The organism is Achromobacter pulmonis (assembly GCF_002885955.2).
Classification (GTDB): Bacteria; Pseudomonadota; Gammaproteobacteria; order Burkholderiales; family Burkholderiaceae_B; genus Achromobacter; species Achromobacter pulmonis_A.
In genome coordinates this window covers 446,953-503,512 of record NZ_POQS01000006.1, presented here as the reverse complement: position 1 = coordinate 503,512, position 56,560 = coordinate 446,953, and the positions used below count along the sequence as shown (strand labels likewise).

The window sequence follows — 56,560 nt, the reverse complement described above, 5'->3', positions numbered from 1 at the left end:
GCCGGTGCGCATCGTCGAGGGCAACAGCACACCAGCGCGCTATGGCGATCAGCCTGACGGTGCCGATGCGCCCCAGGCGCGCGCCCAGGATGAGGCGGCCCCCCGGACGGCGCGGCGCGAAACGCCAGTCCCCGTCGTGCTGACACGTTTTGCTGCGCAGAACCTCTACGCGCCGCTGCGCACCGTGGAACCCTTGCCAGGCGTCATGCGGGTCAACCTGCGCCGCCACCTCGACCTCGGCACGCTGATGCCGACCTTGCCGGCACGCGTGGTCGCGCTCGCCTCGTGGCGCCTGGAAGACCAGTGGGTCACTGCTGTGCGCCTGACCAATAACAGCAGCGACTGGATCAGCCTCGACCCGCGCGTGCTGCAAGGTAATTTCCTCACCGCCACCTTCCAGCACGAGGCGCTTGGCCCGCGCGGAACCCCAGAGGACACGACCGTCCTGTACCTGGTGACGCGCGGGCACGGCCTCGCGCAGTCGTTGCTGCCGGCGATCCATCGCTTCGACCCCGCCGTGCATCTCCCGCAGCCCAGAGCAGCAGCCAGCGACGACAGGGAGGCTCGCCATGCGCAGTAACGGACTCCTGAAGTGGCTACTAATCCCCGTGGCCCTGCTGGTGCTGTTTGTCGCCATCCGGCTGTTTTCCGGTGGCGGTGCGTCGGCACCGCCTGTCGCGGATGGCGGCGGCAGGCTCACGCCGGAGGAAATGAAGGCGCTGGGCATCGAGGGCGATACCCCGCGCGACACCGTGGCGACGCTGGTTGCCCAGGTGAAGCAGTTGCGCACCGAGCTTCAGACCGCGCTGTCCGACAACAGGTCGCAGCGCGAGGAGAATCAGCGACTGCGCCAGCGCGAGAGCGCCATCGACCAGCGCATCAGTTCGGCCCTCGAATCCGAGCGCTCCGACCTGCGCCGTGACCAGCAGCAGGCGGCCAGCACGCGCCAGCAGACCGAGGGGCTGCTCGCCGACCTGCAGCAGCGCCTGGACAGCATCGGCGGACGTGGCGGTGGCCATGCCGATTTGCCGGTGGGGCTGGGCCTACGTGACGGCGACGAGGCTGGCATGGAAGGCGGTATGCGCTGGGTGGAGCCTGATGACGCGAAACAAAGCGACGGGCGCGGCAGGTCGAATGGCGGCATAAGCTTCCCCACCAGCTTCGGTTCCGCACAGAGCACGCTGGAAACCACAGCGCAAACCGTGGCGAACGCGGGTGCACGCGCCGCTGGCGTCAAGAGCGCGACGCCCGTCTATACCGTGCCGACCAACTCGACCCTGATGGGGTCGGTGGCAATGACGGCGCTGATTGGCCGCGTGCCGATCGACGGCACGGTGAACGATCCATACCCCTTCAAGGTCTTGGTCGGGCCTGACAATTTGACCGCGAACGGCATCGACATTCCCGATGTGGCCGGAGCCGTGTTCTCCGGCACCGCATCGGGCGACTGGACGCTTTCGTGTGTGCGCGGCCAGGTGCGCAGCATCACCTTCGTGTTCCATGACGGGACCATCCGCACCATTCCCGAGGATCGCGAGGGCAACCAGCAAAACAACCAACAACGCGACGGCCTGGGCTGGATCAGCGATCCGCACGGCATTCCCTGTGTCAGCGGCGAGCGGCGCAGCAATGCGCAGCAGTACCTCGGCACCCAGGCGCTGATCACGGCGGCAGGCGCTGGCGTGGCCTCACTGATCGAATCCGACAGCGGCAGGGCGTCCTATGTCGGCGCCGACGGCTCCATCGGCAGCGTGGGCATCAGCGGCCAGGAAGCCGTGGGCCGGATTCTCGCCAGTGGCGTTCAGGACATGTCGAGCTGGGTCAACAAGCTCTACGGCCAGGCCTTCGCTGCCGTTTATGTGCAGCCCGGCGCCAAGGTCGCCGTCCACCTCGAAAAGCCGCTCGCCATCGACTTCGATCCCGAAGGCCGCAAGGTCGATCACCGCGCAGGAGAAAGCCATGCTCTCGAACTTGAATAGCTGGGCTCAGGGCCTGGCGCTGGCCTTGACCGTCGCGCTGCTCGGCAGCTGCGCCACCAGCAAGGAAAAGCTGCTGCCTCATGGCGACAGCACGATGATGGACATCTGGCAGCAGAACGCCGGTGACGGCGGCGGTGGCGGCGGCCAGGTAGCGCGTAGGCAGTTGCTCGATGCGCGCCAGAGCCTTCGCCGTCCGCTGACCGAGATGGATGTGCAAGCCGCGCCCGTCGAGCAGATGCGCTATACGCGCACGGCGCGCAACGAGGTCTATCGCCAGTTCCAGCGCCTGCCCAACCCCGATCTGGTCATGTACGTGTATCCCCATTTGGCGGGCACCGACCCGGTGCCGATTCCGGGCTATACGACCGTGTTCCCGCTGTACCAGCGCGTGCAGTACGCCATGCCAGGCGAGCGCGTGGAGGACTACTGATGCGCTGGAAACTCTCCTGGCCGAAGCTGGCCGCACCGAAGCTGGACGCGTCCGGCGCTGGCGATGACGAGCAGCCGGACGGCTGGCAGCGCCACGTCGAGGCACTGCGTCAGGCCGGCATCCTCGAACCCGGCACGGCGGTGCAAGCTCGCAGGTCGGCGACCCTGGCAGACGAGCAGGCGCTGTACGAGGTCGCGCCGTCGTTCGTGGAACTGCTGCCCTGGGTGGAGTTCCTGCCGCAGTCGAAGGCCATGTTGCTGGAGGACGGGCAATCGGTGGCGGCGTTCTACGAGCTGGTGCCGCTGGGCACCGAAGGCCGGGAACCTGGCTGGCTCGCGCAGGCCCGCGATGCCTTGGAGAACGCGCTGCAGGACAGTTTCGATGAACTGGACGAGAACCCCTGGGTGCTGCAGCTCTACGCTCAGGACGAGCCCAGTTTCGACCAGTACATGCAGACCCTGCGCGACTATGTGCAGCCGCGCGCCCGTGATACGGCGTTCAGCGAGTTCTACCTGCGCTTCTTCGGCCACCACCTGCGCGCGGTGGCCAAGCCGGGCGGTCTGTTCGAGGACACGGTGGTCACACGGCTGCGCTGGCGCGGCCAGACCCGGCGCGTGCGCATGGTGGTCTATCGCCGCGTGACCGGCCAAGGGCAAAACAGCCGCCGCGGCCAGACGCCCGAGCAGATGCTCAATATCGTCTGCGACCGCCTGTGCGGCGGACTGGCGAACGCCGGCATTCAGGCCAGGCGCATGGTGGCTGCGGATGTTCACGACTGGCTGCTGCGCTGGTTCAACCCGCGTCCCACGTTGCTTGGGCCTGGGGCCGAAGACCGGGAGCGCTTCTATGCGCTGGCGCGCTACCCCGAAAGTACGGAGGCCGGCGAAGACGGCGAGATCGAATTGGCGAGCGGGCGGGATTTCAGCCAGCGGCTGTTCTTCGGCCAGCCGCGCTCCGACGTGGCGCATGGCACCTGGTACTTCGACGGCCTGCCGCACCGCGTGCTGATCACCGACCGCCTGCGCATGCCGCCGGGCACGGGGCACCTGACCGGCGAGACCCGCAAGGGCGATGCGATCAACACGCTGTTCGACCAGATGCCCGAGGACACCACCCTTTGCCTGACGATGGTCGCCACGCCCCAGGATGTTCTGGAAGCGGATCTCAACCACCTGGCGAAGAAGGCCGTGGGCGAGACGCTGGCGTCGGAGCAGACGCTCAAGGACGTGCATGAAGCCCGCTCCCTGATCGGCAGCGCGCACAAGCTCTATCGCGGCACGCTGGCGTTCTACCTGCGCGGGCGCGATGAGGCGGAACTGGACCGACGCGGCCTGGACCTGGCGAACGTCATGCTCAACGCTGGCTTGCAGCCGGTGCGCGAGGACGACGAAGTAGCGCCGCTCAACAGTTACCTGCGCTGGCTACCGTGCTGCTACAACCCCAGCCAGGATCGCAAGAAGTGGTACACGCAACTGATGTTCGCCCAGCACGCGGCGAACCTCTCGCCGGTGTGGGGGCGCAGCCAGGGCACGGGGCATCCCGGCATCACGATGTTCAACCGCGGCGGCGGGCCGATCACCTTCGACCCGCTCAACCGCCTTGACCGGCAGATGAATGCCCACCTGTTTCTGTTCGGCCCGACAGGTTCGGGCAAGTCAGCGACCCTCAATAACCTCTTGAATCAGGTCACGGCGATCTACCGGCCACGGCTGTTCATTGTCGAGGCCGGCAACAGCTTCGGCCTGTTCAGCGATTTTGCCCGGCGCCTGGGTCTGACCGTGAACCGGGTCAAACTGGCCCCAGGCTCGGGTGTGACGCTCGCGCCGTTCGCGGATGCGCGGCGGCTGATCGAGACGCCCAGCGGCGTGCAGACGCTCGACGCCGATGCGCTGGACGAAGACCTTCCACCCGATGCTGTGGCCATGGAGGCGGATGAGCAGCGCGACGTGCTGGGCGAATTGGAGATCACCGCGCGGCTGATGATCACCGGCGGCGAAGACAAGGAAGAAGCCCGGATGACACGGGCCGACCGCTCGCTGATCCGTCAGTGCATCCTTGACGCCGCAGAGCACTGCCACAGAAAGGATGGCGAAAAGCGCACCGTGCTCACGCGCGATGTGCGCAACGCACTGCGAACGCGCAGTCAGGACCCGACGCTGCCGGAGCTGCGGCGTGTGCGACTGCTGGAGATGGCCGACGCCATGGACATGTTCTGCCAGGGCACGGACGGCGAGATGTTCGACCGCGACGGCTCGCCCTGGCCCGAAGCCGACATCACCCTGGTCGATCTGGCGACCTATGCCCGCGAGGGCTACAACGCGCAGCTCTCCATTGCCTACATCAGCCTGATCAGCACGGTGAACAACATTGCCGAGCGCGATCAGTACCTGGGCCGCCCGATCATCAACGTCACCGACGAAGGACACATCATCACCAAGAACCCGCTGCTCGCCCCCTACGTGGTGAAGATCACCAAGATGTGGCGCAAGCTGGGGGCCTGGTTCTGGCTTGCCACACAAAATATCGACGATCTTCCGCGCGCCGCAGAGCCCATGCTCAACATGATCGAGTGGTGGATCTGCCTGTCGATGCCGCCCGATGAGGTGGAGAAGATCGCGCGGTTCCGCGAACTCTCGCCTGCGCAGAAAGCATTGATGCTTTCCGCGCGCAAGGAAGCCGGGAAGTTCACCGAGGGCGTCATCCTCTCCAAGAGCCTGGAAGTGCTGTTCCGGGCCGTGCCGCCGAGCCTCTATCTCGCGCTCGCGCAGACCGAACCCGAGGAGAAAGCCGAGCGTTACCAACTCATGCAGCAGCACGGCATCAGTGAACTCGACGCGGCCTTCAAGGTGGCTGAGAAGATCGACCAGGCGCGCGGCATCGAGTCGCCAGCCTTGGGCCTGCCGCAATAGCCGTCGGAGACTGCCGTGAAACCGAAACGTCCTTCCGTTCCTATGCCGGTGCAGGCGTTTCGCCATCGGTGCTCGCTCAAGCGCTGGCCCTGGTTCCTGGCCGCAGGATTGATCACACTGCTGCTGATCTGGCTGGTGTCCCGTTCACCCAGCGAATCAGTATCGCAAGCTCACGCGCCGATCAGCACGGCGCAGGTAGCCGGCCCGCCCTGGCAGATGGGCAACCCCGAGGGCCGATTCACGCTGACGCTCTATGCCGACCTCGAATGCCCGTTCTGCCGAGCGTACTTTCCGCAACTCAAGCGCTGGGTCGGCAGCAACACCGACGTGGCCCTGCAATGGCAGCACCAGCCGCTGGCCGCGCACGAACCGGCTGCCTCCGCCGAGGCACGCCTGGCCGAGTGCGCCGCCGAAACAGGTGGGCATGCGGCCTTCTGGCAGGCCATCGAATGGGTCTATGCGCACACGCGCAGCGACGGCCTGGGCTTGCCAGAGGGTCTGCGTTATCCCGGCCTCAACCCAGCCGTCGAGCAGTGTTTGGCCAGCGAGCGACCCGAAGCGTTGATTCGCGCTCAGGCCGAGGACGCCATGAAGGGCGGTGTGACAGCGACGCCTTCGATTCGTCTGCACGATCGCCAGACCGGCCAGGCGATCCTGCTGCAGGGGCCGATCGAAGGCGATGCACTGCTGTCGGCCATGGACATGCTGGCGGTTGAGGATGCCGCCACTCCACCCACCACCGAAATGCCTGCCGACGTCGTCGGCGACATGCCCAGGTAGCCCGCGGTCATTGAGGCTACGGTGCAGCACGCTGCGCTGACCGCTACCCGTTCGCCTCGCATCCTGGCCGCGAACGATCACCGCAGCAGCGGTGATGGATGCACCTTGTTCCCTTGTTCCATTCCCTGGAGGGCCTGCCCTCCTGGGGCATGTGCGCCCTCCGATTTCCCTGTCTGGAGGTTCGCCATGTCTGTCGTCATCAATGACTCCTGCCTGGAGTCGCTTTCCGATATTTCTATTCAGAACGAGGACTGGATCGTCCAGCAAGCCATCGTGTTGCTGGAACGACGGGTTTTCAAAGCAGGGCCGCGTCTTGAACGGCCCGCTGCGGTCAGGGACTACCTTCGCTTGAAGCTGGTCGCCGAGCCCAATGAGATATTCGTCGTCGTGTTCATGAACAGCATGCACGACGTGCTGGCCGTGGAGCCGATGTTCCATGGAACGATAAATGCGACCTCGGTTTATCCACGTGTCGTGCTGCAGCGAGCGTTGCAACTGAACGCCGCTGCGGTCATCTTCGCCCATCAGCACCCCTCGGGCACCACCGAGCCATCCAATGCGGATCGCGTGTTGACCGAGCAGTTGAAGACGGCATTGGCGCTCATCGACGTGCGGGTACTCGACCATTTCGTGATTGGTCAGGGCGCACCGTACTCGTTCGCCGAGTCTGGTCTTCTGTAATCACAGCGGGGGCTTCGGCCTCCGCTTTCTCCATGCGGCTGCACAACCAGGTATGCGGGGTGCCCGCGATGCGCATTGTTTGTTGGGGCGGCAGCGGGTTCGCGTTCGACTATGGCTCTGATCAACTTCAAGGGCACGCGACATGCCAGCATCTTTACTCTGCTTCGCATCCGGCTGGCGAACCCTTGGCCTNACTGACAAACCTCTCCACCAAGGCGTGCCGCCTGCTGCGTCCCACGGTATTGACTGGGGTGCTGTCTGGCGCGCTCGTTCTTGGCGGCGGCCTGGCGTGGGCGCAGACCGGCTTTCAAACCGGCGGCTCCGTGATCGGCGACGAGGTGATGTATTCGATTGGCGGCGGCAGCGCAGTATCCATGGGGCGTGCGGCCGGCATGCGCTCGATCGGCGTCGGCGTGGGCTGGAACAGCAATCTGATCTGCGGCGACATGAGCATCCAGACCACGCTGCGCAACCAGCTCAACGGCGTCACCAACGGCTTTCAGCAGATCATGAGCAACGTGATCCAGAGCGCCACCAGCGCGGTGGCATCGCTGCCTGCGCTGATCATCCAGCGCGCCGATCCCGGCCTGTACAACCTGCTGACCAACGGCGTGCTGCAGGCGCGGCTGGATTTCGACCGTTCCAAGCTGACCTGCCGCGCCATGGCCGAGAAGATGGCCGACACGGCGGGCGGACAGCTTGGCTGGAGCCAGATGGCCGAAGGCATGGCGCTGCGCGACGCAGTATCGAGCACGGATGCCGTGTCGGCGATTGAGCAGGCGGAGACGCGCCGGGGCAACGACGGCGTGCCCTGGGTAGGCGGCAGTAATGCGGGGGGCGCGGGCCAGTCCGCCATCCGGGTGGTCGGCGACGTCACCCGTGCGGGCTACAACCTGGTCAACGGCCGCAGCGTGACCGACACGTCGTCCATCGCTTCCGCCAGTTGCGCGAGCCTGTCCTGCCAGACTTGGACATCGCCACAACAAGCGACTGAATGGGCCACAAGGGTTCTTGGGGAACAGGTGCAGCGCACCTGCGATTCCTGCACCAAGACCGAAACGGTGCCCGGCGTCGGGCTGACGCCGCTGATCCAGGATGAGTACGAGGCAAAGCTGGAAGCCTTGCAGGAACTGGTCTCGGGAACGCGCAACACCACATTCGAGAACCTGCGCGCAGCTGGTAGCACCTCGCTGCCGATCACGCGCGGCGTCATCGAGGCGCTGCGCGACGAACCAGACCAGGACCTGCTGGCGCGGCGCCTGGCCTCGGAGGTGGCGCTGTCGTCGGTGCTGGAGAAGGCGCTGCTGCTCCAGCGCACGCTGCTCACCGGCAAGAAAGAGCCCAACGTCGCGGCGAACCAGTTGGCGGTCGAGGCCGTGAACAACGAGAGTGACACGCTCGACCGCGAGATCCGCAACCTGAAGACCGAGCTGGAGCTGCGACGCGAGCTGGCGAACAACTCGCCGATGGCCATCATCCAGCGCCATGGCACACGCGCGGCTGGCTCGCGTGGCATTTACGAAGGCGATCCCATTCCCGACCGCCTCGACCAGCTCCAGAAGGGCAATCCGGGAGGCAACCCATGAACCCGTCGCATGCCAGCTGGCTGCTCAACCGGCGCACGACGAAGGCGTTGCTGTGGGCAGTGGTGCTCGTCGCCGCTGCGGTGGGCGCCAACGTCGTCGGCATTTACCTCGTCGGCAGCGTCGCCAGCTGGGAGCGATGGTTGACGGCTACGGCGGGTTACTTCATGGCGTGGCGACTGTGCCTGTACGGTGCGACCGCCTACGGCTGGGTCTGGATGCGCCGCCGGCTGCTGGCGCGTGAGGCCCAACGCGGGGCGGATAGACAGGCGCGGCGTCGCCTGGTGCGCAGCGAGATCGCCGGCGTCGCCGCCATTGTGGCGTTGGAAGCCAGCCTGTTGATGCAGGCCGCTTGAGGGGGCGAGGACATGACGCTTTTCACCACCGACTACCTGGAGTACTACCTCACGCTGGTGTCGTGGATCGTCCATAACGGCATATGGGCCGTGCTGGTGGCGAGCGGTGTCTTCGCGCTGCCTTTCATTGCCATCATCGTGCAGGAATGGCTGAAGGCCCGTGCGGAGGGTGCCGACGAAGGCAACAAGGGCGTGCTCTCGGCTGCGCGCATCGAGAACCGGGTGTTCGTTGCCATCATGGTGGTGATGTTCGCCGGTATTCCATNNNATTGCCATCATCGTGCAGGAATGGCTGAAGGCCCGTGCGGAGGGTGCCGACGAAGGCAACAAGGGCGTGCTCTCGGCTGCGCGCATCGAGAACCGGGTGTTCGTTGCCATCATGGTGGTGATGTTCGCCGGTATTCCATTCATCGACGTGGACCTCAACACCATCCGCTACGACAGCGCACGCTCGGCCCAATGCCAGGTCAGCGTGCCGCAACCCACGGATACCGGCTGGTCACAGTCCTTCAGCACTATCAACAACCAATCGGCGAAGGTGCCCGTCTGGTGGGCCTTTATGCACACACTCTCGCGAGCAGTGACCGGTGCCTCTGTGGCAGCGATTCCCTGCGGCACCGACTTGCGGCAGATGCGCATGGAGATCGACGCGACGCGCATCGACGACCCGGTATTGGCTCAGGAAGTGGCGGATTTCTCGCGCGACTGCTACGGATCGGCGCGCGCCAAGCTCTTCATGCAGCGCCCGAACCTCGATGAGGCGCAGATGCACGACGTGACCTGGATCGGCTCGCGCTTCTTCACGGATACGGGCGGCTACTACGACAGCTACCGCTCCAGTACACCACGCGATGACTGGCCCTACGACAGCACCCGCGACGCGGGGCTTGCGCAGGTGGCCAGCGGTGGCGGTTATCCGTCCTGCAGGCAGTGGTGGGCCGATGGCAGCAATGGCCTGCGCGCACGCCTGCTGGGGCAGGTAGACCCAAGCCTGCTGAATCGCTTGGCGGGCTGGGCCGGCTTTCTGAGCCGAGCCGAGGTGGACGACTCGGTGATCCGCACCATCGCCTCGCCGAGGCAGCAGAAACTGAACCAGGGCAGCGTCTATACGGACTACGGCGGCCAGATCGACAAGACCCTGCCGAACATCGTGACGCGGGCCACGGGCGACGTCGGCATGGCTGTCGGCGCGATGGCCGCGTTTCCCGCCATGGACGTGGTGCGCCAGGCGCTGCCTATGGTGCTCGCCTTGCTCAAGATGGCGCTGATCATCTGCATCCCGCTGGTGCTGGTTGTGGGCACCTATGACCTGAAGACCGTCGTTACCGTGAGCGTCGTGCAGTTCGCGCTGTTCTTCGTCGATTTCTGGTTCCAGCTCGCACGCTGGATCGACAGCACCATCCTCGATGCGCTTTATGGCTGGGGCTTCGGCTGGAACCGGCCACACAGCAACTTCGATCCACTGGTGGGGCTGAACAACGCTTTTGGCGACCTGTTGTTGAACTTCGTTATGGGGACGATGTTCATCGTGCTGCCCACCTTTTGGATCGGTGCGCTGACCTGGGCCGGAATCCGCGCTGGAACGATCGCAAACAGTTTCTCAGCAGGTACGAGGGATGCAGGCGCTGCCGGTGGAAAAGGAGCTGGCGCAATGTCAAGGAAGTTGAAGTGACGCACACTCAAGCCGAGTGTCAGTCATCATCCTTGTACATCTCATGAGATGTGTCGTTGTAGAGATTCGGGTCATAACCCGGTGTCTCTCGAAGTTCTTCCAAGGTGGTAGGAAACTGCAAATGGAACTCTTCGTCTGAATGGCTCTGATTTGCTGCCCATCCCACAGCCACGACACAAACCAACAGCAGTGCCAGCCAGAACGCGGAATAGAGCAGTACACCGAGCACGACCAGCTTGACCAACCACAACAGCACGGTGGCACCAGCTACCGGCACACCCTTGGATACCAACCAGTTCGACGCCCGCCGTTCGCCACGCACATAGGCGCGCCATCCACGACCAAAGCTACGGCCGAGGCGTTCTGCTGTGCTGATGCGGGTCGTGGTGCTCATGGTTGTCTCCTGCTGCTGAGGGATACCTATTTCAGTTTGCTCCAATCCTGCTTGCTTGCCTGTACCAATGCGCTCCATTCGTCCGGCGGATTCCCGCGCCCGAGCATCTTCTCGAACACGGCATACGGGTCTGATTTGCTTCCCGAAGACCGCAGGGTCTGTTCATCGTTGACCCAGGCGTACACGATGACCTTCGCCTTCGAGTCGTAGCGGAAGAACAGCCTATACCGTCTTCCGAGCTTGGCCCGCCGCCAGTGGCGATAGGCCGGCCCCATGGTGTTGCCCTGGCGGTATTCGTCGCGCGCCGGATCACTCGGCACCACGTCTTGTATCAACTGGACCAAGGCCCGGAAGAACTTGACGTTGGCGTTCGATCCGAACCCTTCCGGGTCGTTCTCTTGGGCGCGCAGCACGGCCGCACGCAGCTTCATCATCTGCTCGATCAGGTTGTCGTGGAACAGCAGTGTCCAGCCATGCTGTTGCATCAGATTTCCACGTCCTCATCGAAGTCATCGCCCAGGTCCACCTTGTGTCCCGCGTGCTCCAGCATGGTGCGAGCCAGATCCTCGGGCAGGCCGCGCACATTTCGGCCCGCTTCAATGTCGCGCGCCAGCAGGGTCAGGAACGCGGCAATGGCAGGGTCCTCGTGCTCGACGTCGGCGCGCGTCACGACGACTTCGCCGCCACGCAGGTCGAACGCAACCTTACCGCCGGTGTCCACGCCCAGGGCTTGGCGGATGGACTTGGGCAGCGTGATCTGGCCTTTGGAGGTCAGTGTGGCAACTTCGTGAATGGCAGGCATGGCGGCACTCCTGAACGCAATACCCACATTGTAAGGAAATATCCTTACCTCGTCAATGATAGCTCTCACCGGGGTTCTCCAGCATTCAACAATGAATCTCATCGTAGGGTGGGAACAGCCAGCCTTCCCGCATCAATCCGGCCTCACCACCCCCACATTGACGGTGGACGACCAATGCCCACCGCTCTATATCCAAAGGCTTCTAAAGGCCAAAGGGCCGAAATGGCAAGGGAATGGGGTGCAAGGGGAAAGGCCCTACCCGAAAAGGCGAAAAGGTCTCCCGCTTGGCCCGCCACCAGGACACCCACATGCTCTCTCTGTTCCAGCGAAAACGGGCCTCGGGCGCTGCCGCTCCGTCGCCAGCACCCGTCACCGATCTTCCGAAAGGGCTGCTGCAACCGGAATCGGCCGCATCGCTGCTGGCGACACCGCGCCGACAGAAGCTGCTGGAACACATCTGGCAGCGCACCTCGCTCTCGCGCAAGCAGTTCGCCGCGCTGTACCGCGCGCCGCTGGAACGTTATGCCGAGCTGGTTCAGGCTTTCCCTGCCTCCGAAGCGCATCACCACGCTTACCCAGGCGGCATGCTCGACCACGGCCTGGAAATCGTCGCCTACAGCCTGAAGCTGCGCCAGTCTCATCTGCTGCCCATCGGCGCCAACCCCGAGGATCAGGCCGCGCAAGCCGAAGCCTGGACCGCTGCCGTCGCCTACGCCGCACTGCTGCACGACATCGGCAAGATCGCCGTCGATCTGCACGTCGAACAAGCCGACGGCAGCACTTGGCACCCGTGGCACGGCCCGCTGCACCAGCCATACCGCTTCCGCTATCGTGACGATCGCGAGTACCGGCTCCACAGCGCCGCGACAGGCTTGCTCTACCGGCAACTGCTTGACCTCGAAGTCCTGGACTGGCTCAGCTGCTATCCGTCGCTGTGGGCGTCACTGCTCTACGTTCTGGCCGGGCAGTACGAGCACGCCGGGGTGCTGGGCGAATTGGTGGTGCAGGCCGACCGTGCTTCCGTGGCCCAGGAACTGGGCGGCGACCCCACACGCGCGATGGCCGCGCCCAAGCACGCGCTGCAACGCAAGCTGCTCGACGGACTGCGTTACCTGCTCAAGGAGGAGTTGAAGCTGAACCAGCCCGAAGCCTCCGATGGCTGGCTCACCGAGGATGGTTTGTGGCTGGTCAGCAAGACGGTCTCGGACAAGCTTCGGGCGCATCTGCTATCCCAGGGCATTGACGGTATTCCTGCGAACAACACCGCCGTGTTCAACGTGCTGCAGGATNTGGTCAGCAAGACGGTCTCGGACAAGCTTCGGGCGCATCTGCTATCCCAGGGCATTGACGGTATTCCTGCGAACAACACCGCCGTGTTCAACGTGCTGCAGGATCACGGCATGTTGCAGCCCACAGCAGACGGCAAGGCGATCTGGCGTGCTACCGTGACCAGTTCCACCGGCTGGATCCACTCGTTTACGTTGCTACGGCTGGCACCCGCGCTGATCTGGGAATCTGGTGAGCGACCGGTGCTCTTTGCCGGGACGGTGACGATCGACACGCCCCCCGCAGGTGAAGATGCCGAGGTAGCGGCCATCCTTTCTGCGGACGGCGCGACGTCCGCTTTGGAGAACCAAAACGCTCCGCCAGCGGAAGGTAGTGGCATCGCATCGGCCCCTCCATCCAAGGCCCCGGCCAGCCCCGACGTCATGGAGGACATACTGGCGATGGCGGGAACGGGAAATTCGCCAACCACCGATCAAGATGTGGAAACCGCCCCGGACGAAACACCCATCGTTCTTTCCGATACGCCCCTACCGACCTTGGCCGCCGCTGCGCCTTCGCGGCCGGCCTTCACGTCCTCGACGGCACAGCCATCCGGCGAGCACTTCATGGCGTGGCTGAAACAGGGCATCGCCACGCGGCGACTCATCATCAACGATGCGAAAGCGCTAGTGCATACCGTGAGCGACACCGCCTACCTGGTCAGCCCGGGCGTATTTCAGCGCTATGCGCAGGAACATCCGCAGGTAGGCAAACTGGCCAGGCAGGAGAGCCTGCAGGATTGGCAGTGGGTGCAGAAGCGCTTCGAGCGGCTGCAATTGCATCGCAAGCAATCCAGCGGGTTGAACATCTGGACATGCGAAGTCACTGGCCCCAGAAAATCACGGAAGCTACATGGCTACCTGCTTCTCGAACCCAGCTCGATATTCAGTGATGCGCCTGCAAATAACCCATTCTTGAAGCTGGCATAATTTACGCGAACTTCCTGTGCAATTGCTCGTGGCTGCCGCCATCTGCACACCGGCCCCTGCGCGAGATTCGCTCGGCTGAGGCTCATCGCTAAGCAGGTCATGGATTGTTCCAGCAACCTGGGCTTCGCGAATCGAAGAACGTCACATCTGTGGCAGGCAAGGATCGGCCAGCAGCCTTCAGAACTTGGTGGCAGAACGCTTGCTGATCTCCATCTGGCTGACCAGTGAAAACCGAGACGGCCATTCGCTTTGGCTTATTCGCCGCGATGGCATCAAGCACATGTTGGTCTCGTTCGTCAAAGCTCCAGCCATAGACGACCAGACCCTCCCCGAGCGCCGGCAGCACCTCCTCATACACATTCGTCAGATAGTGACTCCGGCGGATCGCAGCGACCTTCTGCTGACTGGTTCCCTCGCTAACGAACACCGGCACATAGTGCCCGGACGCCCACCTGCGGGTGATCGTGTCAAGCAAGTCACCTGCAGATCCTGCCCCAACTGCGAGCTTTGTCTCATCACCAAGGTAGTTACGCGCAACCGCAAGACTGCCGTGAGGATAGAAAACCAATGTTGCTCCTCCAGCAGGCCCATAGGGCCGCCGCAGATATTCCCAGTCTGTCTGGAACTCGCCGCCGTGGAACGCATCCTTGAACCAGCTGCCATTTGCCGCATTGAACAGCAGCATGGCCCAGTACAGGGTGAGATCGTAGTTCAGGCTAACGACGGTCGGAAAAACGCTGGCAAACGCACCCATCCGTTGTAGGTCGGCGGCGACATCGGCATGTATCGGATGCACACTGTGCACAGCTTCGACCAATGCCGTGCGCACTTCCGCATAAGCCGCAGAGATGTCGGCAGACGGTGATCCCAGGGCGGCGTTGACGTGCTCCGCATACCAGCATGCGAGCAACACATGCTCAAAGTCAGTCGTCCCGAGCTTGGCGAATATTGGCGCAGTGGTTGCGAGCAACCCTTTTGCGTCGGCAACGCTGTGAAGTGTTGGATATGCAAACTCCTTGTGGATGGCGATGCTGGCGCCGTTGCCCAGAAGGAGGGAGCTCCAACTTTCCGCGCTGATGCTTGCCCAAGTGTCGATTTCGATTCTGTCCATGTTCTTTCATGTGCCCGTCTTCATCGCGTGGTCTGGCACGCAGAGTCTCAGCTGCAAGCCGCTCACATCAAATCGTGCCTCGCAACGCGACAAACTGGTTACTCGGTCCTTCCGACCGGAGGGTGAGGCTCGGGCTGTTCGCCACCAAATAAGCCAAAGGCCGCGTCAAGCTGAACGGGAACAGCACGGGCAGCGACTGCAGACTGGTCACTGAAACCGGCTTGCCAGCGTAGCGCACGGCAGCTTCGATCAGCCAAGCCGTAAGCGCATCGTTGTCGATGCTCGTCTGTGGCAGGCGAATGACCCGCTTGCCTTTCTCGACCCGTTCCACGGCGCCCCAGCTCGCCTGGCTCTGAATTACCATGTTGGTCATGCGCCGAGTGCCTTCGCGTTCCCCATAGGTTTCACTCATGCGCCGATGCACTTCGGCGGCGGCGCAGTCGCCCTGGATGGCGGACAGGCGGCCCACCAGCTCGGCCACCTTGCCAAAGAACGGGTACGTCGCCACGGACATGCCCCAGCACAGTGCTGAGACGGGAATGTCCGGCTGCGTCTTGTGGATGGCCACGCCGCGATCGGCGTAATCGACCAGTTCGGCGCGCGGCTCCAGCCACAGCCGATTCAGCACGGTGCGCGTTTTCTTCTTGGCTTCCACGCCAAGCTCGGCTGCATCGAGCAGTGCATTCAGATCATCTAGCCCAGCCACGTCTGCACGTATATTCAGTGCCGCAGCCGCCCAATCAAGCTGAATGAACCGATCAAAGCCTATTTTTGGGGCTGATGAATTCATTCGGTACCTATCACATAACTGACTTTCACAAAGGGCACGATCAGTTCTTCGACCGACACCCCGCCGTGGACCACCACCTGGTCGCCCTCCGGCACGAAGGCGGTTCGTCCGCCTGCGAACAGGGGCATGAAATTCGCGGGAAGGCCTGCGACGTCCAGCCTGACCGTGTTGGGATAGGCCGCTGCGGAGTCGGCCAGCAATGGCTCACTCCGATACACCCGCACGCGCTCGCCGCGCGTCTCGGCAATCACGCCCTGGTTAGGTCTGCCGACGCCGGTGGACTCCACGTTGCCGTGGTCCGCCGTGAGGTAGATGTGAAATCCCTTGTCCAGCAGCATCGAAAACAGCCGGTCAACGAAACCGGTCGTCAGCCAGTTGCCGATCCACATCGCCACGTCTTTCTTGGACCGTTCCTTGTGGAGCCGCTCATCCACCTCATCGATGACCAGGCCCACGACCTTCGGCCGCCGGTCGATCAAATCGGCTTCCAGTGCATCGAGCTGACCGACTTGGCGCAGTGCGCGCCGATACATCACCTCATTCGAGTTGACGCCTTCGTTCTGCCAAAACGTCTTCCACAAGGATTCCTCCTTGTCCGTGCGGTCGATGGAGTCCTCGAACTCGCGCGGCTTCAGGCCGGAGAACAGTGCCTGGCGCGACACTGATGTCACGGTCGGCAGCCATGCGAACGCGGTTCCCTCGTCAAATGCGAAGCGTTTTGTGGTGGCAATCAGCCGCTCGCGTATCTGCACCCACTGGTCGAAGGCCAGCCCGTCGAAGACCAGCAAAGCGAGCTTGGTTTCCCCTGCGGATCGCCGATGGCGCAAGAAGCGCGGCACGTGGTGCACCATCACCGGGCCTTTGGTCACCGGCTGCAGGATCAGGTCGGCGTAATGCTTGGCCGCGACCCAGGCTTGCAGATGTTCGTCTGATTGCGCCTGCAAGGTCTTGATCCGCTCCCCGATCTGTTGAGACATGGTCGGCAGGCTCGCGCTGCCTTCGGTGCCCGGCAGGCCCTGCGTGCGGGCCAGGATTTCACCGTAACGCTTGGCGAACTCGCTCCAGTCCTTGTGCGAAGAGGCCGCCGTTGGCGTCGTCTCGATCAGGCCATCGATGCCTTTGAGCACCAAAGCCTGCAGCGCCGCCGGGTCCTGAACAATGCCGGCCTTGATCCAGCTCGGCATCCCTGCCGGAACGCTGTGCACTGCCAGCGGATGCAAGCTGCCGTCGAGAAACATGGAATCGACCAGCACCTGCACATCGGAGTGGTCGAACGGAATTTCGATCCTGGCGACGCCGTCTTTCTCAACATAAGCGGGTGGTGGTGGCTCCCCTGTACGCGTGCCATCAAGGCCCAGGGTCGTCAGGTAGCGATACCACGCATCCTGCACCACGCGCAGCAACGCACTCTTGGAAGTCAGCCAGGTGGCGACGGGCAGGTCTGCGAATAATCCCTTGCCCTGGATGATGCTTGCCGCGTGCTGGGCGAACAGCGGTGGCAACGAGCGGTTGGCAAAGTGCATCCGCAGCAGCTCGCGCCAGAAGTCCACCGGGGTACGGATAGACCTGGGCGCAAGCTGGTAGACGTGTTCGAGGATGAAGTCCTTCGATTCGCTCTCGCCCCGCGCAGACTGCAATTCGGTCTGGTGGGCATGAAACAGCCCGGCAAAATGCTCCGGCTCGACTTGCTGCACCGCGCTGTATGCCAGCCTGGGGAAAATCTCAGCAAGACTGAGCCGAACCACACGCCCGTGATGCACGATGTCCCACGGCAAGGCATTCGCATCGGCTCTGCGCAAATGCAGAACCAACGAAGGCGCTGGCCCTTGCTCACCACTATCCCATGCTGCGCGGTAGCGTTCCTCGTACTCCGCACGGAAGGCAAATGGGTCTTCGTACAGCATCAGCTCGAAGCCTCGGCTGCGCAGTTCGGTTAGCAGCTTTTCGTCCAGCAGCACATCGTCGGGGTCGCAGGCCACCCACAGTCGGGTGAGATCGACCGTGAAGTGACTCAGGATGCGTTCCGTCCAAAGGCTCATGCCTCACCTCCGACGCGCACCATCATCACGGCGTTCAAATCCGGCACGCTGGCATCCATGTCGTCCAGGGCGGCCATGCGTGCATCGTGTTCCTGTTGCAGCCGCTTGCGGCGGTGCTCGCGCACGGCGGGCAGGCCGATTCGTCCAATGGCCTGGCTCCGGGCCTCGAAGGCATACAGCGCCCGTTCGCGTTCTTCCTTCAACCGGGCGCGGTGTTCGGTCAGCAGCTCGGTGAAGATCCGCTCACCCTGGGTACTGGCCGCGGCGTGGGATGCTTCAAACAACTTCGCCGACGCCTCGGCACTGGTCACGGCATGCACGTCTACAGATTCAGTCAGCAGCAGATCCCAGACGCGCTTGGCGGTCGGCACGAAGGGGCGGCCTTCTTCGTTGATGAACACTGGAAGGAAGCGCTTGCGGCTTAAACCTTCAGCAGCCAGGCTGATTTCCCATAGCGACCAGATGCCGCGCACCGAATCCGGCAAACCCGTCACGCGGATCACCGGCAGCGGCTGCCCGGCGACAAAGCGCGGCAGCTCGCTGATCACAGCCCGAGCGCGGGGGTCTTCCATGGTGACCCATTCCAACTCCGGGTTCTCATCCGCCGTGCGCGCGTCAAAACAGGCCTGGGCCGACTCGCTGCCGTCCGCCCACTTCACCCGCCACGCTTTGCCAGCCTTCGTTGCCGAACCGCCGCGCGCAGCCAGCCCGTTGATGATGGCGCGCTCCAGCCAGAACTGCGCCGGGTGATCACGCCACTTGCGGGCATCCTCGGCGTCCAGATCGTGCTCGGTGGTGAGCAGATCGCTGTTGTTCTGGGACTCTGACAGGGTGGATCGTAGTTGGGACACCACCGCGTCGCACTCCTGCTCGATGGCTTCCGGGTTCTGCAGGCCGTGAACGAACAGCTCGTCGAAGATCGGGTCAGCTTCGACCGAGTCCATCACGTCGGCCGCCTTATCGACGCCGAACTCCTGCGCGATGACCTCCAGTTTTTCTTCCAGCACTTGGCGCACGCGGTGCTCTACCGTGTCTTCAAGCACGAAGTTGATGGCACGCACCACATGTTTCTGGCCGATACGGTCCACCCGGCCAATGCGCTGCTCGATCCGCATTGGGTTCCACGGCATGTCGAAGTTGACGATGACATGGCAGAACTGCAGGTTCAGACCTTCACCACCGGCATCCGTCGAGATCAGCACGCGCACATCCTTGGAGAACGCCTGCTGCGCACGGGTGCGCGCTTCCAGATCCATGCTGCCGTTGAGCGTCGTCACCGAGAAACCACGGCTTTCCAGGAAGTCGGCCAGCATGGCTTGGGTGGGCACGAACTCGGTGAAGATCAGCACCTTCAGCGCCGGATCGCCTTCTTCTTGCTGCAGCTTGTAGATCAGCTCCAGCAGCGCTTCAGCCTTGGCGTCGGTGCCGGCGGCCTCGGTTTCGCGGGCCAGTTCCAGCAGCATCTCGACTTCGGACTTCTCCAGCTCCCAGCCACTGGACTGCATAGCCAGATCCACCTGAGACTGGCCGTCGAGGTCTGCCCATTCGTCGGTGCTGGTGTGCTCAAACAGGTTGGCCTGGGGCTGCGGCGCATCGAGCAGGGCCTGGCGCTTTTCCAGCGTGGTGCGGATGGCCGCTGTGCTGGATGTCACCAGCCGCTGCATCAGGATCATCAAAAAGCCGATGTGGCGCTGCTTGGCCGCCATGGCCTGGTTGTAGCCGTGGCGCACATAGTCGGTCACCGCCTCATACAGGCGCTGTTGCGCGCCGTGGCGTGCCTGCCAAGCCACTGCCTTTAGCCGGGTCACGCGCGGCTTGAACAGCGGCTGGCCTTCGGCGTTGATCGATGCGCGCTTCTCGGTGCGAATCACGAAAGGCCGCACCCGCTCACGGTTGACGCTGCCCTCATCCGGGAAGGCTTCCCGATCCAGCAACTGCATCAGCCGCATGAACTGGTCAGTTTTGCCCTGGTGCGGCGTGGCCGACAGCAGCAAGAGATAGGGCGATGCCTCGGCTAGCGCAGCGCCCAACTTGTAGCGGGCGACCTGCTCGGTACTGCCGCCCATGCGGTGGGCTTCGTCGATGATGACCAGATCCCACGACGCCGAGATCAGGTCCTCGAAGCGCTCGCGGTTGTAGGTGTTGAGTTGCTCCAGGCTCCAGCCGCGCCGACTTTCCATGGGCTTCACGGAGTCCAGCGAGCAAATTACCTGGTCGTGCATGCGCCACAGGTTATCTTCCTCGCCCGCGCCACCGCTGCGCCACTGCCGGAAGGCCGACAACTCGGACGGCTCGATGAACTGAAGCGTCTCGCCAAAGTGCAGGCGCATTTCCGCCTGCCACTGGCGTACCAGCCCCTTGGGCGCCACCACCAGGATGCGCTTCACCCGGCCACGCAATTTCAACTCGCGCAGCACCAGACCGGCCTCGATGGTCTTGCCCAGGCCCACCTCATCGGCCAGCAGGTAGCGGATACGGTCGCGGCTGATGGCGCGGTTCAGTGCGTAGAGCTGGTGCGGCAGCGGCACCACGCTGGACTGGATCGGCGCCAACAGCAGGTTGTCCTCCAGCGCATCCAGCAGCTTGGCTGCCGCCGTGGTGTGCAGAATCTGCTCCACATTGGGGCGCACGCTTTCCAGCGCGGCCAGATCAAGCGCCCGTGCACGTACCACCGCGTCCTTGGCGGGTAGCCAGACGCGGTAGGCCACCTCGCCCCACACATTCTGCCGCTCGATCACCCGGCACGGCGATGCCTGCCGGGTGAACCAGCACCAGTCGCCGATGGTGAATTTGGTTCCGTTGCTCACTGTCCACCCAACTCGCGTTCGATCTGCTCGATGCTGGGCAGATTGGTTTGCAGTTCCTTGGGCAAGGATTCCAGCAGCTTGTATTCGGCCACGCCCATGGGCTGGGTTTTGTCGCCCAAGGCGTATTCGGCCACCACTTCGTTCTTGCTTTTGCACAGCAGCAGGCCGATGGTGGGCGCATCCTGCTCGGCTTTGATCTGCCGATCCACTGCCGTGATGTAAAAACTCAGCTGCCCCAGGTGCTCGGGCTTGAACTTCTCGGCCTTCAGCTCGATGACCACATAACAGCGTAGCTTGAGGTGGTAGAACAGCAGGTCGATGAAGAAGTCATCGCCGCCCACTTCCAGGTGCACCTGCTGCCCGACAAAGGCAAAGCCTGCGCCCAGCTCCAGCAGAAACTGGGTGATGTGTTTGACCAGTGCCGATTCGATCTCGCGCTCGTCGGCCTCGCTGCCCACATCGAGAAAATCGAACAGGTAAGGGTCTTTGAGCGACTGCTGCGCCAGATCGCTGCCCGGCGCAGGCAAGCGCTCGACGAAATTGGTGATGGCCTGGCCGCTGCGCTCCAGCCGCCGGGTTTCGATATGGATGTTCAGCACATTGCGCGACCAGCCGTGCTCGATGGCGGCCTGCGCGTAGGCCAGGCGCATATCCGGCGCCTTCAGCTTGGCTAACAGCACCAGATTGTGGCCCCAAGGCAATTGTCCAACAGCCTGTTGGACAATTTCAGCCTCCGGCCAGGCCTCGGCAAACGCCCGCATATACATCAGGTTGGCGCGCGAGAACCCCTTCATGCCCGGAAACGCCACCCGCAAATCGTGCGCCAGCCGCTCGATCACCTTGCTGCCCCAGCCTTGCGCGGCCTGCCGCTGCAGGATGTCACGGCCAATCTGCCAGTAGAGTTGCACCAACTCCCGATTGACCGCCAGTGCCGCGCGCTGCTGCGCGCCATGGATACGGCTTTTCAGTTCGTCCAGCCACAGCGCGTAGCCTTCAGGGACGGGCAGCAGCGATACCGCCTGTTCGCTTTGGGTCGGGTGTTTGGCCATTTACTGTTCCTCGCTGCGGTAAGTGCTCTCGAAAGCGCATTCGTCCTTCAGCCCCAGCTTGGCCATGATTTCGCCACGGCTCACCTCACCCGCTATAGCGGCCAACATCCGCCGCACTTCGGGGGTGACTTCGGGGGTAGCTTCGGGGGTGACTTGGTTCCGACCTGGTCCCAACTTGGCCCCGACTTGCTCCCTGGCCTGCGCATCCGCCTGTTCCGGCGCCAAATTCGCCCCCAGGGTTTGGCGCAAGTGCTGCATGGGCGGGCTCATCAAATCCCGTCCTCGGTACGGGTCAAGGCGAGGTCGTACAGCGTCAGCAGCTTTTCGTCCTCTTGCAACGCTGCGTCGGGCACTTTGGCGGCGATGTCGATGATCGTCTGATAGTCCTTACTGCCCCATGCCGTTCTGAAACCAGCGCGCAGCGCCTCCAAGCGGAACTCCTTCAGACGCCGCCCCGTGAATGCCCGGTACTGGTCGAACTCCTTGAGCAGCGCCTTCTCGCGCTTCTTCTCCAGGTCTTGCGCCTTGTTGGGGTCGGGCACGTACCAGCGATCTTTGGCCTTGGCCACAAGGGCTGGGCTGTTCTTCTCCAGCCCGCGCAAATCCTTGTGATTGGTCGAAAGGTAGCTGTGGATCTGGCTCGGAACCTCGCCTGTGCCGTCGTACTGAATAAAGTTGTCTTCAAGCAGCGCAGCAAGTTCCGGTTTCTCTTCGTGCTTTTTCCAACCTGCCCCGAGCTGGCTGATGAAGTCGGTGTGAACCTCTTGATAGGTTGACGGGCGACGCTTCAAGAAATCGGTCAACCAGTCAATCGCGCTGCGCTCATCGGAAACAAACATTTCCATCTGAGGCGCAATGGCAACCTGCATACGCTTCTTGTCGTACTCGGCGACCTGATCCGGCAAAAAGACCATTCCATCCCGCTCAACGAAACGCTGCACCAAACCCGCTTGAAACTCATGAGTGGACATAGGCACAGGCGCGTTATGACGGACGAACCATGCGACCATGCGGTCAAAGATGATCCGAGGATCGCGCTCGGCAATAAACTCCAGCTCGCTGCCCTTAACTTTCACTCGCGGCAGGTATCCAAGATGGGTTCTGACGAAATCCCAGACCGAGTCTTCGGTACCGCCCGATTCCACGAATCTGTCTTCCAAGCCACCATTTGGCTTGTACGCGGAAATCACCAAATCCTGCTTTACTGCAGTTGTTGTTGTAATGGCCTTAAAGCTCCCTTTCTGCTTATCAAGAGCTGCGACGTTGGCAACAACGAACCCCGCTTCCTGCAGCGACGTTTGAATTGCATTCCAAACACTTGCTTGTGTATTTGAAAATTCGATGGTGACCCAACGGCCTGGCTTGAGTGCCTCATAGACGTTTCTTAATCCGTCAGTCATCATTCTTCGATAATCGTTCAGCGATTTTGACTGTGCTTTACTTTCGATTGCTTCCGCTTTGGCATCAGTCAGTGCGCCAAGCCAACCCTCCCAAAGCGCATTTAGCTCTGAGTACATGATGTTGGCGCCAAAAGGTGGGTCTATGAACGCATAATCAATTGAATTGGATGGAAGTTTTAGCCCCTGCGTTGATTGCGTGGACAATATTGCATTCAGCTCTTTAATTTCCGCCTTTGATTCATTTTTTGAGATTGCGTTGTCGAGCATCTCAAACATATTCAGCTCTTTTACGAGAGAGGGAATATAGAGAGTGCCATTAGTCGGCCCACCCCCGGCCCCCCAAGTGCCTGCCTGATAGGTCAATCCATACCTTTTCGTTATGCGAAAAGCGACGGTTGTCACCAATGACTTTAGCAGAGGGTGTTCGCACAAGGAATTAAATGCAGCCAATGCGATGCGATTTCTTCCCGTATAGAAATGATGAATATGAGTCAATCCATGCGACTCAATTGGTTGTCGGGTATTAAAACCAACCGGCAACTGGAAGGTTGGGCACCATTCACTTGCTCGAACCGACTCGGTTTTCAGAATTAGGGCAATATCAGCTTGGTCGGGGATCTTTTGGAATCTTTTTTTTCCGACCTTGTAGTTGATCATTACAGGCACTTGAACTGCCTGCTCAACTATATGTCCAAGGTACGGATCCATCAGTTTTTGCCACTTTCTTTCCATTGAGCGCTTCGTCAGTGAAGCTGGCCTGACCCCATAGGGTGGTCCGGTTTCAATCTTAGTTCATGATCGGCCTTGGGGCTATTGCCTGGGCAGATGACGGTGCTGCTCCGCTTGCTGGCGCAGGCCAGATGATGGCCTCGGGTGCCGGTGGCTTGTATCCAAGCGACGAGTGTGGCCTCTCGGTGTTGTAGTACCGCCGCCAGGCTTCGATGATGATCTTGGCCTCGGCGAGGCTGTAGAAGATCTCACCGTCGAGCAGTTCGTCGCGGAGCTTCGAGTTGAAGCTCTCGCAGTAGCCGTTCTCCCAAGGGCTTCCAGGTTCGATGAACGCTGTCTTTGCGCCGACGGCTACGATCCACTCCCGTACAGCCTTGGCGATGAACTCCGGGCCGTTGTCGGAACGGACATGGCCGGGCACACCACGCAGGATGAACAGGTCCGACAGGGCGTCGATGACGTCGGTCGAGTTGAGCTTGCGATCGATGCGGATTGCAAGGCATTCCCTGGTGAACTCGTCGATGATGTTGAGCATGCGGAATCTCCTGCCATCGTGGGTCCGACCCTCGACGAAGTCATAGGACCAGACATGGTTTGGATGCTCGGGTCGAAGCCGGATGCACGATCCGTCATTCAACCAGAGCCGCCCCTTCTTCGGTTGCTTCTGGGGAACCTTCAGCCCCTCCCGCCGCCAGATCCGTTCGACACGCTTGGCGTTCACCGTCCAGCCTTCAGACCGCAGCATCGCCGTGATCCTGCGATAGCCATAACGGCCATAGCGGGAAGCGAGCCGGATGATGTCGGAGGTCAACGCCTCTTCATCGGGCCGGCCTTGCGGCTTTTTGCGCTGGGTCGAACGATGCTGGCCGAGAACCTTGCAGGCAAACCGCTCCGAGACGGAGAACTTCGCCATGACACGATCGACGCAACGGCGACGGCGAGCGGGGCTCAGAAGTTTCCCGAAGCAGCCTCTTTCAGGATCAGCTTCTCGAGTGTCAGGTCCGAGACCGCCTTGCGCAGCCGGTCATTCTCTTTCTCGAGCTCCTTCAGCCGCTTCACCTGGTCACCCTTCAGGCCACCGAACTCCTTGCGCCACCGGTAATACGTAAACTGCGTCACGCCGATCAAACGGACCGCTTCTCCGACAGAACGACCTTGCGACAACAGAACATCGACTTGGCGCAGCTTCGCCACGATCTCTTCGGGTTTGTGCTTCTTCTGGGGCATTCCAACGTCCTCCTACGGCTCAATAGCCTACTTCAGGGAGGACCACTTTTCAGGGGGCAGACCAAAGCGGCGCATGAAGGGCAACTAAATTGATCGTTGACTTTCCCTCCTTCAATATCAACAGCAGTATTCCAAAACACAACATCACTAGCACATTCTGGACATGTAAAAACATCAGACCATACCGTGTAATTGACTCTGCCGACCGCACAAAATTTCCCTAGGGAACCTCTGAACAAGTCCAACGAACCTGTCAGAATATAAGTTATTGAAAACAGTCCGATCCGAGTGAACCCGATGAGCCAGTTGAGTTTTTCCGAAGCCGAGTACGTTGGCAAACGCAAGAAAACGCGCCGTGAGAAGTTTCTGGCCAAGATGGAGCGTGCGGTGCCGTGGAAGCTCTTTGCCGATCTGGTCGATCCGCATTACCCCAAACCGGGCATCGGTCGTCCACCGTATCCGCTGGAAACGATGCTGCGCATCTACTTCATGCAACTGTGGTTTTCGCTGTCGGACCCGGCCATGGAAGAGACGCTGTACGACAGCTTTTCGATGCGCCAGTTTGCCAAACTGCCTGGAGGTCGTGTGCCGGACGAGACCACCATTTTGAACTTCCGTCATCTGCTCGAGCAGCACAACATTGCCGACCAAGCGCTTGAGGCGGTCAACCTGCTGTTGCAGGATCAAGGCATTCAGGTGCGCAAAGGCACCATTGTGGACGCCACAATTATCGATGCACCCAGCTCGACCAAGAACGCCAGCGGCACGCGGGACCCCGAGATGCATCAGACCAAAAAGGGAAACCAGTGGCACTTTGGGATGAAGGCCCACATTGGGGTTGATCTTCACAGCGGGCTGGTCCACACGGTGGTGGGCACCGCTGCCAATGAGCATGATGTTACTCAGGCGGCTGCGTTGCTGCATGGTGAAGAAACGTTGGCTTTTGGCGATGCCGGTTATCAAGGCGTAGACAAACGACCCGAGCACCAAGGGCGTGACGTAACCTGGCACATTGCCATGCGCCCCGGCAAACGGCGCGCCTTGGGTAACAGCGCAATTGATCGTTTGACGCAAAACATTGAGCGGGCCAAATCCAGTCTTCGAGCCAAGGTTGAGCATCCGTTTCGTGTCATCAAATGCCAATTCGGGTTTCGTAAAGTCAGATTCCGTGGACTGGCCAAGAACACTGCGCATTTGAAAATGTTGTTTACGCTGTCCAATATCTGGATGGCACGCCGCCCGTTGACGGCGGTGGCAGGGTAAGTGCGCCCAAAAAGCGCCAACAGGCCCGAAAACGGGCCTGATCGGGGTGCAAACAACCCGAAAGTGGCGATGATTTGAGCAGTTTTTAACCATTTTTGAATACTTTGGTCATGAGGTCGATTTTTGGATGTTTGAAATCGAGTTCTTCAGACCTTCCCTAGATCGGGGATCTCATTGGAGTTGATTTCCTCTACGGCAAGCTGGATTTGATCATTAGTGGGGGCGTGAGCCGTTTGAAACATCCATCCATACTTTTTCTCAGTTTCACGAAGCAACCTTTTTGCATCGTGCTGAAATGAAATTGGTTCAGACGGGGTGTTGTAAATATATGAAATAAAGCCTGCGACTGGAGATAGGTCGCTCAATATGGCTTTTCTTGCCCCTAATTTTGAAAACGGAACCAGTGACTCTTTTCCGCTTATAATTTCTTCTTTATAAATAACGTCATTCGAGTCGACTTTGTACCCAAGAGACTCAACAACTTCCTTATTTCCGCAAAGTTGAGCAGCGATTCCCGTTGCACCACTTCCCGCAAACGCGTCCTGGACTAAATCGCCCGGCTCGGTGTACTGCAGAATGTAGCGCATGATTGCTCTATGCGGAACTTTGGTGTGATACGGGTGTAGCTTATATAGCGGGTCGTATTTCCCCTCACTTACATCTGCAAAGAATGGCTCTTTGATATACGGGACTGAGGAATCGTAAGATTTTCCGTAGTGCTGAATAAAATCTTCAACAAACGGATTTGGGCATGCGGTGTAGTACGGCGGATCGGAAAGCTCCAAGATGGCGTCGTCCGATCCGATAGGAAAACCTTCGATTTTCCGGAACTCAGGATCTTTGAGCTTCTCGGCAAGCAGCTTCAGGTAGTGCTCGCGACGCGCCTCATCGCTCGGGAACGTTTGCCCGAGGCATTCCACCGGGCCAGAAGTTTGTTGTGTAGGGATAAATAAATCAGTCATTTTTTTCCTCGGCGCTTTGGGCCTTGATTGCCGCGTTCGCAGACTGCTTGACCACGCCGCTCAGGTTATCGATGGATTTTCTGACCCGCTCCAACTCCTCTACGACAGGATGGCGCGGAACGCTGGTGCCCATATAGGGCTGCAGATCCACGTGGGTCTTCTCGCTATACTTGTTTTTCCCATACTCGTATTCGGCCGACACTTCGAATGTATGCGGACAAATCGTCGGATCAGCTCCGCTTGCAAATATCTCAAAGCCCATCCCGAGGTCGAAAAGCAACTCCGACATAGGTGGTAGGCAGTCGATAGACTGCGAAAAGGCTGATTGCTTGGCGAGGTTGCGACTCTCGGCTTGCTCGCCAAACTGAAAGAAATCCCGATCAAGGCGTAGCCGGAGATTCTGCGCAGGCGAGCGGCCCACATTCCTGATCAGCAATTGGATGACAGGTGTGCCCATCCGAACCTGCACAGTCACTGCGACAAACGGGCGATTCTGATCAGCCATCTGCTCACGCATTGCACCCACTGCGGCACGGTTGGCACGCAAGATGAAAAACGTGAGTCCGGCGAACATCGCGGTCAACAGGACGTTGGCCAGCGTCAGCCATTCCGGCAAGTTCGCCGGCATCATCAATGAGGCGACATCATTCATTGAGTGCTTCCTCTTCTACTTCTTGATCATCGTCTCGGGGTTCGATGGATGTCTTCGGTTTGATGGCAATGGCAACGGCCTTACCTGTTGCCAGAGTTGCACGGATCACATCCTGAAGCACCCGCGACTGGCTGGGCGTGGTACCCACCCACGCCTTGGACACTACGGTGGTGAACGCGGTGTTGTCGAAATGGCGCTGCGCGTTGTCATAGGTGATCCGCAGGCCACCTTTCGGCCCCTGGATGCCGGGGTCGCGTTCCAACAGCTTCCAGTAGTCCAGCGGCAGGTACATGCCGGGCACAAGGCCCACGTCATCCGGGTTGAATACCAATCTGGAGCAGAGCTTGAGGAAGAACGGGTTCTCGGTCAGGCGGAATCCGCCAATGCCGGTGTTGGGCGCACAGGCCTTCAGTGCGCTGAGCACGGTATCCATGCGGTCGATTTCTTCTTTCAACTGCGCGTTGGGCAAGCGATAGACCGCTTCGGCTGGCCCAACGCGCCGATCCTCACGCTCCATTGCTTTGTACTGAACCATGACAAAACTTTGGTAGGTTTCGTTGAAGTAGATGAGGTCGGTGCCGGTTTGCTCTTCAAGCGGCAGGCGGTTGGCAAGGATGACCGTGAGGCGTTCCGAGGTTCCCTCGGATTCAAATACCACTGCACCGTAGGGGTAGGTTCTGACCACTTCGAAGCCGGGCAGATTTTGCAGGTCATTGACCACCATCGGGTCTTCGCGCAGCCGAACGCTGGGCAGGCCGTCGAGAAAAGACACCGGCGTTTCGTCCGATGGCGCCCATTCCTGAACAGGGTCGCGGCTCAGGCCGGCTATCGACAGTGCCGTAAGCAGTGCTTCTTTTTGCTGCGCCAAGTTGTCTCGTGCCCGCTCCGACAACCGCCGGATGCGTTCTGTTCGTGCCTGACTGAACCGATCCAGCAGGGTGCTGGCTTGGGGGGCGATCTGGCGAATGGTTTCAACGACGGCGGTGAAGCCTTTGTCGGTCAACAAGCCACCTGATTGAAACCGCTTGCGCACGGATGCGGCATTGCGCTTGGGCAGACGATTCAGCAGTTTCCGCACAGACAGCGGTTCGGCGAGTTCTTCGACTTTGTCGATATTCAAGCGACTCAACCCCGTACCAGCGCGCACGCCACGACGCCCCAGGCCGATATGCGTCAACTTCCCCGCGTTGACAACAAAGCAAACCAGTGGCGCGGTTCGGCTGTGCTGAAAGTCAGCGACAGGCTCAGCAAACGCGTGCTCCTCGGCTACACATTCAAGGAATGTGTCCATCCGATCCTTCGAGAGGGATACGGCGAAGCCGCTTGCCTTGGCCATCTAGGAAGCTCCGCCTTCATCCGATGCTTCCTTGTCTGGAGCAGGTGCTATTTGTTGCCAGTCCTCTGCAATCGCTGTCCAATCCACGGTGCGCTCGACAGCTTCGATCTCGCCTGTTTCGTTCTCCTTCTTGCCCGACCATACCGCCCAGAAGTCCGGGTCATCGGATTTTGGCCGTTGGCCTTCAGGCAAGGCATTCATCTGCACCAGCACGGGCAACTCAGAGGCCCAGCCCAGCAGGATGGCGTGGCGCGAAGGTAGCGAAGGAAGATCGCGCAGCAGGCCACGCAGGTTGTCAGGAACCAGCTTGTGCACCAATTCCTGGTCACGGTCATTGCTGATGCGGTGCAGCAGGTAGCTGTTGCATTGAGACAGCACTGTAGGCGACAACTCGCTGGGGCGCTGGGATGACAGCACCAAACCCAATCCGAACTTGCGGCCTTCGCGGGCAATTTTCTCGAATACCTGACAACAAATGGCGGCTGAGTTCTGGTTCTCAGCATCGTCCTGGTAGCGTTTGATAAATGTATGCGCTTCTTCCATCACCAGAACGGTAGGCAGCGTTTTGCCGTGGTTGAGCTTGCGGTAGCGCTGCATGGCTTCCAGCGTCATACGAGCAATAACGGCGGTGACGATGTGCACCACCTCAGCGGGCACCAACGATAGGTCGATGACGGTTACCGTTCCGTTGGATGCTTGGTTGTCGCCGATGGTGTTGGCCAGCCAGTCATGCAACGTCACACCATCGGCATTGCCTGTGATGGTTTTCATGCGGCTATCGGACAGAATCGTTCGAATGCGCATGAGCATTGTTTCGACGTATTCCGAGACGCCTAGCAGTTCTGCATTGGCTTCAACACTGCGCAGCAGTTGGTCGCCAGTAAAGGCGCGGGGTACGTCCGCATCGATCGGCAAGATGTCGGTGTCGCTGCCGCCGAAGGCCGCATGGGCGGCCTTAGCCATGCCCAAAAATTCGTCGATCTCTGGTGCAGTGAAATCGTAGTTTGGGTACTGGCCTGAACGCGCGTTGGCGAAGGCGGTAATCTTGTCTCGTATTGCGCCCAGCGCCGCATTTTCATCCGCAGTGAATGAAGCATCGTTCCCCAAGCCTTCCTGCCACCTCCTGGTCTTTTCAAAGAAGTTCTTGGGGTGCGGAAAATTAGCCCAGGGGCGTCCGGCAGCGCGCTCGATCTGAATCACGCTAACCAGTGTGCGCAGAAAACGACGCATGTCGTGGCTTGGTGTGACGGTGACTTCCACCGCACCGTCGCGCACGGCGCGCAGTGCCTGGATCAATGTCGGCCGTTGCGCCTTGGCGCTGGCTTGGGTAAACGCACTCCACTCAGCGCTGTTCCAAAACCAGAGCGGCACCTGTAGCTGCTCAATGCCACCGTCAGGCTTCGGCTCGACAGCGAATACGCGCACTTTCCCCAAACCATCAAATGCCTTGGCGTACTCGCCGTTGGGGTCGAGCACGATGAAACGGGCATTGGGGTCAGCTCCGCCGCGTGCCTTGCTGGCTTCTTCCATCGACCAGCGGATCAAACCGGCTACCGAGCAGGATTTGCCACTGCCGGTGTTCCCCAGCACGGCCAGATGACGACCGAACAGGCGATCAGGGTCGATCTTGACCTCTGCATTGGCGGCTAGCGGACTGACGCCGATTTTCACCCGGCGGTTGTCGCCGGATTCGACGATGGCGCGTAGCTGGGTTTGGGTGGGTAGCAGTACGGGGTCGCCTACCGTCGGGTAGGCTTCCACACCGCGCCGGAAGGAATAGCGTTCCTTTCCATCGATCTGACCCTCGTAAGCCAGACCACCCAGCGGGTTGAGGCTCATCTTGCGCAGCGGATAAGGCAAATCAACCAGGCCGAAATCCTGCATGCCCTTGCGCTTGGGGTATTGAGACCGCTCGATGGTGATCCACTCCACCTGTGCGACCAGATAGCCTGTCTCACTAGGCACGAGGACATAACCATTGATCCGCGGGAACGGCCGTGGAGTACCTGTGTTCAGAGCGAGGTTGTCGGGTGCTTCGATGTCCAGCAGAACCTTGATTTCGTCAGGCGAGACAAAATCGATGCTGCCGATACGCAGTGAGTCGGCGTAGGCCAGGGGCGAGAAGCTCATACCAGGTCTGCCCCGTCAAAATCGCTACCAGGTTTCGCTGCTGCCGGGCCTGGATGGGCTTCGGTGCCGTAACGCTGCTTGAGCAGTTCGCTCATGCGGAAGGTGGTTTTGTCGATAGCGGCCTTGGGCAGGAAGCTTTCGGTCAGGATTTGCAAATCAGCCAGAGCGGGGCCGATCAGCAAGCTGATCTGCGAGGGACGTCCCAACTCTCGATAGGTCTGCATGATGCGGCCAAGCGGATCGTTATAGGCAATGATCACCAGATGGGTGGACGGCACTGTGAGCATGTCGCGAATGACACGGTTGATGTGCTCGTCACCAAAGCTGTAGCCATAGGTAATCAACGTGCTGTTAGGGCGGCACACGGCGGCGGCGAGGTCTCGGAACAGTTCCACATAGGGGTGATCCGAAGTCTCCCGGTCCTTGGCGGCATTGGGGTAGATCATCAGCTTGTGAGCACTGGCACCTTTGAGCCCGGGCGCTTGCAGATAGGGCGCGACATCATCGGCGCCGAAGGGCAGCCCGACGCGGCGGATATCCCTATCGACCTGCAACCAATCCACCGAGCCGTGCAGCTTGGTAAAGCGAGCGACCCCCTCCAGATAGCGCGGTTCACCGCGTATGCCTGGTGGGTTGTAGTGCATGTCCAGATCCAGCCGCGATGAACGAAAGATCGGCATGAGGTTGCCGAGGAAGCGGTCCAGCAGATGCAGCCCGGCCAGTTCGGCCCCAGCTTCGATAAGTCGGTCGTAGTTGGTGGTGAAGATGTTCAGCCGGTCGCGCACGCCGGTGCGGCTGGCGAAGCTCATCAGGAAGGTGACCAGCACATTGAGCGCTTGCTCACGTTTGTCTTCATCTGCCCTGGCAATCCCGGCTTCGCTGTCGAGGATGGACTTGGAGAAGTCTTCCAGCGTGCTGGTCAGCTCAGTCAGCAAAGTTTCGGCTTCTGCTGAGTTGCCCAGTATCTCTAGCCCTCGCAGCAATTCGTTGGCGGCGCGAAGCTGGTCTTCCAGATTACCCGTTTCCCGGCCTGATCTTTGGGCGGCTTCTTTCGCTGCTTTCCTGATTGCATCCTCGTAGATGGTCAGGGTTACTTGGTTCATTCCAGCCGCTGGCTTGCCTGTCGCCAGATGGTGCACGGCATGGGTCAATCCTGAGCCAGCAAGCAGCGAAAGATGCTCCGACTGAAATAAGGCGGTCAGCCAAGGCTCGACACGGCTTCGCAACACCTTGATGTCGAAATTTTGGCTCTGAGTTAGCCAGGAGGCTTCTGCGCCTTCGCAAAGCTTGAACTTGCCGGCATCCTCGGCGCTTGCTTCGAAGCAGATAGGGGCGTGGTCGTCCCTGACTTTCAGTGTGTTGCTCATGGCAGCAGTTTCCTGTTCGTTTGCAGAGTCATGGCATCACTCGATCACGAAGCGCAGCTTGGTGGCATCCTTGCCCTTGCAGCGTTCGTTCATAAAGGCATCGAAGCGCTTGCGCAGCTCATCCGGCATGGCCGGCGAGCCGCCTTGCAGCAGTGCCTGCTTGATCTCGTCACCCTTGACAGCGATCTTCTCCAGCCCCGACAGGGCCTCTTGCACGGCGTTGGCGAACTCTTGAGTCAAGGGCTCCGGCAGCTTGCGTGAGGTCAGGAAGGCGTCGATCAGTTTCTTGCTTGCTGCGGGCAACAGGCCGAGGCTGTCCTGGGTGAACGGGTCTTCCAGATTTTCCAGCAGGGTCTGCTGCCAGTTGGCCAGCAACTCATCCAGGTCATCATCCAGCTTGTGCAGGCGGTTGGCGGCGGGCAGCAGCTCCAGTTGTTCGGCAGCCGGGCGGAACTGGCAGTGCGGGCAGACGGCGGTCGTGACCAGCGTCGGCTCATCCAGCGATGAGCAGCTCTTCAGGCCGTTGAGGGATTCCTCGAAGGCGGTGAGCTGGCTGGTGGGCATCAGCGATACGCCGGCCAGCACGCGCAGCGCCTGCAGGCGGTCGTCCTTGCGCAGAGCGTTGCGGGTCTTGTCCTCGGCCACGCCGAGGCGCGCCTTGCTGTGGCTGGCGATGTAGGCGGTGATGTAGTCCTTCTTGAGCTGGGCCAGCGTCTGCCGGCCATTACCCAAGATCAGGGCGGCGTGCTCGGCGCTGCGGTCCTGGCTGATCTTCTCGAAGATGGCCTTGCGGGCCGCCTCAGCCTGTTTCAGCCACGGGTGCTCGGCGGGCAGCACCATCTCGGCCTGCGAGAGGTAGGACGCCGTGCTGCCCAGCTCCGCCACCAGTTCGAGCAGACGCTCGACGGCAGCCAGGATTTCCAGGTTCTTTTTCTGGCCGTCCAGGTCTTCCTCGGTGACGCGCAGGTTCTTGAGCTTGCCGACAGTGTTGTAGGGTGTCAGCGACTCGGTGAACTTCTTCAGCGAATCGAGCCGGGCGTACCAGTCCTTGGCTTCTTCCTCACGCAGCAGGTTCTGGCCCCAGAAACCGAGCTTGCCTTGCTGCAGGTCGGAGCCGGCCTTGAGCACGCGCGGCACCAGGGCGCTGACTTTCTCCTGCAGCTTGATGACCGGTTCAATGTCGCCCTGGCTGGCCTTCTGCGCCAGGCCGGACGGCAGGTCGAACAACTCGAACAAGGCGCGCAGCACGGCGAGGTTGATCTCCTTGGGCGCCTCGATGTGTTTGAAAGCTTTGAGTTCCTCCAGTGAGCGTTCTGCCAGTTGGCTCAGCTTGCCGGAGTCGATCTTGTCGCCGGTGATCGACAGCACGATGTCACCGGAATAGACCAGCCCGCCCAACACGGTGACCAGTAGGTCGGGTTCCAGCCGGTACTTGATCGGTGCGAAATACTCAATGTCGGACGAGCCTGACAGCAGTTCGTTGCGGTTGAGCACCTGGCCGTGGCCCTTGGCTTTGAGCCGGTTCAGCACTTCCTGCGCGTAGCGGGAGTTGGCCGGATCGACGCGGTCGCCATCGAGCAGTTCCAGCGCATCGAGAATGGCTGCGGCATCCTTGGTGCGCGTACCGCCGGCCAGAGTGCGCAGTGCGTTGCCGATCAGTTGCTTGCGGTTGGTCTCGGTGACCAGCACGGAAAAGCTGGGGTATTCCGGCGCGAGATCGCCGAAACGCTGGCCCAGCACCAGGCCCGAAATAACGTTCACCACGTCGCGGAAGTTGATGCGCTCGTCCGCACCGAGGCGCGCCCGGTCACGCAGCGACACGCCTTTGGCCCAGTCCTGCAGGTTCTTTTTCTTGCCCTGGTAGGTGACCTCAAAGGCGGTCATCTGCTTTTCCTGCAGCCACTTGCTCATGGCACGCAGAAAGTCCTGCGCCTTGGACAGGTAGATGGCCTTGGCGCCGCCGCTGGCGGTGGAGGCCAGATCGAGCGCCGCTGCGTAGGACGACAGGTGCCGCTTGAGATCGTCGTCCAACCCGGTGAGGCGGAAGAAGACCTCATCCGACAGGTTGGCGTCGCTGAACTTCGGTTTGTCGAAAGGCTGGATGAAGTAAACGTAGAAATCGCGTTCCGGCTGGGCCGTGGGCCGATCATTCGGCGCGCCAAAGAACAGGTAGCCCATGCGCTCGACACGGCGTTCTTGCCATTCGAGCTGGTACTGCCAGATCTGGAAGCCGGGGTAACGCAGGTCGTCGCTGCACTCCATCAGCGCTTTGACGGCGCTGTAGTAAGCACGGTCCAGCGCATCGTCGGACAGAGCTTCGGCGCGCTTTTCGATCTGCGCGTCGTAGTCGATGTCTTTCTTGAGGTCGAGGTAGTACTGCTCGGTGTCGGGGGCCTTGGAGATGAACTGGCCGTTGACGGTCTTCAGCACTTCCCGCATCACGGTTTGCACCATCGACAGCAGGTTCTCGGCGGGGTCGCCCGGCATGTCCTCCACGCCCGGCTGGAACAGACACAGGGCGTCGCGCAGCTCGGCGGCGGTGGGACCGATCGGAATGTGGATGTCGCCGCCGGTGGTCAAGCGGTGCACAGCCAGCGCATTGATGACACGCAGCGCCATCGGCTTGTAGGCCGGGCGGGTGAAGGCCTGCTGCACGCGCGATTCCAGCACTTCGGAGACGCGCATCACTTCTTTGATGTTGGGGTCGGCGCGCAAGACCGAGTTGGCCTTGATGGTGTTCCAGAAGCTCTCGTAGCTGATGAACAGCGGCTTGTCGGCGGGCACTTCCTGATCGAGGATGGCCAGCATGGCGGCCTCAATGGTCTTGAGCGCGCCACGCTTCTCGGTGAAGTGGATCTGCTCGAAGGTCCTCAGGTAATCCGGGTGAACGGGGAACAGCCGCACGTACTCGTCCATCCGCTCGTTCATGGAGCCGTAGAACTTGGCGAACGGCGTGAGGTATTCGCGGATCTTGTTCTGTTGGTCGGCAGTCTTTTTGAGCAAACGCGCGGAGACGACGAAGCTGACATCCTGGCGGTCGATCAGGATTTGGGTGAAACGCTCGTTGACCCGGCGCATGCTGTCGGCCACGTGTTGGAAGCGCACGCTGTCGAAGATGGCTTCCTGCACACCGGCGACAAAGCGGAACTTCAGATGTTTGGTGATCTCGCCGATCTGCCGCAGGATGGCCAAGTCACGAATCAGCTCGTTGTCCTTGCGCGACTGCAGGTATTCCAGGAACTCGTCAACCACCAGCAACAGGCCTTGGTCCGGGTAGACCTCATGGAAGGCGGCCATCATTTCTTCAAGAGACTCTTTGTTGTTGAGTTCCTGATCTGCCGCCGGGAAGCTGTAGCTGACGCCCAGCTTGTTGAGGAAGCGCTCAAGCTGCTGGGTGATGACCTGGCGTAGCGGCATTTCCAGACCGCCTACCTCGATGCGCAATACCTTGAACTTTCCGGCGATGGAGGCCACTGCTTTGGCGACCTTGGGGTGGCGAATCATCGGCGCATAAGCGGCGTCTTCTGCCACCAGCGACAGCACCGACATCAAGTGCGACTTACCTGTGCCGTAGTTGCCGACGACCAGCACGCCTTTGTGATCGACCGAATCCTCGAAACTGAGCTGGGGAACCATGAGCTTGGAGATTCGCTCAGCCATGTCATCGGAGATGACATAGGTCGCGACGAGCTTCTTGGCCTCGTCCGGGCGCCCGGCATCGAGCAGTTGGATCACTGATTCGATTTGCTCGAACTGGATCAGATCTCCGTATTTCATGTTCGTGCCCATATGCTTTTCTCTTCCCACAGCTTTCGTAAATCGGTCAAATTTCGAGTACGACCACGCCGTCCTGGCTGTAGTCACGATGTTCTGGATGGCTCATGTCGGCATAAATCAGCCGATCACCGCGCAGCTCGCCAGGCCAAACGGCCACGACGCGCCTGGAGTGAGCCAGCCGCCTGACGAGGTCAAGCGGGTTGATCTGCAAGCTGGGCTCGAACAGCAACTCAAGATTGTCGAGCAGCAGCGGGGCTTCGCCTCGTTCCCCGAATGCTTCAAGCAGCGCAATCTCACGTAGCAGTTCGCCTGCGGAGAAGCCGCGCTTGTTGTTCGGCGTGGCGGCCAATCGGCGCCCCAGTTCCAGGCCAACGTTGAGCGGCTCGATGTTGAGCCTGGCGCTGAGCTGGCGCAGCAGTTGGGTCTTGCCGCTGCGGCTGGGACCGACCAGCAAGATCAACTTGCTGTTGAGGTCGCCGATTTCGCTGATGAGTCGTTCGAGTTTTGCGAGCATGCTGATCCCCTCAGTCCGACTCGGCTTCGAGCCATTGTTGATCAGGGGAGCGGTAGCCCGGCGCCAGCACCGCATTGCGCACGCCGTAGATCGCCAGATGGTCTTTCAACCAAAGCCGGTACTCCGGGCCGCGCAGGCGATGGTCGGGGGAACAGTCCACACTCCATTTGCGCAGGATGTAGCCGGCGGTGGCGGCGCGCAGCTTCATGTGCAGCGCACCACCCTGCATGCCGTAGTCCATTTCGGTGATTTCTGGCCGAGGCTGGTCGGGATGAGGAACCAGCTCCAGCTCGACAATCCGGGTCCACTGGATGTCTTGATCGCTCATCTCGTGGGACTCTACGGGCTGCCCCTTGCGCACCACAGGGCGCTTGATCCGGGTGAGGACGAAATCGCGGAACTCCTGCGATTTGCGGTCGAAGGCGCGCACGTGCCAGCGCAGGCCGTTGTCGATCAGCGCGAACGGGACGATATCCCGCGCGGTGCGACCGCTGGAGATAGAGTGGTATTCGATACCTAGCGGGCACTCGTAATGGATTGCCCGAGTGACGCTCGCCAGGATTGCCAGGTCAGGGTGAGTGAGCCGGGACGGGCTCTCGCTGGCCACCCACGCCTTGATGTGCATCGGTTCACCGTCACCAAACCCCTGGGTTAGCCACGACAACACCCGCTCGGGTGGGAAATCGAAGATCGGCTGGAAGCTCGAACCCAGGACGTAGAACTTGCCTTTGCCGTCGTAGTCGATATTGCCCGGAGCCAAGTCCTTGTACAGCGCCAGATCCCTGGACGCGGCAGCGGACTGGATACCAAAACGCGCGACCAAGTCCTGGCGGCGCATCTCCCCAATGAAGCGCAGACGCAATTCCACGAACGCGAGACGGTCACGCTGTGGCTGGGTGAGATCGGCAAGCTGTTGGTGGGGCATCCTGACTGGCTCGTTCGGGTTAGCGAATGCTCGTGTAAATTTCTGCAAAAAGTATATGGTCTGCGTGGAAAGACGTCTATAAATCTAAGTTGATTCACTAGTTAGCTGCATTATGATAACCATTTTTGAGATGCAAATGAGTGATCCTGCGTGGACTGGCAGGCGCTTCAGTCCAGCGCAGCGCGCCAGGAGTGACGTGGACTGGACGTGCATCCAGCAGGTCACTGCGGACGAGAGCTGGTGCGAATAGATCGCTGATACGGAACAGGAGCACGGCCCATGGAACTGCGACACCTTCGCTGCTTTGTGGCTCTCGCAGAAGAGCTGCACTTCACACGGGCCGCAGAGCGCCTGCATATCGAACAGCCACCCTTGTCCCGCGCCATCAAAGAGCTTGAGGATGACCTGGGCGTGGTGCTCTTCGAGCGCAACCGCCGAGGCACGGTACTGACCGAAGCGGGTGCAACGTTCCTGCAAGATGTGCGCAGGGTGTTCGCCGTCCTCAAACAGGCTCAGGAGAACGTCCGGGCGGTCGCTGCGGGCTTGAGCGGAAGCCTTCGCATCGCCGTGTCCGACGGCGCAATCGATCCCAGGCTGTCGGCCCTCCTGGCCCGCTGCCGCGAGGAAGAGCCGGAGATCGAGATTCGCCTGTCCGAAGTGCCGTTGGCCGATCAGTTGCGTGGTTTGCGCTCAGGTGACTTCTCGATCGGGTTTGCGCACACGGCGGAAGTCGGCGACGACATCGTTACCGAGCCACTCTGGCACGATCCGCTGGTGGTAGCCGTGCCCGCCCGGCATCCTTTACTTTCACACAAGGCTGTTCCGCTGCATCAGCTTGCGATCTACCCACTGGTCTTATGTGACCCGCAGGCATGCGAAGGCTACCATCGTGAACTGGCGCGGCTGCTGCGGCCTTTGGAGCGTCCACCCGACGTCGCCGAGCACGTGTCGTCATTGGACATGATGCTCACCCTGGTCGGTGCCGGCTACGGGGTAGGCTTCATCACCGAAACCAGGATCGCGGCGAGCCTGCGCCCCGACGTGGTGATCCGCCCTCTGGCCATGGATTCCGCAGTCATCACGACCTACTTGCTACGGCCCGCCGGCGAGGACTCGCCGGTGTCGGTGGAGCGATTCATCGCGCGCCTGCGCGCGCACTCGGACGATTGATCCGCAGCGGCCAGGACTGGCTGCCTGAAGCCTGCCAGTGCGGTATCCGGAGGAGAAGTCTCGTCAATAATGTTCACTGGTGGTAAAATTCCAGGGTACTTACGCTCGTCGCAACCCGTGAGAAAGCAAGCGCCATGAATGTTGGACAAGCCATTCGACTGTGCCGAACGCAACGGGGCGTCTCTCAAAGCACCATTGCGAACCGAGCCAATTGCTCCGTGTCGTACTTGTCGATGCTTGAGAACAATAAGCGCGACCCGACACTTTCGACGGTTACAAGAATTGCCGAGGCATTGCATGTGCCTGTCGGCCTGCTGTTCGTTCTGGCTGCCGACCAAAGCGAACTGGGTGCGATAGACGAGCACGTCGCCGATCAGTTAATGCAGTCTGCGCTGGCATCACTGGGAGCATCGGCCAACATGACAGCGCAGGTGGGAGGCCACTATGGCTAATGCCGAACAACTCAAGGCGTTGGTGAAATCCCATATCGAGCGGGATGACCAGCATTTCTATTCTGTTGCCATGCAGGTCGCGGCCCGTGAAGCGAAGGTAGGTCACGGCAAGCTTGCCGAAGAACTCCGCGACATGATCGACGCGGCAAAAGCCCGTGTCTCGCCGGGCGGCCCCGAGGGCAAACTGGTGCCGTTGGCCCGTCCTCGCGGTGAGTTGGCAAACTTGCTGACGGTTTCCTATCCGAAGAATCGTCTGTCGGACATGGTGCTCGATGCGGAGATGGCCGAACAACTTGGTCGCATCATGAAAGAGCAGAGGCATCATTTGCGCATCCGCGAGCATGGCCTGTCGCCAAGACGCAAACTGCTGCTGGTCGGGCCACCGGGCACCGGCAAGACGATGACCGCCTCTGTGTTGGCCGGTGAACTTGGCATTCCGCTGTTCTCCGTTCGACTGGATGCACTGATCACCAAGTTCATGGGGGAGACCGCCGCCAAGCTGCGCCAAATATTCGATGCCATCAATGATGTGCGAGGCGTCTACTTCTTTGACGAGTTCGACGCCATCGGCTCACAAAGAGGGCTGGCCAATGACGTGGGTGAGATTCGGCGGGTACTGAACAGTTTTCTGCAAATGATCGAGAGCGACCAATCCCATAGCTTGATCGTTGCAGCAACGAACCATGTTGAGATCCTTGACTACGCGCTTTTTCGCCGATTTGATGACGTGATCGAGTATCGGCTCCCGAGCGCGCCGCAGGCCACCAAGCTGATCCAGTCGCGGCTTGGGAAGTTCGCGCCCAAGCCCTTTCCGCTCAAGGCCATCACAGCCAAGGCAGAAGGCTTGAGCTACGCGGAGATCAGACGTGCCGTAGATGAATCCATCAAGGAAGCCGTGATGCACGACGAGGAGCGCGTAAAAGCAGATGTGCTGACACGTGCTTTCGATGAGCGCCGCAAATTGAACCTCAGAATGAACAACAAGAAGGTCGCACCGAGCAATGCCGGATCAACTACAAGCTAAGCGCCCACATTTCATTCTTCGAGACACATCTCAAGCCGTCGAGTTCAAAGCGCACTCTGCTGGCGGTGGATCGACACGCAGCGTGCCGACGTTGCCCCGGCAGCAGCACGGTGCATCCCTTCGCGACCAGGTTGAAAACTTGAAGCCCGCTGCAGCAGAGGCGGTGCAAGGTCAGCGAGACCTGCAACTGGAAAGCGGGTTGGGCTTGCAAATCCAGTTTTCCAGCCAACCTGATGTCGAGTTGGCATTCGAGAGCTTGGCGAACGAAACCAGGAACATTGAACTTCTCAGTGTTCGCCGCGAAGGCAACCAGACCTTCGCCAATGTCTTCGTTCCTGATGGAAAGCTGGCGCACTTCGAGAAATACATATCCGACTATCTGGAGGAGAAGAAGGACAGTCGCGGTCAAGCACGCGATCACCGGAAGTTGTTGGATGCCATCGAATCCATCCGAACTGCAGAAATCAGGGCTCTGTGGACTGACGCTCCCGAACTGCTGCCTGACGATCTTGCGACCGCCTTCTGGTGGGAGGTATGGCTTCCGGTTCGAGGGGCGGGGCAGCGGCAAGTCGTTGTAGAAGACTTCAAGAAGCTTGCTCGATTGGCGGAATGTGTCGTCAGTGACAAGCAGGTCAATTTTCCCGAACGCACGGTGTTGTTGATGTATGGGTCGCAGCAGCAGTTCTCGCGGTCGGTGATGACGCTGAACTGTGTCGCTGAACTTCGCTACGCCAAGGAGACGGCCGAGTTCTTCGACGGCATGGGCATCAGTGAACAACGGGAGTGGGCGGACGACTTGCTGCGTCGCGCCCAGTTGAGGCCATCAGGCGACACCGCTCCGCGAGTCTGCTTATTGGATTCCGGCGTGACGCGCGCGCATCCGCTCTTGGAGCCGTTGATGGATGCGAGCGATTTGCATACCGTGGAGCCAGCCTGGGGCGTGGATGATGAGGCCAATCATGGCACTGGCTTGGCGGGCTTGGCTGCCTATGGCGATCTTACAGACGCCCTGGCGTCTGCGGATTCGATCAACGTCCCTCATCGGCTGGAGTCGGTCAAGCTGATACCGGCGGAAGGTGCGAATGAAGGCGATGCGCGCCACCATGCTTACCTTTTCATGGAAGGCGTTGCGCGGCCTGAAATCTCCGCTCCGAATCGGTCGCGCGTGTTCGCTTCGGCGGTGACAGCCTCGGACTACCGTGATCGTGGTCGTCCTTCCTCGTGGTCTGCTGCCGTCGATAGCCTTGCTGCGGATACCGATGGGGTCGGTGAAAGCCCGCGTCTGTTCGTGCTGTCCGCCGGCAACACGCGCGACCCCAATGCATGGGCGGGGTATCCAGATAGCCTTTCCACCAATCTCGTGCATGACCCTGGCCAGGCATGGAACGCGATCACGGTGGGCGCTTTTACCGACAAGATCGACACGGAAGGTCATCCTTCCTTGAAGCCCGTTGCCGAAGCCGGCGGCCTCAGCCCTTTCACGACAACAACCAGGACGTGGGATCGCGCATGGCCCTTGAAACCCGAAGTGGTGCTGGAAGGAGGCAATGCAGCCAAGGATGAGCTGGGGGCGGTAGGCATGGCCAGCCTGAACTTGTTGACGACCCATAACCAGCCGTTGGATCGCTTGTTCACTACCAGCAATGCCACCAGTGCCGCATCGGCATTGTGCGCGGGAATGGCGGCGCAGATCATGGCGGCCTATCCGCACCTCCGACCTGAAACCGTGCGTGCGTTGCTGGTACATTCGGCGCAATGGAGCGAGGCCATGCGGGGGATGTTCTTGCCCGCAGCGCCCAACAAGGACGACTACGTTCACCTGATTCGCCATTGCGGCTGGGGAACCCCGGACTTGAACCGCGCGCTCTGGAGTGCGGGAGACTCGCTGACCCTACTGGTTGAAGACGTGGTGCATCCTTATGCGAAGGTTCAGGGCAAGGGCATCGTGACGCGCGACATGAATCTGCACTCCTTGCCTTGGCCGAAGGATGAGTTGGAGGCGTTGCAGGACACGCCCGTCGAGATGCGCATCACGCTCTCCTACTTCATCGAACCCAATCCATCAGCGCGTGGTGTTGCATCAAAGTATCACTACCCTTCGCATCGCCTGCGATTTGATGTGCAGCGTCCGCTTGATGCATCCACCGAGAATTTTGTCGCACGGGTGAATGCGGCAGCGCAGCGCGAGGATGAGGGTGACCCTGTGAACCCCTCAGATCCCAATTGGCTGTTGGGCGAACGGCAGCGGCATCGTGGTTCGCTGCATCAGGATGTCTGGAAAGGTACGGCGGCTGACTTGGCCAGCCGTGGCTTCATTGCTGTGTATCCTTCGGCTGGGTGGTGGCGGACACGGCCTGCGCTGGAACGTTATGGCCTGCCGGCGCGATATAGCTTGGTGGTATCCATTCAGACCCAGCAGACGGACGTTGATCTTTACGCTGCTATTTCCCAGAAAATCCCTGTGGCTAATGTTGTGGTTGTCGATACGTAAGAGGCATTCCAGTGTTCCGCTGTCGGGCTAAGCACCCGCCCGGCGCCGTTGGCTGCGACAGCTTGCGCTGCCAATATCCGAAAAGACACTTACGACCGCTATGCCGAATCTTGCGGCTCACTGCCCGCGCTGAGGTTCTTTTCAGTCGCGGCCATCAATTCGCTGGCGCTTATCCCGAGTGCGGCAGCGATTTTCAGTATCAAAGGCAGCGTCGGCACATGCTCCCCGCGTTCGATCTTGCCCATGTGCGAACGCGATATTCCCGCCTGATACGCAAAATCGTCTTGAGCGACCCCCTGCGCGACGCGAGCGGCACGCACGGCCCGCCCGAAAGCTAATGCTGGTTCGGATTCATATGTGGGTGTGCCAGGTGGACGACCTGGCTGAATAGTAAGCTTCTGCATCAACAGAAGCGTCAAACAATCCTCTTAAATTAACCACGTTAAACATATAGACGTTAAACTTCTCTCTTTACTATGATGCTGGTTTGCCCTTGACCTGCTTCGTCGCTTCTGTAGGTTCTCCGTGGACAACATCACCAGCCAACCCGCCCACCTCAGGCTTGCGATTGCGCCAGGCGTATCGTCATCTCAGCTCTCGGCGCTGCTCGCGCTGCAACGAGCGGAAGAACCCGAGGTCAGCATCACGTTCTTTGAAGTGGCAGGTGACGAGCTGCTTGATGGGCTTCGTGAAGGCCGCTACGACGTGGGAATGTCGCTTCAAGGAGCGAGCGATCCGGCCCTGGAAACCCAGCCCTTGTGGATTGAGCACATGGCCGTTGCGATACCGCTGAGGCTTCCCTTGCTTGAGCAGGCATCGCTCACCATCGCCGACCTCCAGAACTATCCGATCTTTCGCTGGGAGGCTGAGACCTGTTCTTCGCTGGATCGTCGGCTGCTCGCGCGTCTGCCTGCTGACCCGCAGAACCTTCAGTACGTGACTTCCTTCGAGATGATGGCGCTATGGGTTTCTGCCGGCTACGGTGTCGGGGTATCCGCACAATCGCGTATCAAGCACGCCCCTGGATGGGGAGTCAGCATGCGACCACTGGACGACGGCCCCTACGAAATCGTGACGCACCTGCATAGGCCCCAGGGGCAAGCGAACCCTGTTTCCGAACGGTTCGAGCGCAGGGCACTGCAGATCGCAAAAGCGCTCCCTTCCTGATCGCAGTGGCTGTCGGTAGCTGCCAGCAGAGGGCGGTGGATTTATGCCTTTCGCCAAGAGGGGTGATGTGGTACATTCAGAGGCCACTTCTGGTTTTAATAACCAGAAAAAATCTTTATTAATCAATGGGTTGGCTGCTTTGGGTGATTCCCATCACCCGCTCCATACAAACGAAAGCCCCGCTACGGATATGCCGGTCGGGGCTTTCCCATTTCGCGGCGTAGCTCAGTGGTAGAGCGCCGGGTTCATAACCCGGATGGCGCAGGTTCGATTCCTGCCGCCGCAACCAAAGAAGGCGGCGACAGCTGTGGAATCGCGAGTTCCCCAGCTGACAGCCGAAACACGGACGTGGCCCGTGAACGACCCAAGGCCGCCCCACCTGTACAGGCGGCGGCCAGTTTACATGGACGCTCACAAGTGGCAAAACCGATCATTCCCTGGCTGGGTGGCAAGCGCCGCCTGGCCGACAAGATACTTCCCCATTTTCCCAAGCATTCCTGCTACGTCGAACCCTTCGCCGGGGGCGCTGCGCTTCTCTTCGCCAGGCCGGAGCCGGCCAAGGTGGAGGTGTTGAACGACATCAACGGCGACCTGGTCAACCTGTACCGCGTGGTGCAGCACCACCTGGAAGAATTCGTCCGCCAGTTCAAGTGGGCGCTGACCAGCAGGCAGATGTTCAAGTGGCAGAAGGAAACCCGCCCGGAGACGTTGACCGACATTCAGCGGGCGGCGCGCTTCTATTACCTGATGCAGAACTGCTTCAGCGGCAAGCTGGAGGGTATGACGTTCGGCACGGCTACGACCGCACCGCCGGGCCTCAACCTGCTGCGGCTGGAGGAGACGCTGTCTGCGGCGCATCTGCGGTTGGCACGTATCTACGTCGAGCATCTGCCCTGGCGGGACTGCGTGAAGCGCTATGACCGGCCGCACACGCTTTTCTACATGGACCCGCCGTACTGGGACACGGCCGGCTACGGCGTGGAGTTCGGACTGAACGAGTACGTATCGATGGCCGAGTCCATGCGGACCATGAAGGGGCGCGCGCTCGTAAGCGTGAACGACCACCCGAAGATGCGGGAGGTGTTTGCGGGTTTCCCAATGCAGGTGCTGGATATCCGGTACACGGTCGGCGGGGGCGCCGGCGTTCCTCGGGCCGAGCTGCTCATTCGCAGCTGGCCTGCTGACGACTAGACCGGCTCCCCACAAATCTGAAGTAACTCCACCCTCCCGCTACCGAGGACCGCACGCTGGGCATGGCGTGTGGGATTGGGGCATCGCGCCGGGCGGTGTGCAGTAGGTAGCACCCGGCAAGATCACAGAAGGGAGCGATATGAAGCTCAAGACACTCAAGCCGCGTATTGCAATGGCGGGCTCCAGACTGGCCACTGCGCCCACACCCAGCGCCACGCGTCTGACAGGCCGCAGGCTGCAAGAGCGGCGGCTGCGCGTATGGTCGGCTGACCCGCACTGTGCCCATTGCGGCAAGCTAACCGTGTACCCCTACGGCTTCGAGCTGGACCATAAGGTCAGCCTGAACGATGGAGGCGCGGACACGGACGAGAACACGCAGGTGCTTTGCGTCTCGCGCGATGCGCACGGGCGCAAGGTCGGCTGCCATGACGCCAAGACGCGGGAAGACATGGGCTATCGCCAGCGGGCATGATGTGCCGGCTTGGTTGGGCCAAGGGGGGGGGTCAAAGTCTGGCGGGGTCGCCGCACGGAAACCACCCGTTCCCTCACGCGCGGAAAATTTCCCCTTAACCGGATTTGTTAACCGAGGTTGTTAATGGCATTAACCGACAAAAAGCGCCGCTTTGTGCAGGCGTTGCAGTCGGGCCTGTCCGGTGCGAAAGCCGCTATCCATGCGGGTTACAGCGAAAAAGGGGCGGCCGTTGCAGCGTCCCGGCTGATGAAAGACAAGGACGTCCAGGAAGCCCTGGGCCGTGTTAATCAGGTTAACAAACTGAAGGAAGAGGCCGCCGCCGCTGGAAAGATAGTTTCGCTGCCCGACCTGGGCAAGCTCTATTCGGATCCGCTGGAGTTTCTAAAGGCCGTCGCAAACGACCCCGCGCAGGACATGAAGCTGCGAGTCGATGCCGCAAAGGCGTGGGTTCCCTATGTCCACGGCAAGATCGGCGAGCAAGGAAAAAAGGACGCCAAGAAGAAGGCGGCCAGCGAGGCCGTGGCAGGTGGCAAGTTCGGCGCCCCGCCGCGGCCCCCGCACCTGCGTGTTGTCGGTAAGGGGTAAGGCATGGCCTGGACCACCGCGTGCCCAGACTGGGCGGATCGACTGCGGGCGCGACAGTCGATAATCCCCCCGCCGATCTTTCCGGACCAGGCCGAGTATGCGTTGGGCATCTTCAAGCAGTTGAAGGTAGTTGACCTCCCGCAGGTCTATGACGATGCCATCGGCGAATACCGGCATCAGACGTTTGGCGAATGTTCCGAGGAATGGGTGTTCGATTTCGTCCGCGCCATCTTTGGCGGCTATGAAGAGGACACGGGAAAGCAGCTGATCCGTGAATACGGGTTGCTCATCAGCAAGAAGAATACGAAATCGACTATTGCCGCCGGCATCATGCTGACCGCGGTCATCATCTGCTGGCGCCAGGAAGAGGAACACCTGATCCTGGCGCCCACGAAGGAGGTGGCCGACAACAGCTTCAAGCCAGCTGCGGCGATGGTGCGGGCGGACGAAGAACTATCCGACATGTTCCATGTCCAGGATCATGTACGCACCATCACGCATCGCACGACGCGCAACAGTTTGAAGGTTGTTGCGGCCGACACCGACACGGTGTCGGGGAAGAAGTCGGGCCGTATCCTCGTTGATGAACTTTGGCTGTTCGGCAAGCGTGCAAACGCCGTGGCGATGTTCCTTGAGGCTCTGGGCGGCCAGATATCGCGGGACGAGGGCTGGGTCATCTACCTCACCACACAAAGCGACGAGCCGCCGGCGGGTGTATTCAGAGAAAAGCTCTCTTACTGGCGGGATGTGCGAGACGGGAAGGTGATAGACCCGAAGACGCTGGGAATCTTGTATGAATTTCCGGACGACATGATCGAGGCAAAGGCCTATCTCGATCCGGCCAACTTCTATATCACCAACCCCAACCTAGGCCGTTCGGTCAGTGCCGAATGGCTAGGCGATCAGCTTAGGCTGCTGCAGGCCAGAACGGACGGAGCATTCCAGCAATTCCTGGCCAAGCACCTGAATGTCGAAATCGGGCTGAACCTGCGTTCCGACCGCTGGGCGGGCGCGGACCATTGGCTGCCGCGCGGGCAGCGCACATTGACGCTGCACGCCTTGCTAGAGCGCTCCGAAGTGGTCACGGCAGGCATTGACGGCGGTGGCCTCGATGACCTGCTCGGGCTGGCATTTATCGGGCGAGAGCGCGGCACAGGCAACTGGCTCCATTGGGGGCGCGCCTGGGCTCATCCTTCGGCGTTGGAACGTCGGAAAGAGATTGAACCCAGATTGCGAGATTTCGAGCGTGCCGGCGAGCTGGTCGTCGTGAAGCATATCGGCGACGACACCGCCGAACTGGCCGCCCTGGTGCGCCAAGTTTACGACGCGGGGCTATTCCCAGAGAAAAACGCAATCGGGGCCGACCAGAACGGGGTGACCTTCAACGACGCGCTGGTAGAGGCAGAAATCCCCGAGGATCTTATCGTCGGTGTGTCCCAGGGCTGGAAGCTTGGCGGAATCATCAAGACGGTCGAGCGAAAACTGGCCGAAGGGACGTTTCTGCATGGCGATCAGGCATTGCTGGCCTGGTCGGTGGGAAATGCGCGTATCGAGCAACGCGCCAATGGCATCTTGATCACCAAGCAGGCGAGTGGAACGGCGAAGATTGACCCGCTCATGGCGTTGTTCGACGCCGCGCAGCTCATGGCGCTGAACCCTGCGGCCGGCGTCAAGAAAATTCAACAAGGATTCGTGGTGATGTGATGGGACTACTTTCCAAACTCTTGGGTGGCGGCAGCGCCGAACAGCCGCCGCAGGCGGAACGGAAGGAACCAGGATTCGCCAGCCTTGCTGACGGGGAAACCGTTTCGTCGTCTGATATCCGGATTTTCGAGGTATTCGGCGACCCTCGGACCGCCTCGGGCGCCGTGGTGAATGAAAGGACGGCGATGCGTGTTTCAGCGGTGTACGCTTGCGTGTCGCTGATCGCCGGATCTATCGCCCAGCTGCCGCTGCCGATCTTCGAGCGGATCAGGGGATCACGGCAGCAGGTCGATCACAGCTATTGGTGGACGCTGAATGAAGAGTTCTGCCCGAACTGGGTGGCGTCCGCAGGCTGGGAGTTTCTGGTGACCCAGATGCTGCTGCGTGGCGATGGCGTCGGCTACATCACCCGCAACCGCGCCGGCGCCATGACGGGCATGATCCCGTGGCCACGCGACCGAGTGGATATTCGCGAGCAGGCGAGGGATAGCCCCCGCGACCCGAGGCGGCTGCAATACACCTTTCACGATGACAAGGGGTACTTCACCGTCGACCAGGACGACGTCATCCACCTTCCCGGCTTCGGCTTCAACGGCGTGAGTTCTATGTCGGTGATTCAGTGGGGGGCGCGCAACGGCATTGGCATTGCAATTCAGGGCGACGAACATGCCGGAAAGTTTTTCAGTGAAGGAGGAAAGCCGGAGGTCGCCATCAAGGCCCCAGCGGCGATGTCTCCCGATATGCAGGAGGACTTCCGGGCCGCCTGGGTAGCGAAATATGGCGGCATTCAGGGAAACCGCCGAATCCCGCTGATTCTGACCGAAGGGCTGGACATCAAGGAACTGACTATGTCGGCCGTGGACCAGCAGCTCCTGGAATCGCGGCAATGGCAGGTTATTGACATCGCGCGGGCCTTTGGCGTCCCCCCGCACATGATCGGGGAAATGACGAAGGCGAGCAGTTGGGGTAGCGGAATCGAGCAGATGGGTATCGGTTTCGTGAAATACACGCTTGCCCCGCACCTGAAGCGCATCAAGGCCGAACTGAACCGGAAACTGTTCCGGACCGCCCGCTACTTCACGGAACACAACGTGGACGGATTGATGGCCGGCGATTCCAAGGCTCAGGGCGAGTACTTCTCTAAGGCGCTGGGCGGGCCAGGCACTCAGGGTTGGATGTCGGTGGACGAAGTGCGCCGATTGAAGAACCTCCAGCCGCTGGGCGGTGCGTTTGACCGGCCAACCCTTGCTGGCGCTGCGCAGGGTCCGGCGCAGCAACAAGACGATCAAGACAGGGAAATCCAAGATGAAAATTCCGAAACTGCTTCAGCTGGCGCGTGACAACGCCTCGGGGGCGAAGCCGTTGCGCGCCGAAGCCGGCGAGGGCGAGGCCACCATCTACCTTCACGGCGTTATCGGCGGATGGTGGGGCGACATTGACGCGACCGAGTTCGCCAAGACGCTCAACGCCATCAAGGCGGAAACCATTCACTTGCGGATCAATTCACCGGGCGGTGACGTTTTCGACGCCCGCGCCATGATGACCGCGATTCGCCAGCACTCGGCCAAGGTCATCGGCCATGTCGACGGGCTGGCCGCCTCTGCGGCGACCGATGTCTGCATGGCTTGCGACGAGGTGGAAATCACCAAGGGCGCCTTCTTCATGATCCACAACGCGTGGACGGTCGCCATTGGCAACAAGGCCGACATGCGCGAAACGGCGGACCTACTGGAAAAGGTCGACGGCGCGATCACTGCCGACTACCAGGCGCGAACCGGGCAGAAAGCGGACCAAGTGAAGGCGTGGATGGATGCCGAAACCTGGTTCAGCGCCGAAGAGGCGCTGGAGCATGGCTTTGTGGATCGAATTGTCGAGGCGGCCGGAAAGAAGGCGACGGCATCGAACACCTGGAACCTCGGCGCTTACCAGAACGCGCCCAAGGCCCTGACCGAGCCGCAATCGCCGGCCGTCGATGACGCCAAGGTGCAGGCTCTCAGAAACGATCTTGAGCGGCGGTTTTCGCTGATCGAGGCAACACCTGCTTAAGCGGCTCCCGCTCGCAGGACAACCCCACCGCCCTCGGGCGGTTTTTTTTCGACTGAAGGAAACCACACTATGGCTTTCAATCTGCAAGCCGAGCGGGAGCGCCGCAACGCGCTGGCCAAGGAAACCCGCGCCCTGCTGGACAACAACCCCGGCGCCAACTGGAACGCTGACCACCAGAAGAAATACGACGACAACACGGCGGAAATCGAGCGCATCGACGCCGCCATCGCGCGCCATCAGAAGATGATGGATCTGACTGCCGAAAACGACCTGCAGAACGCCGGCGTGCGTGAGCACGACGTGCGCCCCGGCGCCAACAAGGGCCGCCCCGCTGATGTGGCGTTGTTCGACAAGTGGTGCCGTGGGGGCGACAACGCACTGACTGCGGAGGACTGGACGCATGTGCGCAACGCCATGAGCGGCAACCCCTCGGTCAATCCCGAGCAGGGCGGCTATACCGTTCCGACAACTGTCGCCACTTCGATTCTGGACGCGCTCAAGGCGTTCGGCGGGATGCGCGCAGTCGCGAACGTCTTCACGACCGGCGGCGGCGAGCCCATGCAGTATCCGACCAGCGACGGCACCAACGAAGAAGGCGAAATCGTCGCCGAGAATCAGTCGGCCAGCGACCAGGACGTGTCGTTCGGCACGAAGGGCCTGTCGGTGTACAAGTTCAGTTCCAAGGTGGTGACCGTCCCCTGGGAACTTCTGCAGGACAGCTCCTCGGACATCGAGGGCTTCATTCGTCAGCGCCTGCAAACGCGCCTCGGCCGCGTCACCAACCGCCATTACACCGTTGGCCCCGGCACTGCCGGCCCGACCGGGGTTGTCACTGCCGCGGTGACGGGCAAGATCGGCGCGGTGTCGGCAACGCCCGTCATCACCTACGACGATCTGGTGGATCTGGAACACAGCGTGGACCCGGCCTATCGCCTGGGCGCCAAGTGGATGTTCCACGATGACATGCTCAAGATGGTGCGCAAGATCAAGGACGATCAGGGTCGCCCGATCTTCGTTCCCGGCTACGAGCAGGGCAACCCCGGGGGCGCTCCGGATCGCCTGCTGAACCGCGATATCCAGATCAACCAGCATATGCCGGTGCCGGCCGCCGCGGCGAAGTCCATCGCCTTCGGAGACTTCAGCCTGTACAAGATCCGCGATGTCATGTCGATCACCCTGTTCCGCTTCAACGACTCGGCCTATGTCAAGAAGGGCCAGGTTGGCTTCCTGGCGTGGATGCGCTCCGGGGGCAACCTGATCGACGTTGGCGGCGCGGTCAAGCTGTTCCAGCACGGGGCCGCCGCCTAAGCGGCCAAGTAGTCACCCTGCGCCGGAGGGCGAGTGCCCCCGGCGCAATTTAGCAAGGACGAAACCATGGCACGAAAAGCGGCACAGCCGGCCCCGGCCGGCGACGAATCGAACGCTCCTGCGGCGTTGGTGCCCACGGAGGGGGGCGGCGGCCAAGCGACACCGGGCAGCGATGTTCCGGCTGGCCAGAACGACGGCGGCGTGAGTATCAATGTTTCGGAGGGGGGCGACCCCGGGGCTACGCCGGCGGCGCCGCCGGAGGAAGGCGCGCTCGCCGCCGCCGATGCGCCTCCGAGCGAGGGCGGATCGGTTCGCGCGCTGGTGTTGCACGACAGCATCTACGGCAAGTGCGGCGAAGTCCGCGACTTCGACGCTGCACTGGTCGCGGCGCTAAAGGACGCGGGATACATTGACCCGCATCCCAATGCCGTTGCCTTCGCGGGAGGGTAGACATGCTGCGCCTGATCGCTGCCGCGACACAGGAGCCGGTGACGGTGGAGCAGGTAAAGCGGCTACTGCATATCGACCACGACGCGCTGGACGAGGATATTCCGGGCGTCATTACCGCGGCGCGCGAACTGGTCGAGCGCAGGACGGGCTTTGCACTTGCCGAGGCATCGTATGAGTGGACGCCGGTTGGCGGCAGGGTATCCCCCCTGCCCATCTGGCCTGGCGAAACAACCAGCGAGGCGGGCGTACTTCCGATCCTGTTCACGAGCAAGCCAGGCCCGGTGCCGGAGCCGCTGAAGCTGGCCATCATCATGCTGGTGGGCGACATGATCGAGAATCCGGAGGCTGCGGGCGAAAAGGTCTTGCACCAGAACCCCGGCTTCGCCCGCTTGGTCTTTCCTTATACGCGGGTGCTGCCATGACGGCCCGAGCGCGGAATCGCCGCATCCTGGTACAGCGCCGCTCCGGTTCAGTGGACGATGCGGGTCAACCACTGGACGAATGGATGAATGTCGGTCCCCTTTGGGCCGGCATCGCGAACGAGACGGGGTTGGGGGCGATTCGATCAAGCCTGCAAGGCAACGTGTCAGCGTCCATTGCGCGTTATAGCTTTCTGGTGAGCTTCGAGGCCGCCAGGGCGCTGGGTATTGACGAGGGAATGCGGATCATCCATGACGGGGATGTTTTCGAGGTCAAGGGCATTACCCGCGACTTCAAGGACCGAAGGAGCGCATTCCTCATCTGCGAACTGGGAGGCAACGATGGCTAAAGGGCTTCAGGCGTCTTTCGACACCTCCGGCTGGTCGGCTGGCCTGGATCGGTTGCTGGGGCCCGCACGGATCAGCATGGCGCGCTCCATGGCCGTCGCCGGCGGCGAGGTTCTGCGGGACGAGGCGAAGGCACGCGTAAACACGCACAACGGCGTGCTCGGCGCAGCGATCTACCTTGCCTTTCGGGAACGGTATTCCACTGATCGGGAGATCCAGTATGCCGTCACCTGGAACAAGCGCAAGGCGCCGCACGGCCACCTGGTCGAGTTCGGGCACTGGCAGATCTATGCGGTGGTCCGAAAACCAGACGGGAGCTATGTCACAGACAAGCGCCGCAAGCTGGCGACGCCGAAGTGGGTGCCCGCCTATCCATTCCTGCGGCCGGCGTATGAGGCCGCCTCGGCGAGGGCGCGGACGGCCATGATCCAGCGCGGGCGAGAACGGCTCCCTGAATTGCTGGCTGGACAGGGGGGGCGAGATGAGCCTTGATGCAGATCTCAAGGTGCTGCTGGGTCCGCTGGTCGCGGGCCGGATCTACCCGGATGTGACGCCGGACAAACCGGTTTTTCCGCTGATCGTCTACCAAGGCGTCGGCGGCACGGAGCAGTGGTACGTCGAGGGTAAGCGCCGAAAGAAGCGTCACCAACGCGTCCAGGTCTACGTTTGGGCCACCACGCGCCTGGAGGCATCCGGTATCGCAGATCTGATCGGAACTGCTCTCTGTGAAAGTGGCTTTCCTGCCGTAGAGCCCTACGGCGCACCCACCAGCCTCTACGAAGAGGCGATCAAGAAGTACGGCACCCGCCAGGACTTCGGTATCTGGTTCCTTCCCTCCTGACCTTCCCCCGCTTCTACATCGAACCCGGCCACGCGCCGGGCTTTTTCATTTGAGGAACACAAATGTCTTCCATCTTCATCAACGGCACGCGATATTCCATCTCGACGAAGCTCGCCGCGGCCGCCGCCATCTCGGCCCTCTCCAATGCGAATCCGGCGGTTGCCTCCGCAGCCGCCCCGCCGCAAGACGGCTCCATCCTGGTTCTGAAATCGGCGTGGACCAATCTGAACGAGACCGTGGCGCGCAGCGCCAATGCAGACGCCGACAGTTTCGAGCTGGAAGGCGTGGACACCACGAGCACCGTCCTGTTCCCGGCCGGCGGGGGCGCGGGCTCCTATCAAGAGGTCAGTTCCTGGGTAGACCTGGACCAGGTGCGCGACGTGGTGATGGCCGGCGGCGAGCAGCAGTTCTTCAGTTATCAGTACGTCGAAGATCCTACCAGCCGCCAGCGCCAGAAGCCGACGTTCAAGAACGCAATGACCATGACGGTGTCGCTGGACTATGACCCGGACAAGCCTTGGTATGCGGCCCTGATCGAGGCTGACCGCCTGCGCGAACCCGTGGTCGTGCGCGGCGTGCTGCCCAGCGGCTCGACGCTCTATTACTACGCCTATCCCTCGTTCAACAAGGTCCCCGTCGGCCAAGTGAACGAGAACCTGCAGAACACTGCCGTTTTTTCCCTGGTCGCCGATCCCATCCGCTACGAGGCCGCGTAATGACGTTCAAGATCAAATCCAATCCGACTATCGACGCCTGCATCACCATCGTCGGCCAGGGGCGCGAGCAGCAACTGAACATCACGTATCGCCACAAGACCGGCAAAGAGTACGAAGCGTTGATGAAGCAGTTGGCGGCCGGCGAGATTACGACCGCCGACCTGCTGCTTCTCCTGATCGCGGATTGGGACGCGGACATGCGCGTAAGCAAGGAATCGATCGAATTGCTTTGCGAGCATCAGCCTGGCGCTGATTTGGCGATTGCCAGCGCCTTCAACGATGCCATCCGGGTTGATCGCAAAAAAAACTGATGGAGGCTGTGGCGGCGTTCCTGTGGGAGCCGCCATCAGCCGCAACGTTAGCAATGGCCGGGCTAAAGCTCAGTGACTTTCCTCGGCCTTGCGTCGAACTCTGGCCTGACCACGTGCTGGCGTTCAACCTTTTCACGCGCAACTACACACAGTGGCGTGTAGGGGCTGGGGGGCCGATAGGGCTGGACTACGGGGTCCTGTATCACGATCTGGACCGTCAAGAGCTTCCCAAGGCGGAGCAGCAGGAAATCATGGACGTTCTTCGGATCATCGAGCGGGCGGCCTTGGAAATCTTCCGTAAGAGTTGAACATGGCACAGGAAAGCATTGGCACTGCGCGGCTAGACATCGTTGTCGACACCTCGCAGTTTGACGCCGCGATTACGTCGGCCAAGCGCCGAACCAGCGACATGTCTCAGGCCGCGCAGGCCGACTATGCGAAGCTGACGGCTGCGGAGCGCCGCCGTGTTGACGCCCTGGTGAACCAGGCCAACACCATCAGCATGACCCGAAAGGAGCAGATCCTTTACAACGCTGCCCTCCGTGGTGTGCCGACTTCGCTTCTGGACGAACTGAAGGCCAAGCTGGCGGGCGCGGGCGCGGCGGCGGCCAACGCCACGAAGCAGCTGAACCAATATGGGATTAGCGCTGCGCAGCAGGCGGCCGCGCTTAGGGGAGTCCCGGCCCAAATCACTGACATCGTGGTTTCGTTGCAGGGCGGGCAGCAACCGCTGACCGTGTTGCTTCAGCAGGGCGGGCAGTTGAAGGACATGTTCGGCGGCATCGTGCCGGCGGCGCGGGCGCTGGGCGGGGCGCTGTTGGCCCTCATCAATCCGTACACCCTGGCGGCTGGGGCGGCCGCAGCGGTGGCTGTGGCTTGGGTAAAAGGTTCTTCCGAAGCGGAGAACTTCCGTGAGTCACTAATTCTGACCGGCAATGCCGCGGGCGTAACGGCGAGCAATCTCGTCGCGATGGCGCACGGCCTGGGCCAGATTACCGGAAGTCATTCGCGCGCAGTTCAAGCCCTGAACGCCGTGGCGGCCTCCGGGAAGCTTTCCGGTACCGCTCTGGCGGACGTGGCTCTCATCGCCGCTGAAATGCAGCGCGCGGCTGGCGCGGAGATTGAGGGCACAGTCGAGATTTTCGCAAAGCTCGGAAAGGACCCCGTGGCGGCGGTTGTTGACCTGAACGAGCGCTACGGAATATTGACCGGCTCCGTATACGCGCAGGTTCTGGCTTTGAAGGAGCAGGGGCGAGCGCAGGAGGCGGTGGAACTGGTCGCCCGGCAGGCGGCGGTGGAGCTCACTGGGCGCACATCCGCGCAAAAGGAGAACCTGGGATCGCTTGAATCGGCTTGGAACAAGCTGGGTGCAGCTGCGTCGTGGGCTTGGGGCAAGATGTTGGACATCGGCCGGGAAGAGTCGGTCGATGAAAAGATCAGGAGCGCAGAACGCGAGGTTCGTCAACGGGCCGAGATCATCCGAATCGCTGCTGAGGGAGGGGCATCGATCAGCGACAAGGAGAAGGCGGGTCTGCGAAATGCCCAGACCCTCGTTGATTCGCTGAAGTCTCAGAAGAAGGAGGCCGAAGACGCGGCGAAAGCGCAGGCGGAACAGCTCAAGATCAACCGTGATGCGATCCAGGCGCGGCAGGAAATCTCCAAGCTGATTGAAGAGGGCGCGTCAAAGGCAGAGCAGCGCAGCAAGGCACTGAAAGACCTAGACGACCGCATCGTCAAGGCGCAGAAAGACGGTACGACGCTGGCCGCTTCCGACATCAAGGCGGCGCGTGCTGCCATCGAGCGACAGTTTGCGGATAGGGGCACAAAGAAGGTTCACACGGACGATGCCGCAACCAAGCTCTTGCAGCAGTATCGCGAGGCGGAGGCCTCTCTTCAGGCTCAGATCACCAGCGAAGGCAAGCTGACCACCTGGGGGCAGAAGCGCG

Annotated in this window: 50 protein-coding genes, 1 tRNA gene and 4 pseudogenes (1 of these 55 cut by a window edge); 35 read left to right on the top strand and 20 right to left on the bottom strand. The window is 61.0% G+C overall.

The annotated features are described in order from the left end of the window. From C1I89_RS24070 to C1I89_RS24025, 10 genes and pseudogenes are all read left to right on the top strand, one after another. The coding region (locus C1I89_RS24070) for a TIGR03749 family integrating conjugative element protein (RefSeq protein ID WP_102774966.1) at window positions 1–580 on the top strand (580 nt) is incomplete at its 5' end. After that, window positions 570–1,979, top strand: a complete 1,410-nt coding sequence (locus C1I89_RS24065; protein WP_102774931.1) for a TIGR03752 family integrating conjugative element protein — start codon at window positions 570–572, stop codon at window positions 1,977–1,979. The genes C1I89_RS24070 and C1I89_RS24065, both read left to right, overlap by 11 nt. After that, window positions 1,960–2,409, top strand: a complete 450-nt coding sequence (locus C1I89_RS24060; RefSeq protein ID WP_102774930.1) for a TIGR03751 family conjugal transfer lipoprotein — start codon at window positions 1,960–1,962, stop codon at window positions 2,407–2,409. The genes C1I89_RS24065 and C1I89_RS24060 overlap by 20 nt, the downstream gene beginning before the upstream one ends. Next, window positions 2,409–5,318 (top strand): conjugative transfer ATPase, encoded by a 2,910-nt coding sequence (locus tag C1I89_RS24055; RefSeq protein WP_102774929.1) that lies wholly within the window; start codon window positions 2,409–2,411, stop codon window positions 5,316–5,318. Before C1I89_RS24060 ends, C1I89_RS24055 begins: the two co-directional genes overlap by 1 nt. A gap of 15 nt (window positions 5,319–5,333) precedes the next feature. Beyond that, a complete protein-coding gene (locus tag C1I89_RS24050) occupies window positions 5,334–6,098 on the top strand; it encodes a DsbA family protein (RefSeq protein WP_102774928.1) in 765 nt (254 codons plus the stop codon). A 186-nt stretch (window positions 6,099–6,284) separates the two neighbouring features. Beyond that, window positions 6,285–6,779, top strand: coding sequence for a JAB domain-containing protein (locus C1I89_RS24045; protein WP_023112368.1), 495 nt, complete (start codon window positions 6,285–6,287; stop codon window positions 6,777–6,779). A 194-nt stretch (window positions 6,780–6,973) separates the two neighbouring features. Next, window positions 6,974–8,365: an integrating conjugative element protein gene (locus C1I89_RS24040; protein WP_102774965.1), complete on the top strand. Its 1,392-nt coding sequence runs from the start codon at window positions 6,974–6,976 to the stop codon at window positions 8,363–8,365. Further along, window positions 8,362–8,718 carry a hypothetical protein gene (locus C1I89_RS24035; RefSeq protein WP_023112372.1) on the top strand — a complete coding sequence of 119 codons (357 nt, stop codon included), beginning with the start codon at window positions 8,362–8,364 and terminating at the stop codon, window positions 8,716–8,718. Before C1I89_RS24040 ends, C1I89_RS24035 begins: the two co-directional genes overlap by 4 nt. A gap of 12 nt (window positions 8,719–8,730) precedes the next feature. After that, a pseudogene (locus tag C1I89_RS35975) lies at window positions 8,731–8,844 on the top strand (conjugal transfer protein TraG N-terminal domain-containing protein); the annotation flags it as partial. 142 nt (window positions 8,845–8,986) lie between these two features. Next, a pseudogene (locus tag C1I89_RS24025) lies at window positions 8,987–10,390 on the top strand (conjugal transfer protein TraG N-terminal domain-containing protein); the annotation flags it as partial. Window positions 10,391–10,409: 19 nt separating this feature from the next. On the opposite strand, the gene C1I89_RS24020 reads toward C1I89_RS24025, so the two are convergent. The 3 genes from C1I89_RS24020 to C1I89_RS24010 are packed head-to-tail and all read right to left on the bottom strand — an operon-like array spanning window position 10,410 to window position 11,586. After that, on the bottom strand, window positions 10,410–10,784 hold the full coding sequence (locus C1I89_RS24020; RefSeq protein ID WP_023112374.1) for a DUF3742 family protein: 375 nt from the start codon (window positions 10,782–10,784) through the stop codon (window positions 10,410–10,412). Between the two features lie 26 nt (window positions 10,785–10,810). Continuing rightward, complete coding sequence (locus tag C1I89_RS24015) at window positions 10,811–11,269, bottom strand: type II toxin-antitoxin system YhaV family toxin (protein WP_023112375.1); 459 nt, start codon at window positions 11,267–11,269, stop codon at window positions 10,811–10,813. Then, window positions 11,269–11,586, bottom strand: coding sequence for a type II toxin-antitoxin system PrlF family antitoxin (locus tag C1I89_RS24010; RefSeq protein ID WP_023112376.1), 318 nt, complete (start codon window positions 11,584–11,586; stop codon window positions 11,269–11,271). The genes C1I89_RS24015 and C1I89_RS24010 overlap by 1 nt, the downstream gene beginning before the upstream one ends. Window positions 11,587–11,894: 308 nt before the next feature. Between C1I89_RS24010 and mobH the strand changes: the two are divergent. Both mobH and C1I89_RS35965 read left to right on the top strand, forming a co-directional pair. After that, a pseudogene (mobH, locus tag C1I89_RS35970) lies at window positions 11,895–12,875 on the top strand (MobH family relaxase); the annotation flags it as partial. A gap of 3 nt (window positions 12,876–12,878) precedes the next feature. Next, a pseudogene (locus C1I89_RS35965) lies at window positions 12,879–13,841 on the top strand (conjugal transfer nickase/helicase domain-containing protein); the annotation flags it as partial. 97 nt (window positions 13,842–13,938) lie between these two features. On the opposite strand, the gene C1I89_RS24000 reads toward C1I89_RS35965, so the two are convergent. The 8 genes from C1I89_RS24000 to C1I89_RS23965 all read right to left on the bottom strand — a co-directional run bounded on the left by C1I89_RS24000 (window position 13,939) and on the right by C1I89_RS23965 (window position 24,993). Continuing rightward, a complete protein-coding gene (locus C1I89_RS24000; RefSeq protein ID WP_022580065.1) occupies window positions 13,939–14,952 on the bottom strand; it encodes a DUF4917 family protein in 1,014 nt (337 codons plus the stop codon). Between the two features lie 67 nt (window positions 14,953–15,019). After that, window positions 15,020–15,742 carry a hypothetical protein gene (locus C1I89_RS23995; RefSeq protein WP_058195265.1) on the bottom strand — a complete coding sequence of 241 codons (723 nt, stop codon included), beginning with the start codon at window positions 15,740–15,742 and terminating at the stop codon, window positions 15,020–15,022. Then, entirely contained in the window at window positions 15,739–17,781 is a 2,043-nt protein-coding gene (gene pglZ / locus C1I89_RS23990) for a BREX-3 system phosphatase PglZ (RefSeq protein ID WP_058195266.1), read from the bottom strand. The genes C1I89_RS23995 and pglZ overlap by 4 nt, the downstream gene beginning before the upstream one ends. Then, window positions 17,778–20,588, bottom strand: coding sequence for a DEAD/DEAH box helicase (locus C1I89_RS23985; RefSeq protein WP_102774927.1), 2,811 nt, complete (start codon window positions 20,586–20,588; stop codon window positions 17,778–17,780). The genes pglZ and C1I89_RS23985 overlap by 4 nt, the downstream gene beginning before the upstream one ends. Continuing rightward, window positions 20,585–21,637, bottom strand: coding sequence for a PDDEXK nuclease domain-containing protein (locus C1I89_RS23980; RefSeq protein WP_058195269.1), 1,053 nt, complete (start codon window positions 21,635–21,637; stop codon window positions 20,585–20,587). The genes C1I89_RS23985 and C1I89_RS23980 overlap by 4 nt, the downstream gene beginning before the upstream one ends. Then, the gene (locus C1I89_RS23975; RefSeq protein ID WP_102774926.1) at window positions 21,638–21,895 is read right to left on the bottom strand and encodes a hypothetical protein; all 258 of its coding nucleotides are present in this window, start codon (window positions 21,893–21,895) and stop codon (window positions 21,638–21,640) included. It lies immediately after the preceding gene. 11 nt (window positions 21,896–21,906) lie between these two features. Next, complete coding sequence (locus C1I89_RS35405) at window positions 21,907–23,694, bottom strand: DNA modification methylase (RefSeq protein ID WP_146196940.1); 1,788 nt, start codon at window positions 23,692–23,694, stop codon at window positions 21,907–21,909. A 130-nt stretch (window positions 23,695–23,824) separates the two neighbouring features. Next, window positions 23,825–24,993, bottom strand: a protein-coding gene (locus tag C1I89_RS23965; RefSeq protein WP_102770881.1) for an IS3 family transposase whose coding sequence is annotated in 2 segments (ribosomal slippage) — window positions 23,825–24,729 and window positions 24,729–24,993 — 1,170 coding nt in all. Because the reading frame shifts where the segments join, the coding sequence is not laid out codon by codon here. A 297-nt stretch (window positions 24,994–25,290) separates the two neighbouring features. On the opposite strand from C1I89_RS23965, the gene C1I89_RS23960 reads away from it, so the two are divergent. Beyond that, window positions 25,291–26,256: an IS5 family transposase gene (locus tag C1I89_RS23960; protein ID WP_102770808.1), complete on the top strand. Its 966-nt coding sequence runs from the start codon at window positions 25,291–25,293 to the stop codon at window positions 26,254–26,256. A 146-nt stretch (window positions 26,257–26,402) separates the two neighbouring features. Here C1I89_RS23960 and C1I89_RS23955 read toward each other — a convergent pair whose 3' ends face one another. From C1I89_RS23955 to C1I89_RS23920, 8 genes are read right to left on the bottom strand one after another with little or no spacing between them, the layout of a single operon-like run. Continuing rightward, window positions 26,403–27,218 (bottom strand): DNA methyltransferase, encoded by an 816-nt coding sequence (locus tag C1I89_RS23955; protein ID WP_102774924.1) that lies wholly within the window; start codon window positions 27,216–27,218, stop codon window positions 26,403–26,405. Next, window positions 27,211–27,870: a hypothetical protein gene (locus C1I89_RS23950; RefSeq protein WP_058195275.1), complete on the bottom strand. Its 660-nt coding sequence runs from the start codon at window positions 27,868–27,870 to the stop codon at window positions 27,211–27,213. The genes C1I89_RS23955 and C1I89_RS23950 overlap by 8 nt, the downstream gene beginning before the upstream one ends. After that, entirely contained in the window at window positions 27,863–29,206 is a 1,344-nt protein-coding gene (locus C1I89_RS23945) for a hypothetical protein (protein ID WP_071540908.1), read from the bottom strand. Before C1I89_RS23945 ends, C1I89_RS23950 begins: the two co-directional genes overlap by 8 nt. Continuing rightward, complete coding sequence (locus tag C1I89_RS23940; protein ID WP_033990841.1) at window positions 29,207–31,336, bottom strand: ATP-binding protein; 2,130 nt, start codon at window positions 31,334–31,336, stop codon at window positions 29,207–29,209. Beyond that, window positions 31,333–32,703, bottom strand: a complete 1,371-nt coding sequence (locus C1I89_RS23935) for an SIR2 family protein (protein ID WP_058195279.1) — start codon at window positions 32,701–32,703, stop codon at window positions 31,333–31,335. The genes C1I89_RS23940 and C1I89_RS23935 overlap by 4 nt, the downstream gene beginning before the upstream one ends. Before the next feature lie 36 nt (window positions 32,704–32,739). Continuing rightward, entirely contained in the window at window positions 32,740–36,492 is a 3,753-nt protein-coding gene (locus tag C1I89_RS23930; RefSeq protein ID WP_258231514.1) for a DUF6079 family protein, read from the bottom strand. Window positions 36,493–36,526: 34 nt separating this feature from the next. Next, complete coding sequence (gene brxF, locus C1I89_RS23925) at window positions 36,527–36,994, bottom strand: BREX-3 system P-loop-containing protein BrxF (protein WP_041025041.1); 468 nt, start codon at window positions 36,992–36,994, stop codon at window positions 36,527–36,529. A gap of 10 nt (window positions 36,995–37,004) precedes the next feature. Continuing rightward, the gene (locus tag C1I89_RS23920; RefSeq protein ID WP_102774923.1) at window positions 37,005–37,919 is read right to left on the bottom strand and encodes a WYL domain-containing protein; all 915 of its coding nucleotides are present in this window, start codon (window positions 37,917–37,919) and stop codon (window positions 37,005–37,007) included. Between the two features lie 279 nt (window positions 37,920–38,198). Between C1I89_RS23920 and C1I89_RS23915 the strand changes: the two genes are divergently transcribed. The 4 genes from C1I89_RS23915 to C1I89_RS23900 all read left to right on the top strand — a co-directional run bounded on the left by C1I89_RS23915 (window position 38,199) and on the right by C1I89_RS23900 (window position 43,056). Next, window positions 38,199–39,089 carry a LysR family transcriptional regulator gene (locus C1I89_RS23915; protein ID WP_023112390.1) on the top strand — a complete coding sequence of 297 codons (891 nt, stop codon included), beginning with the start codon at window positions 38,199–38,201 and terminating at the stop codon, window positions 39,087–39,089. A 134-nt stretch (window positions 39,090–39,223) separates the two neighbouring features. Continuing rightward, entirely contained in the window at window positions 39,224–39,541 is a 318-nt protein-coding gene (locus C1I89_RS23910; protein ID WP_023464296.1) for a helix-turn-helix domain-containing protein, read from the top strand. Then, on the top strand, window positions 39,534–40,565 hold the full coding sequence (locus C1I89_RS23905; protein WP_023112391.1) for an AAA family ATPase: 1,032 nt from the start codon (window positions 39,534–39,536) through the stop codon (window positions 40,563–40,565). The genes C1I89_RS23910 and C1I89_RS23905 overlap by 8 nt, the downstream gene beginning before the upstream one ends. Beyond that, a complete protein-coding gene (locus tag C1I89_RS23900) occupies window positions 40,543–43,056 on the top strand; it encodes a S8 family peptidase (RefSeq protein WP_034004688.1) in 2,514 nt (837 codons plus the stop codon). The genes C1I89_RS23905 and C1I89_RS23900 overlap by 23 nt, the downstream gene beginning before the upstream one ends. Before the next feature lie 98 nt (window positions 43,057–43,154). Here the strand turns inward: C1I89_RS23900 and C1I89_RS23895 are convergent, their stop codons facing one another. Continuing rightward, window positions 43,155–43,460 carry a helix-turn-helix domain-containing protein gene (locus C1I89_RS23895; protein WP_003158903.1) on the bottom strand — a complete coding sequence of 102 codons (306 nt, stop codon included), beginning with the start codon at window positions 43,458–43,460 and terminating at the stop codon, window positions 43,155–43,157. Between the two features lie 121 nt (window positions 43,461–43,581). Between C1I89_RS23895 and C1I89_RS23890 the strand changes: the two genes are divergently transcribed. The 18 genes from C1I89_RS23890 to C1I89_RS23805 all read left to right on the top strand — a co-directional run. After that, the gene (locus C1I89_RS23890; RefSeq protein WP_033982394.1) at window positions 43,582–44,223 is read left to right on the top strand and encodes a substrate-binding domain-containing protein; all 642 of its coding nucleotides are present in this window, start codon (window positions 43,582–43,584) and stop codon (window positions 44,221–44,223) included. A 214-nt stretch (window positions 44,224–44,437) separates the two neighbouring features. Beyond that, window positions 44,438–44,512: transfer RNA gene (locus C1I89_RS23885), tRNA-Met, on the top strand. 128 nt (window positions 44,513–44,640) lie between these two features. Beyond that, the gene (locus tag C1I89_RS23880; RefSeq protein WP_102774922.1) at window positions 44,641–45,414 is read left to right on the top strand and encodes a DNA adenine methylase; all 774 of its coding nucleotides are present in this window, start codon (window positions 44,641–44,643) and stop codon (window positions 45,412–45,414) included. Window positions 45,415–45,553: 139 nt separating this feature from the next. Beyond that, on the top strand, window positions 45,554–45,886 hold the full coding sequence (locus tag C1I89_RS23875) for an HNH endonuclease (protein ID WP_102774921.1): 333 nt from the start codon (window positions 45,554–45,556) through the stop codon (window positions 45,884–45,886). Between the two features lie 123 nt (window positions 45,887–46,009). Next, complete coding sequence (locus tag C1I89_RS23870) at window positions 46,010–46,471, top strand: terminase small subunit (protein ID WP_102774962.1); 462 nt, start codon at window positions 46,010–46,012, stop codon at window positions 46,469–46,471. Window positions 46,472–46,474: 3 nt separating this feature from the next. Next, window positions 46,475–48,175, top strand: a complete 1,701-nt coding sequence (locus C1I89_RS23865) for a terminase large subunit (protein WP_102774920.1) — start codon at window positions 46,475–46,477, stop codon at window positions 48,173–48,175. Continuing rightward, window positions 48,175–49,515, top strand: a complete 1,341-nt coding sequence (locus C1I89_RS23860) for a phage portal protein (RefSeq protein ID WP_102774919.1) — start codon at window positions 48,175–48,177, stop codon at window positions 49,513–49,515. The genes C1I89_RS23865 and C1I89_RS23860 overlap by 1 nt, the downstream gene beginning before the upstream one ends. Continuing rightward, window positions 49,481–50,221, top strand: coding sequence for a head maturation protease, ClpP-related (locus C1I89_RS23855; protein ID WP_102774918.1), 741 nt, complete (start codon window positions 49,481–49,483; stop codon window positions 50,219–50,221). Before C1I89_RS23860 ends, C1I89_RS23855 begins: the two co-directional genes overlap by 35 nt. Window positions 50,222–50,290: 69 nt before the next feature. Beyond that, on the top strand, window positions 50,291–51,529 hold the full coding sequence (locus C1I89_RS23850; protein ID WP_102774917.1) for a phage major capsid protein: 1,239 nt from the start codon (window positions 50,291–50,293) through the stop codon (window positions 51,527–51,529). A gap of 66 nt (window positions 51,530–51,595) precedes the next feature. Beyond that, window positions 51,596–51,979, top strand: coding sequence for a hypothetical protein (locus C1I89_RS23845; RefSeq protein WP_146196939.1), 384 nt, complete (start codon window positions 51,596–51,598; stop codon window positions 51,977–51,979). 2 nt (window positions 51,980–51,981) lie between these two features. Next, window positions 51,982–52,401: a head-tail connector protein gene (locus tag C1I89_RS23840; protein WP_102774915.1), complete on the top strand. Its 420-nt coding sequence runs from the start codon at window positions 51,982–51,984 to the stop codon at window positions 52,399–52,401. Then, the gene (locus C1I89_RS23835; RefSeq protein WP_102774914.1) at window positions 52,398–52,748 is read left to right on the top strand and encodes a head-tail adaptor protein; all 351 of its coding nucleotides are present in this window, start codon (window positions 52,398–52,400) and stop codon (window positions 52,746–52,748) included. The genes C1I89_RS23840 and C1I89_RS23835 overlap by 4 nt, the downstream gene beginning before the upstream one ends. After that, window positions 52,741–53,238, top strand: coding sequence for an HK97 gp10 family phage protein (locus C1I89_RS23830; RefSeq protein ID WP_102774913.1), 498 nt, complete (start codon window positions 52,741–52,743; stop codon window positions 53,236–53,238). Before C1I89_RS23835 ends, C1I89_RS23830 begins: the two co-directional genes overlap by 8 nt. Beyond that, complete coding sequence (locus C1I89_RS23825) at window positions 53,228–53,587, top strand: DUF3168 domain-containing protein (protein WP_102774912.1); 360 nt, start codon at window positions 53,228–53,230, stop codon at window positions 53,585–53,587. Before C1I89_RS23830 ends, C1I89_RS23825 begins: the two co-directional genes overlap by 11 nt. A 62-nt stretch (window positions 53,588–53,649) precedes the next feature. After that, window positions 53,650–54,303, top strand: a complete 654-nt coding sequence (locus C1I89_RS23820; protein WP_258231513.1) for a phage tail protein — start codon at window positions 53,650–53,652, stop codon at window positions 54,301–54,303. Continuing rightward, window positions 54,303–54,614 (top strand): phage tail assembly chaperone, encoded by a 312-nt coding sequence (locus C1I89_RS23815; RefSeq protein ID WP_102774911.1) that lies wholly within the window; start codon window positions 54,303–54,305, stop codon window positions 54,612–54,614. The genes C1I89_RS23820 and C1I89_RS23815 overlap by 1 nt, the downstream gene beginning before the upstream one ends. Continuing rightward, window positions 54,614–54,922, top strand: coding sequence for a DUF1799 domain-containing protein (locus C1I89_RS23810; RefSeq protein WP_102774910.1), 309 nt, complete (start codon window positions 54,614–54,616; stop codon window positions 54,920–54,922). Before C1I89_RS23815 ends, C1I89_RS23810 begins: the two co-directional genes overlap by 1 nt. Window positions 54,923–54,924: 2 nt before the next feature. Then, a protein-coding gene (locus C1I89_RS23805; RefSeq protein WP_102774909.1) for a phage tail tape measure protein crosses the window boundary here: on the top strand, window positions 54,925–56,560 show its 5' portion. 1,163 nt of this gene lie beyond the right edge of the window; 1,636 of the gene's 2,799 nt are visible here — the first part of the coding sequence; it begins with the start codon at window positions 54,925–54,927; the stop codon falls past the right edge of the window.

Bases quoted from the DNA above. Each gene is read 5' to 3' on its own strand.
- C1I89_RS24000 (WP_022580065.1), bottom strand. From the start codon at position 14,952: ATGGACAGAATCGAAATCGACACTTGGGCAAGCATCAGCGCGGAAAGT.
- C1I89_RS23960 (WP_102770808.1), top strand. From the start codon at position 25,291: ATGAGCCAGTTGAGTTTTTCCGAAGCCGAGTACGTTGGCAAACGCAAG.
- C1I89_RS24010 (WP_023112376.1), bottom strand. From the start codon at position 11,586: ATGCCTGCCATTCACGAAGTTGCCACACTGACCTCCAAAGGCCAGATC.
- C1I89_RS23895 (WP_003158903.1), bottom strand. From the start codon at position 43,460: ATGCAGAAGCTTACTATTCAGCCAGGTCGTCCACCTGGCACACCCACA.
- C1I89_RS23920 (WP_102774923.1), bottom strand. From the start codon at position 37,919: ATGCCCCACCAACAGCTTGCCGATCTCACCCAGCCACAGCGTGACCGT.
- C1I89_RS23860 (WP_102774919.1), top strand. From the start codon at position 48,175: ATGGGACTACTTTCCAAACTCTTGGGTGGCGGCAGCGCCGAACAGCCG.
- C1I89_RS24055 (WP_102774929.1), top strand. From the start codon at position 2,409: ATGCGCTGGAAACTCTCCTGGCCGAAGCTGGCCGCACCGAAGCTGGAC.
- C1I89_RS23875 (WP_102774921.1), top strand. From the start codon at position 45,554: ATGAAGCTCAAGACACTCAAGCCGCGTATTGCAATGGCGGGCTCCAGA.
- C1I89_RS23810 (WP_102774910.1), top strand. From the start codon at position 54,614: ATGGAGGCTGTGGCGGCGTTCCTGTGGGAGCCGCCATCAGCCGCAACG.
- C1I89_RS24045 (WP_023112368.1), top strand. From the start codon at position 6,285: ATGTCTGTCGTCATCAATGACTCCTGCCTGGAGTCGCTTTCCGATATT.
- C1I89_RS23945 (WP_071540908.1), bottom strand. From the start codon at position 29,206: ATGGCCAAGGCAAGCGGCTTCGCCGTATCCCTCTCGAAGGATCGGATG.
- C1I89_RS23940 (WP_033990841.1), bottom strand. From the start codon at position 31,336: ATGAGCTTCTCGCCCCTGGCCTACGCCGACTCACTGCGTATCGGCAGC.
- C1I89_RS23835 (WP_102774914.1), top strand. From the start codon at position 52,398: ATGACGGCCCGAGCGCGGAATCGCCGCATCCTGGTACAGCGCCGCTCC.
- C1I89_RS24020 (WP_023112374.1), bottom strand. From the start codon at position 10,784: ATGAGCACCACGACCCGCATCAGCACAGCAGAACGCCTCGGCCGTAGC.
- C1I89_RS23935 (WP_058195279.1), bottom strand. From the start codon at position 32,703: ATGAGCAACACACTGAAAGTCAGGGACGACCACGCCCCTATCTGCTTC.
- C1I89_RS23905 (WP_023112391.1), top strand. From the start codon at position 39,534: ATGGCTAATGCCGAACAACTCAAGGCGTTGGTGAAATCCCATATCGAG.
- C1I89_RS23870 (WP_102774962.1), top strand. From the start codon at position 46,010: ATGGCATTAACCGACAAAAAGCGCCGCTTTGTGCAGGCGTTGCAGTCG.
- C1I89_RS23815 (WP_102774911.1), top strand. From the start codon at position 54,303: ATGACGTTCAAGATCAAATCCAATCCGACTATCGACGCCTGCATCACC.
- C1I89_RS23955 (WP_102774924.1), bottom strand. From the start codon at position 27,218: ATGACTGATTTATTTATCCCTACACAACAAACTTCTGGCCCGGTGGAA.
- C1I89_RS23825 (WP_102774912.1), top strand. From the start codon at position 53,228: ATGAGCCTTGATGCAGATCTCAAGGTGCTGCTGGGTCCGCTGGTCGCG.
- C1I89_RS23900 (WP_034004688.1), top strand. From the start codon at position 40,543: ATGCCGGATCAACTACAAGCTAAGCGCCCACATTTCATTCTTCGAGAC.
- C1I89_RS23950 (WP_058195275.1), bottom strand. From the start codon at position 27,870: ATGAATGATGTCGCCTCATTGATGATGCCGGCGAACTTGCCGGAATGG.
- C1I89_RS23975 (WP_102774926.1), bottom strand. From the start codon at position 21,895: ATGCAGCACTTGCGCCAAACCCTGGGGGCGAATTTGGCGCCGGAACAG.
- C1I89_RS23820 (WP_258231513.1), top strand. From the start codon at position 53,650: ATGTCTTCCATCTTCATCAACGGCACGCGATATTCCATCTCGACGAAG.
- C1I89_RS24035 (WP_023112372.1), top strand. From the start codon at position 8,362: ATGAACCCGTCGCATGCCAGCTGGCTGCTCAACCGGCGCACGACGAAG.
- C1I89_RS23915 (WP_023112390.1), top strand. From the start codon at position 38,199: ATGGAACTGCGACACCTTCGCTGCTTTGTGGCTCTCGCAGAAGAGCTG.
- C1I89_RS23910 (WP_023464296.1), top strand. From the start codon at position 39,224: ATGAATGTTGGACAAGCCATTCGACTGTGCCGAACGCAACGGGGCGTC.
- C1I89_RS23830 (WP_102774913.1), top strand. From the start codon at position 52,741: ATGGCTAAAGGGCTTCAGGCGTCTTTCGACACCTCCGGCTGGTCGGCT.
- C1I89_RS23850 (WP_102774917.1), top strand. From the start codon at position 50,291: ATGGCTTTCAATCTGCAAGCCGAGCGGGAGCGCCGCAACGCGCTGGCC.
- C1I89_RS23930 (WP_258231514.1), bottom strand. From the start codon at position 36,492: ATGGGCACGAACATGAAATACGGAGATCTGATCCAGTTCGAGCAAATC.
- C1I89_RS23995 (WP_058195265.1), bottom strand. From the start codon at position 15,742: ATGAATTCATCAGCCCCAAAAATAGGCTTTGATCGGTTCATTCAGCTT.
- brxF (WP_041025041.1), bottom strand. From the start codon at position 36,994: ATGCTCGCAAAACTCGAACGACTCATCAGCGAAATCGGCGACCTCAAC.
- C1I89_RS23845 (WP_146196939.1), top strand. From the start codon at position 51,596: ATGGCACGAAAAGCGGCACAGCCGGCCCCGGCCGGCGACGAATCGAAC.
- C1I89_RS23865 (WP_102774920.1), top strand. From the start codon at position 46,475: ATGGCCTGGACCACCGCGTGCCCAGACTGGGCGGATCGACTGCGGGCG.
- C1I89_RS35405 (WP_146196940.1), bottom strand. From the start codon at position 23,694: ATGATCAACTACAAGGTCGGAAAAAAAAGATTCCAAAAGATCCCCGAC.
- C1I89_RS23980 (WP_058195269.1), bottom strand. From the start codon at position 21,637: ATGGCCAAACACCCGACCCAAAGCGAACAGGCGGTATCGCTGCTGCCC.
- pglZ (WP_058195266.1), bottom strand. From the start codon at position 17,781: ATGAGCCTTTGGACGGAACGCATCCTGAGTCACTTCACGGTCGATCTC.
- C1I89_RS24065 (WP_102774931.1), top strand. From the start codon at position 570: ATGCGCAGTAACGGACTCCTGAAGTGGCTACTAATCCCCGTGGCCCTG.
- C1I89_RS23855 (WP_102774918.1), top strand. From the start codon at position 49,481: ATGAAAATTCCGAAACTGCTTCAGCTGGCGCGTGACAACGCCTCGGGG.
- C1I89_RS24015 (WP_023112375.1), bottom strand. From the start codon at position 11,269: ATGCAACAGCATGGCTGGACACTGCTGTTCCACGACAACCTGATCGAG.
- C1I89_RS23840 (WP_102774915.1), top strand. From the start codon at position 51,982: ATGCTGCGCCTGATCGCTGCCGCGACACAGGAGCCGGTGACGGTGGAG.
- C1I89_RS24060 (WP_102774930.1), top strand. From the start codon at position 1,960: ATGCTCTCGAACTTGAATAGCTGGGCTCAGGGCCTGGCGCTGGCCTTG.